Origin of the sequence: Salipiger sp. PrR003 (assembly GCF_010500785.1) — a bacterium.
Classification (GTDB): Bacteria; Pseudomonadota; Alphaproteobacteria; order Rhodobacterales; family Rhodobacteraceae; genus Salipiger; species Salipiger pacificus_A.
In genome coordinates this window covers 113,656-168,271 of the sequence record NZ_JAAGOV010000120.1, presented here as the reverse complement: position 1 = coordinate 168,271, position 54,616 = coordinate 113,656, and the positions used below count along the sequence as shown (strand labels likewise).

Annotated in this window: 54 protein-coding genes (2 of these 54 running past the window's edge); 23 read left to right on the top strand and 31 right to left on the bottom strand. The window is 67.2% G+C overall.

Features of this window, described 5'->3' with window-relative positions; all coding sequences use genetic code 11:
• The 3 genes from rplT to G0D83_RS31570 form a co-directional block, all read left to right on the top strand.
• Window positions 1-27, top strand: the final stretch of a protein-coding gene (gene rplT, locus G0D83_RS31580; protein ID WP_108967275.1) for a 50S ribosomal protein L20. 339 nt of this gene lie to the left of the window's left edge; only the last 27 of its 366 coding nucleotides appear in the window; its start codon lies beyond the left edge, outside the window; it ends in the stop codon at window positions 25-27.
• A 210-nt stretch (window positions 28-237) separates the two neighbouring features.
• Entirely contained in the window at window positions 238-1,308 is a 1,071-nt protein-coding gene (gene pheS / locus G0D83_RS31575) for a phenylalanine--tRNA ligase subunit alpha (protein ID WP_108967277.1), read from the top strand.
• A gap of 82 nt (window positions 1,309-1,390) precedes the next feature.
• On the top strand, window positions 1,391-1,675 hold the full coding sequence (locus tag G0D83_RS31570) for a YrhK family protein (protein WP_108967818.1): 285 nt from the start codon (window positions 1,391-1,393) through the stop codon (window positions 1,673-1,675).
• Here G0D83_RS31570 and holA read toward each other — a convergent pair.
• From holA to leuS, 3 genes are read right to left on the bottom strand one after another with little or no spacing between them, the layout of a single operon-like run.
• Window positions 1,672-2,700, bottom strand: coding sequence for a DNA polymerase III subunit delta (holA, locus tag G0D83_RS31565; protein ID WP_164198650.1), 1,029 nt, complete (start codon window positions 2,698-2,700; stop codon window positions 1,672-1,674). The genes G0D83_RS31570 and holA overlap by 4 nt on opposite strands.
• A 10-nt stretch (window positions 2,701-2,710) precedes the next feature.
• Window positions 2,711-3,208 carry an LPS assembly lipoprotein LptE gene (lptE, locus tag G0D83_RS31560; protein WP_164198649.1) on the bottom strand — a complete coding sequence of 166 codons (498 nt, stop codon included), beginning with the start codon at window positions 3,206-3,208 and terminating at the stop codon, window positions 2,711-2,713.
• On the bottom strand, window positions 3,195-5,765 hold the full coding sequence (gene leuS / locus G0D83_RS31555) for a leucine--tRNA ligase (RefSeq protein ID WP_164198648.1): 2,571 nt from the start codon (window positions 5,763-5,765) through the stop codon (window positions 3,195-3,197). Before leuS ends, lptE begins: the two co-directional genes overlap by 14 nt.
• A 209-nt stretch (window positions 5,766-5,974) precedes the next feature.
• Between leuS and G0D83_RS31550 the strand changes: the two genes are divergently transcribed.
• Window positions 5,975-7,234 (top strand): glycosyltransferase, encoded by a 1,260-nt coding sequence (locus G0D83_RS31550; RefSeq protein ID WP_164198647.1) that lies wholly within the window; start codon window positions 5,975-5,977, stop codon window positions 7,232-7,234.
• Between the two features lie 78 nt (window positions 7,235-7,312).
• Here the strand turns inward: G0D83_RS31550 and G0D83_RS31545 are convergent, their stop codons facing one another.
• On the bottom strand, window positions 7,313-7,693 hold the full coding sequence (locus tag G0D83_RS31545) for a DUF3576 domain-containing protein (RefSeq protein WP_164198696.1): 381 nt from the start codon (window positions 7,691-7,693) through the stop codon (window positions 7,313-7,315).
• Between the two features lie 419 nt (window positions 7,694-8,112).
• Between G0D83_RS31545 and G0D83_RS31540 the strand changes: the two genes are divergently transcribed.
• The 7 genes from G0D83_RS31540 to G0D83_RS31510 all read left to right on the top strand — a co-directional run bounded on the left by G0D83_RS31540 (window position 8,113) and on the right by G0D83_RS31510 (window position 15,401).
• Window positions 8,113-9,129 (top strand): porin, encoded by a 1,017-nt coding sequence (locus tag G0D83_RS31540; RefSeq protein WP_164198646.1) that lies wholly within the window; start codon window positions 8,113-8,115, stop codon window positions 9,127-9,129.
• 109 nt (window positions 9,130-9,238) lie between these two features.
• Window positions 9,239-10,711, top strand: coding sequence for a sulfotransferase (locus G0D83_RS31535; protein WP_164198645.1), 1,473 nt, complete (start codon window positions 9,239-9,241; stop codon window positions 10,709-10,711).
• Window positions 10,702-11,355 (top strand): YggS family pyridoxal phosphate-dependent enzyme, encoded by a 654-nt coding sequence (locus tag G0D83_RS31530; RefSeq protein WP_164198644.1) that lies wholly within the window; start codon window positions 10,702-10,704, stop codon window positions 11,353-11,355. The genes G0D83_RS31535 and G0D83_RS31530 overlap by 10 nt, the downstream gene beginning before the upstream one ends.
• A 122-nt stretch (window positions 11,356-11,477) precedes the next feature.
• Window positions 11,478-12,947: a PLP-dependent aminotransferase family protein gene (locus G0D83_RS31525; RefSeq protein WP_164198643.1), complete on the top strand. Its 1,470-nt coding sequence runs from the start codon at window positions 11,478-11,480 to the stop codon at window positions 12,945-12,947.
• A gap of 11 nt (window positions 12,948-12,958) precedes the next feature.
• The gene (locus G0D83_RS31520; protein ID WP_164198642.1) at window positions 12,959-13,891 is read left to right on the top strand and encodes a bifunctional riboflavin kinase/FAD synthetase; all 933 of its coding nucleotides are present in this window, start codon (window positions 12,959-12,961) and stop codon (window positions 13,889-13,891) included.
• Window positions 13,888-14,358 carry a YcgN family cysteine cluster protein gene (locus G0D83_RS31515; protein ID WP_164198641.1) on the top strand — a complete coding sequence of 157 codons (471 nt, stop codon included), beginning with the start codon at window positions 13,888-13,890 and terminating at the stop codon, window positions 14,356-14,358. Before G0D83_RS31520 ends, G0D83_RS31515 begins: the two co-directional genes overlap by 4 nt.
• Window positions 14,358-15,401 carry a low specificity L-threonine aldolase gene (locus G0D83_RS31510; protein WP_164198640.1) on the top strand — a complete coding sequence of 348 codons (1,044 nt, stop codon included), beginning with the start codon at window positions 14,358-14,360 and terminating at the stop codon, window positions 15,399-15,401. The genes G0D83_RS31515 and G0D83_RS31510 overlap by 1 nt, the downstream gene beginning before the upstream one ends.
• Before the next feature lie 61 nt (window positions 15,402-15,462).
• On the opposite strand, the gene hspQ is transcribed toward G0D83_RS31510, so the two are convergent.
• A complete protein-coding gene (gene hspQ, locus G0D83_RS31505) occupies window positions 15,463-15,789 on the bottom strand; it encodes a heat shock protein HspQ (protein WP_108967822.1) in 327 nt (108 codons plus the stop codon).
• 222 nt (window positions 15,790-16,011) lie between these two features.
• On the opposite strand from hspQ, the gene G0D83_RS31500 reads away from it, so the two are divergent.
• Window positions 16,012-16,608 carry a lytic transglycosylase gene (locus G0D83_RS31500; protein ID WP_164198639.1) on the top strand — a complete coding sequence of 199 codons (597 nt, stop codon included), beginning with the start codon at window positions 16,012-16,014 and terminating at the stop codon, window positions 16,606-16,608.
• A gap of 84 nt (window positions 16,609-16,692) precedes the next feature.
• On the opposite strand, the gene G0D83_RS31495 is transcribed toward G0D83_RS31500, so the two are convergent.
• From G0D83_RS31495 to dapE, 4 genes are all read right to left on the bottom strand, one after another.
• Entirely contained in the window at window positions 16,693-17,274 is a 582-nt protein-coding gene (locus G0D83_RS31495; protein WP_108967302.1) for an outer membrane lipoprotein carrier protein LolA, read from the bottom strand.
• A 295-nt stretch (window positions 17,275-17,569) separates the two neighbouring features.
• Entirely contained in the window at window positions 17,570-20,983 is a 3,414-nt protein-coding gene (locus G0D83_RS31490; protein ID WP_164198638.1) for a DNA translocase FtsK, read from the bottom strand.
• A 21-nt stretch (window positions 20,984-21,004) separates the two neighbouring features.
• Window positions 21,005-22,186, bottom strand: coding sequence for an aminotransferase class I/II-fold pyridoxal phosphate-dependent enzyme (locus tag G0D83_RS31485; protein WP_164198637.1), 1,182 nt, complete (start codon window positions 22,184-22,186; stop codon window positions 21,005-21,007).
• 290 nt (window positions 22,187-22,476) lie between these two features.
• Window positions 22,477-23,619 (bottom strand): succinyl-diaminopimelate desuccinylase, encoded by a 1,143-nt coding sequence (gene dapE, locus G0D83_RS31480; RefSeq protein ID WP_164198636.1) that lies wholly within the window; start codon window positions 23,617-23,619, stop codon window positions 22,477-22,479.
• Between the two features lie 238 nt (window positions 23,620-23,857).
• On the opposite strand from dapE, the gene rnr reads away from it, so the two are divergent.
• Entirely contained in the window at window positions 23,858-26,194 is a 2,337-nt protein-coding gene (rnr, locus tag G0D83_RS31475; protein ID WP_164198635.1) for a ribonuclease R, read from the top strand.
• Here rnr and G0D83_RS31470 read toward each other — a convergent pair.
• Window positions 26,166-26,876: a glutathione S-transferase family protein gene (locus tag G0D83_RS31470; protein WP_164198634.1), complete on the bottom strand. Its 711-nt coding sequence runs from the start codon at window positions 26,874-26,876 to the stop codon at window positions 26,166-26,168. The two genes, rnr and G0D83_RS31470, sit on opposite strands and share 29 nt — an antisense overlap.
• Window positions 26,877-26,981: 105 nt before the next feature.
• On the opposite strand from G0D83_RS31470, the gene G0D83_RS31465 reads away from it, so the two are divergent.
• Together G0D83_RS31465 and G0D83_RS31460 are read left to right on the top strand one after the other, a co-directional pair.
• On the top strand, window positions 26,982-27,689 hold the full coding sequence (locus tag G0D83_RS31465) for a YafY family protein (RefSeq protein ID WP_164198633.1): 708 nt from the start codon (window positions 26,982-26,984) through the stop codon (window positions 27,687-27,689).
• A 120-nt stretch (window positions 27,690-27,809) separates the two neighbouring features.
• Window positions 27,810-29,090 (top strand): lytic murein transglycosylase, encoded by a 1,281-nt coding sequence (locus G0D83_RS31460; RefSeq protein WP_164198632.1) that lies wholly within the window; start codon window positions 27,810-27,812, stop codon window positions 29,088-29,090.
• A 1-nt stretch (window position 29,091) separates the two neighbouring features.
• Here the strand turns inward: G0D83_RS31460 and G0D83_RS31455 are convergent, their stop codons facing one another.
• The 12 genes from G0D83_RS31455 to G0D83_RS31400 form a co-directional block, all read right to left on the bottom strand.
• Window positions 29,092-29,532: a hypothetical protein gene (locus G0D83_RS31455; RefSeq protein ID WP_108967318.1), complete on the bottom strand. Its 441-nt coding sequence runs from the start codon at window positions 29,530-29,532 to the stop codon at window positions 29,092-29,094.
• Window positions 29,529-30,011 carry an RNA pyrophosphohydrolase gene (locus tag G0D83_RS31450; RefSeq protein WP_164198695.1) on the bottom strand — a complete coding sequence of 161 codons (483 nt, stop codon included), beginning with the start codon at window positions 30,009-30,011 and terminating at the stop codon, window positions 29,529-29,531. The genes G0D83_RS31455 and G0D83_RS31450 overlap by 4 nt, the downstream gene beginning before the upstream one ends.
• Window positions 30,012-30,176: 165 nt before the next feature.
• Entirely contained in the window at window positions 30,177-31,541 is a 1,365-nt protein-coding gene (locus G0D83_RS31445) for a S41 family peptidase (RefSeq protein WP_164198631.1), read from the bottom strand.
• Between the two features lie 7 nt (window positions 31,542-31,548).
• Window positions 31,549-32,661, bottom strand: a complete 1,113-nt coding sequence (locus G0D83_RS31440) for a murein hydrolase activator EnvC (RefSeq protein ID WP_164198630.1) — start codon at window positions 32,659-32,661, stop codon at window positions 31,549-31,551.
• Window positions 32,658-34,175, bottom strand: coding sequence for a 2,3-bisphosphoglycerate-independent phosphoglycerate mutase (gene gpmI, locus G0D83_RS31435; protein ID WP_164198629.1), 1,518 nt, complete (start codon window positions 34,173-34,175; stop codon window positions 32,658-32,660). The genes G0D83_RS31440 and gpmI overlap by 4 nt, the downstream gene beginning before the upstream one ends.
• Window positions 34,176-34,257: 82 nt before the next feature.
• Window positions 34,258-35,538 carry a TRAP transporter large permease gene (locus tag G0D83_RS31430; protein WP_164198628.1) on the bottom strand — a complete coding sequence of 427 codons (1,281 nt, stop codon included), beginning with the start codon at window positions 35,536-35,538 and terminating at the stop codon, window positions 34,258-34,260.
• On the bottom strand, window positions 35,538-36,035 hold the full coding sequence (locus tag G0D83_RS31425) for a TRAP transporter small permease (RefSeq protein ID WP_164198627.1): 498 nt from the start codon (window positions 36,033-36,035) through the stop codon (window positions 35,538-35,540). The genes G0D83_RS31430 and G0D83_RS31425 overlap by 1 nt, the downstream gene beginning before the upstream one ends.
• Before the next feature lie 107 nt (window positions 36,036-36,142).
• Window positions 36,143-37,147 carry a TRAP transporter substrate-binding protein gene (locus G0D83_RS31420; protein ID WP_164198626.1) on the bottom strand — a complete coding sequence of 335 codons (1,005 nt, stop codon included), beginning with the start codon at window positions 37,145-37,147 and terminating at the stop codon, window positions 36,143-36,145.
• 259 nt (window positions 37,148-37,406) lie between these two features.
• Window positions 37,407-37,661, bottom strand: coding sequence for a DUF6455 family protein (locus G0D83_RS31415; protein ID WP_164198625.1), 255 nt, complete (start codon window positions 37,659-37,661; stop codon window positions 37,407-37,409).
• A 3-nt stretch (window positions 37,662-37,664) separates the two neighbouring features.
• Window positions 37,665-37,988 (bottom strand): DUF6455 family protein, encoded by a 324-nt coding sequence (locus tag G0D83_RS31410; RefSeq protein WP_164198624.1) that lies wholly within the window; start codon window positions 37,986-37,988, stop codon window positions 37,665-37,667.
• A 4-nt stretch (window positions 37,989-37,992) separates the two neighbouring features.
• Window positions 37,993-38,250: a DUF6455 family protein gene (locus G0D83_RS31405; protein ID WP_164198623.1), complete on the bottom strand. Its 258-nt coding sequence runs from the start codon at window positions 38,248-38,250 to the stop codon at window positions 37,993-37,995.
• A 90-nt stretch (window positions 38,251-38,340) separates the two neighbouring features.
• Window positions 38,341-39,069, bottom strand: coding sequence for a M48 family metallopeptidase (locus G0D83_RS31400; protein WP_164198622.1), 729 nt, complete (start codon window positions 39,067-39,069; stop codon window positions 38,341-38,343).
• A gap of 179 nt (window positions 39,070-39,248) precedes the next feature.
• On the opposite strand from G0D83_RS31400, the gene G0D83_RS31395 reads away from it, so the two are divergent.
• Window positions 39,249-39,494, top strand: a complete 246-nt coding sequence (locus G0D83_RS31395; protein ID WP_108967336.1) for a hypothetical protein — start codon at window positions 39,249-39,251, stop codon at window positions 39,492-39,494.
• Here G0D83_RS31395 and G0D83_RS31390 read toward each other — a convergent pair whose 3' ends face one another.
• Window positions 39,495-39,752, bottom strand: a complete 258-nt coding sequence (locus G0D83_RS31390) for a DUF167 domain-containing protein (protein WP_164198621.1) — start codon at window positions 39,750-39,752, stop codon at window positions 39,495-39,497.
• Between the two features lie 173 nt (window positions 39,753-39,925).
• Between G0D83_RS31390 and G0D83_RS31385 the strand changes: the two genes are divergently transcribed.
• Both G0D83_RS31385 and G0D83_RS31380 read left to right on the top strand, forming a co-directional pair.
• Entirely contained in the window at window positions 39,926-40,504 is a 579-nt protein-coding gene (locus G0D83_RS31385; protein ID WP_164198620.1) for a nitroreductase family protein, read from the top strand.
• Window positions 40,501-41,202, top strand: a complete 702-nt coding sequence (locus G0D83_RS31380) for an EI24 domain-containing protein (protein ID WP_164198619.1) — start codon at window positions 40,501-40,503, stop codon at window positions 41,200-41,202. The genes G0D83_RS31385 and G0D83_RS31380 overlap by 4 nt, the downstream gene beginning before the upstream one ends.
• Window positions 41,203-41,234: 32 nt before the next feature.
• On the opposite strand, the gene G0D83_RS31375 is transcribed toward G0D83_RS31380, so the two are convergent.
• Together G0D83_RS31375 and mce are read right to left on the bottom strand one after the other, a co-directional pair.
• On the bottom strand, window positions 41,235-41,528 hold the full coding sequence (locus G0D83_RS31375) for a DUF1467 family protein (protein WP_164198618.1): 294 nt from the start codon (window positions 41,526-41,528) through the stop codon (window positions 41,235-41,237).
• Between the two features lie 9 nt (window positions 41,529-41,537).
• Window positions 41,538-41,942 (bottom strand): methylmalonyl-CoA epimerase, encoded by a 405-nt coding sequence (gene mce / locus G0D83_RS31370; protein ID WP_164198617.1) that lies wholly within the window; start codon window positions 41,940-41,942, stop codon window positions 41,538-41,540.
• Between the two features lie 165 nt (window positions 41,943-42,107).
• Here mce and G0D83_RS31365 point away from each other — a divergent pair, with 165 nt between their 5' ends.
• The 3 genes from G0D83_RS31365 (at window position 42,108) to G0D83_RS31355 (ending at window position 44,267) form a co-directional block, all read left to right on the top strand.
• Entirely contained in the window at window positions 42,108-42,842 is a 735-nt protein-coding gene (locus G0D83_RS31365) for a response regulator (protein ID WP_235958236.1), read from the top strand.
• A 77-nt stretch (window positions 42,843-42,919) separates the two neighbouring features.
• A complete protein-coding gene (locus G0D83_RS31360; RefSeq protein ID WP_164198616.1) occupies window positions 42,920-43,396 on the top strand; it encodes a hemerythrin domain-containing protein in 477 nt (158 codons plus the stop codon).
• A gap of 238 nt (window positions 43,397-43,634) precedes the next feature.
• Window positions 43,635-44,267 (top strand): MT-A70 family methyltransferase, encoded by a 633-nt coding sequence (locus G0D83_RS31355; protein WP_108967350.1) that lies wholly within the window; start codon window positions 43,635-43,637, stop codon window positions 44,265-44,267.
• A gap of 85 nt (window positions 44,268-44,352) precedes the next feature.
• Here the strand turns inward: G0D83_RS31355 and G0D83_RS31350 are convergent, their stop codons facing one another.
• Window positions 44,353-45,084, bottom strand: a complete 732-nt coding sequence (locus tag G0D83_RS31350) for a BglII/BstYI family type II restriction endonuclease (RefSeq protein ID WP_164198615.1) — start codon at window positions 45,082-45,084, stop codon at window positions 44,353-44,355.
• A 17-nt stretch (window positions 45,085-45,101) separates the two neighbouring features.
• A complete protein-coding gene (gene aspS / locus G0D83_RS31345; protein WP_164198614.1) occupies window positions 45,102-46,883 on the bottom strand; it encodes an aspartate--tRNA ligase in 1,782 nt (593 codons plus the stop codon).
• Window positions 46,884-47,066: 183 nt separating this feature from the next.
• On the opposite strand from aspS, the gene G0D83_RS31340 reads away from it, so the two are divergent.
• Both G0D83_RS31340 and carB read left to right on the top strand, forming a co-directional pair.
• The gene (locus G0D83_RS31340) at window positions 47,067-48,299 is read left to right on the top strand and encodes a cyclopropane-fatty-acyl-phospholipid synthase family protein (RefSeq protein WP_164198613.1); all 1,233 of its coding nucleotides are present in this window, start codon (window positions 47,067-47,069) and stop codon (window positions 48,297-48,299) included.
• Between the two features lie 288 nt (window positions 48,300-48,587).
• A complete protein-coding gene (carB, locus tag G0D83_RS31335; protein WP_164198612.1) occupies window positions 48,588-51,935 on the top strand; it encodes a carbamoyl-phosphate synthase large subunit in 3,348 nt (1,115 codons plus the stop codon).
• A 109-nt stretch (window positions 51,936-52,044) separates the two neighbouring features.
• On the opposite strand, the gene G0D83_RS31330 is transcribed toward carB, so the two are convergent.
• The 4 genes in view from G0D83_RS31330 to G0D83_RS31315 are tightly spaced (each overlapping or abutting the next) and all read right to left on the bottom strand, a layout consistent with a single transcriptional unit that may run on beyond the window.
• Entirely contained in the window at window positions 52,045-52,731 is a 687-nt protein-coding gene (locus tag G0D83_RS31330) for an ABC transporter ATP-binding protein (RefSeq protein WP_164198611.1), read from the bottom strand.
• The gene (locus tag G0D83_RS31325) at window positions 52,728-53,477 is read right to left on the bottom strand and encodes an ABC transporter ATP-binding protein (RefSeq protein ID WP_164198610.1); all 750 of its coding nucleotides are present in this window, start codon (window positions 53,475-53,477) and stop codon (window positions 52,728-52,730) included. Before G0D83_RS31325 ends, G0D83_RS31330 begins: the two co-directional genes overlap by 4 nt.
• Window positions 53,470-54,453: a branched-chain amino acid ABC transporter permease gene (locus tag G0D83_RS31320; RefSeq protein WP_164198609.1), complete on the bottom strand. Its 984-nt coding sequence runs from the start codon at window positions 54,451-54,453 to the stop codon at window positions 53,470-53,472. The genes G0D83_RS31325 and G0D83_RS31320 overlap by 8 nt, the downstream gene beginning before the upstream one ends.
• Window positions 54,450-54,616: the 3' portion of a branched-chain amino acid ABC transporter permease gene (locus G0D83_RS31315; protein WP_164198608.1), read on the bottom strand. 754 nt of this gene lie beyond the right edge of the window; only the last 167 of its 921 coding nucleotides appear in the window; its start codon lies beyond the right edge, outside the window; the stop codon is at window positions 54,450-54,452. Before G0D83_RS31315 ends, G0D83_RS31320 begins: the two co-directional genes overlap by 4 nt.

The window sequence follows — 54,616 nt, the reverse complement described above, 5'->3', positions numbered from 1 at the left end:
CAGGCGAAGGGCGCGCTGGCCGCCTGATCGGGCGCCAACGGCTGACTTTCGAAACGCCGCTCCCTCGGGGGCGGCGTTTTTCGTTCTGCGCGCGCGTGGGGTCTTTGCCCCCGCTGCCTGCGGGCGCTCCGCCGGGATATTTGCACCTAGAGGAACATGGCGGGCGGCGCAGGCTTGCGCGCCGGACCCGCAGCCGGTAGTGGACGGACCCGAAGAGATGCTCGGAAGAGGCCCGGAATGGACGACCTGCGCGACAAGTATATCGACCTGATTGGCAAGGCGGCGGATGAATCCGCGCTTGAGGATCTGCGGGTGCAGGCCGTCGGCAAGAAGGGCGAGATCAGCCTTCAGATGCGGAGCCTCGGCAAGATGAGCCCCGAGGAGCGCCAGCTCATGGGGCCGAAGCTCAACGCGCTGAAGGATGAGATCAACGCCGCGCTTGGCGCCAAGAAGGCGGCGCTGGCAGATGCAGCGTTGAACGAGCGGCTGCAGGCGGAATGGCTCGACGTGACCCTGCCCGGCCGCAACCGGCGCGTCGGCAGCATCCACCCGGTCAGCCAGGTCTGGGAGGAATGCACCGCGATCTTCGCCGACATGGGCTTTGCCGTCGCCGAAGGGCCGCAGGTCGAGACCGACTGGTACAACTTCGACGCGCTGAACATCCCCGGCCACCACCCGGCCCGCGCCGAGATGGACACCTTCTACATGCACCGCGAAGACGGCGACAACCGCCCGCCGCACGTGCTGCGCACCCATACCTCGCCGGTGCAGATCCGCTCGATGGAAGCCGGCGGCGCACCGACGCGGATCATCTGCCCGGGCCGCGTCTACCGCGCCGATTACGACCAGACCCACACGCCGATGTTCCACCAGGTCGAGGGGCTTGCCATCGACAAGGACATCTCCATGGCGAACCTCAAGTGGGTTCTGGAAGAGTTCTTCTCGGCCTTTTTCGGCCGCTCGGTGAAGACCCGCTTCCGCGCCTCGCACTTCCCGTTCACCGAACCCTCGGCCGAGGTGGACATCCAGTGCCAGTGGAAGGACGGCTCGGTCACCGTGGGCGAAGGCGACGACTGGCTGGAAGTGCTGGGTTCGGGCATGGTGCACCCCAAGGTTCTGCAGGCCGGCGGCATCGATCCGAGCGAATGGCAGGGCTTTGCCTTCGGCATGGGGATCGACCGGATCGCCATGCTGAAATACGGCATCCCCGACCTGCGCGCCTTCTTCGATTCGGATCTGCGCTGGCTGCGCCATTACGGCTTTGCCTCGCTCGATGTGCCGACGCTGCACGGCGGCCTGTCGCGCTAAGCGCGGCCATGGCAGGAATTTGGGGCCCGGCGCATCCGCGTCGGGCCTTTTCCTTTTTGAAACCTGCGCCATCTTGGGGCTCATGAAGCTTTTCGATCACCGCAACCGCGAGCGTAACGCGGACACGCGGCGCGTCTACGCGCTTTTCGAGATCGCCCATACGGCGGTGGATTTCGGCGCCGCGCTCTGTTTCACCATCGGCTCGGTGCTGTTCTTCTGGAAGCAGTACGAAACCGCCGCCATCTGGCTCTTCACCGTCGGCTCGGTGCTCTTCATGGTGAAGCCCTCGCTGCGGCTGGCGCGCGAGATCAAGCTCTGGCGAATGGGGCAGATCGAGAGGCTGGCAGATCGCGATCGAAACGGCTAGCGCCGCGAGGCGAGCCAGGCGAGGCGCACGAAGTTCCGCTCGACGAGGGCCATGGCCGGGGCGCGGGCGCCAGCGGAGCGGATCGAGAGGTCGGTCTCCATCAGCATCGAGAGCGCATCCTCGAGCCGATCGGCAGTCCAGCCCGAGGCCTGGCGCAGCATCCGGTCGCGGCGCGGGCCGAAGAGCGGCGGGCGCAGGCGCTGCACCCCGGCTTGAGGGCCGCCCTGGGCCGAGGCGAGCGCGTAGAGCACGCGGAAGTGGCGCATCGCCATGATCAGCAGCGTGACCGGCGCGACCCCCTGCCCTTCGAGCCGCTGCATCAGCGGTCCGATTTCGGGCGAGCGGCCCTCGGCGACCACGTTGAGGATGTCGTCGAGCTCGGCTTCGATCGAGGCGGGGGCGCAGGCGGCCACCTCCTCGGGGGTGAGCGGCGCGGGATCGTCCAGCTTGTAGAGCCCGAGCTTTTCCAGCACCTGCCGGAAGTCGCCCGGCTCGAGCGCGCGGGCGAGATGCTCGAGGGCGTCAAAGGCGGCGCGGTCGACCTGGGTGAGACCGGCCTTCTTCAGCGCGGCCTCGATCTCCTCGCGGCCCGGCGGGTCCGAGTAGATGCCGATAGCCAGCGCCTCGGGGGCGGCCTCGAAGAGCTTGCGGAGGGCGGATTTCGCGGTGAGCTGTCCGGCGGTGACGATGATCTGCGCATCGCCCGGGCGCCAATCGGTCAGCGCCGCGCCCATGGTCTTGGCAAGCCCGTCGGTCGCCTCTTCGACGAAGACCACACGTGGTCCGGGGAAGAAGCCCTGCGCCTTCACAGCGTCGAGCAGCAGCGCCGGGTCCTTGCGCAGGTCGGCACCGCCCATGCGGGTCAGGCGCATCTCGGCCTCGGCCTCGGGGCCGACAAGGGCCGTGATGACTTCCTGCCGCCGGTGCGCCACGCGCATGGCGTCCTCGCCGTAGAGCAGCACGCCAGAGCGCGTCGGGTCCGGCTTGCGGAAAAAGGCCTGTGCGTCGCGCCCGCCGAGTTTCACGAGACCCCCGTCACTGCGGCAGGTCCGCCGCGACCAGCAGCAGCCGGTCGATGACCCGGTCGGCCAGCATGAGCATCAGCCGCTCCTCGGCGTCGCGCTCGGCGGCCTGGGTGGCGGCGGTCGAGCCGGTGGTGGAATAGCCGGTGAAGGTAGAGGTGTCGCCGGAGGTCAGCGCCTCGTTCGTCACGGCGTCGCGCAGCGTGAAGTACGCGGTGCCGATCACCCGGATGCGGGTGGTGTTGCCGTCGGCGAGCGAGCCGTGCCCCGAGGTCTCGGTCCGCAACGAGGTGTCGAGCCGGTAGGGCGCGCCGGGCGCGGCGCGGCCGAGCCGTTCCTCGATCCGGCGGGTGTAGAGATAGGCGTCGGGCGAGTCGGGATCGGCAAAGGCGATCTGCCCGAGCAGCTTCTGCCCGCCGCCCTGAGGCCCGTAGGCCGGGGCAAAGCCACAGCCCGCGAGCGCCAAGGCGCCGCAGGCTACAAGCAGGGTTCTTCGATCAGGCGACCACATTGACGATCCGGCCAGGCACAACGATGAGCTTCTTCGGGGCGGCCCCTTCGAGGCTCCGCACCACAGCTTCGTGCGCGAGGACGAGTTTTTCAATCTCTTCCTTGGCCATGTCCTTGGGAACGGTGAGCTCGCCGCGGCGCTTGCCGTTGACCTGGATCGGCAGGGTGACGCTGTCCTCGACCAGCATCGCCTCGTCGGCCTTGGGCCAGGGCGCGTTGGCGATGAGCCCCTCGCCGCCGAGCAGATGCCAGATTTCCTCGGACAGGTGCGGGGTCATCGGCGACATCAGCTGCGCAAGAACCTTGGCCGCCTCCTTCTTGGCAGCAGCGCCCGCCTGCGATTTGCCGAGCACGGCGGTGAAGGCATAGAGCTTGGCGATGGCCGCGTTGAAGCCGAAGCTCTCGACGCCCATGGTCACGTCGTGGATCGCCTTGTGCATCTCGCGCAGCAGGGCGGCATCCTCGGCCCCGGCGGGGGCATCGGATGCGGCGATCTCGGCGGCGATGCGGTAGACCCGGGCGAGGTGCTTGGAGGCCGCTTCGGCACCCGACGCGGTCCATTCCACGTCACGCTCGGGCGGGCTGTCCGAGAGCACGAACCAGCGCGCGGTGTCGGCGCCGTACTGGCCGATGATCGCCACCGGATCGACGACGTTGTTCTTCGACTTGGACATCTTGGCCGAGGGGATGATCTCGACCTCGGTGCCGTCCTCGAGGAAGCCCTTGCCGTCCCTCAGCTCGACCGACTCGGGGTAGTGGTAGACCGGGCGGCCGTCGGCATTGCGCGTCTGGTAGATCGCGTGGGTCACCATGCCCTGGGTGAAGAGCGCCTTGAACGGCTCCTTGCTCTTTTCCGGCAGGTGGCCGGTGAGGTTCATCGCGCGAGCAAAGAAGCGCGAGTAGAGCAGGTGCAGGATCGCGTGTTCGATGCCGCCAATGTATTGGTCGACGTTCATCCAGTACTCGGCCTCGGCCATGTCCACCGGCGTCTCGGCCCGCGGCGAGGTGAAGCGGGCGAAATACCAGCTCGAGTCGACGAAGGTGTCCATCGTGTCGGTCTCGCGCCGCGCCGGGGCGCCGCAGGACGGGCAGGCGCAATCGCGCCACGACGGGTGGCGGTCGAGCGGGTTGCCGGGCACCGAGAAGTCGATCGCCTTGCCGTCCTCGTCGTAGGGCAGACTGATCGGCAGGTTTTCCTTCTTCTCGGGCACCACGCCGCAGGCCTCGCAATGGACCACGGGAATCGGGCAGCCCCAGTAGCGCTGGCGCGAGAGACCCCAGTCGCGCAGGCGGTACTTGGTCACGCCTTCGCCGATGCCGTTCTTCTCGCAGAAGTCGACGGCGGCGTTGACGCCCTCCTCACCGGTCTGCACTTCGGTCCCGGCGACGAGGCGGGTGTAGCGCACCTTTTCCGTCTTGGCAGGCACGAAGGGCTCCGCCTGGATGTCGATCTCGCCCTCGAGCGGGACAAAAGTCTCGACGATCGGCAGGCCGTATTTGCTGCAGAAGTCGTGGTCGCGCTGGTCGTGGCCCGGGCAGCCGAAGATCGCGCCCGTGCCGTAATCCATGAGGATGAAATTGGCGATGTAGACCGGCAGTTCCCAATTCGGATCGAACGGGTGACGGACCTTGAGCCCTGTGTCGAAGCCGCGCTTCTCGGCCTTTTCCAGCTCTTCTTCAGAGGTGCCCATGCGGCGGCACTCGGCAACGAAGGCGGCGAGCTCGGCGTTGTCCTTCTCGAGCTCTTTCGCGAGCGGGTGGTCGGGCGAGATGCCGACGAAGGAGGCGCCGTGCAGCGTGTCGGGGCGCGTGGTGTAGCACTCGATCTTCTCGAAACCGGCGGGGGCGGCGACGGTGTCAAAGGAGAACTGCAGGCCGCGCGAGCGGCCGATCCAGTTCGCCTGCATCAGCTTCACCTTGGCGGGCCAGTCATCGAGCGTATCCAACGCATCGAGCAGCTCGCCCGAGAAGTCCGAGATCTTGAAGAACCACTGGGTGAGTTCCTTGCGCTCGACCAGAGCGCCCGAGCGCCAGCCGCGGCCGTTCTCGACCTGCTCGTTGGCGAGCACGGTCATGTCGACCGGGTCCCAGTTCACCACGGCGTTCTTGCGGTAGACGAGGCCCTTGTCGAGCATGTCCAGGAAGAGCGCCTGCTGCTGGCCGTAATATTCCGGATCGCAGGTGGCGAACATGCGCGACCAGTCGAGCCCGAAGCCGAGCGGCTTCATCTGCGCGACCATCGTGTCGATGTTCGAATAGGTCCAGTCCTTGGGGTGCCCGCCCGAGGCCATGGCGGCGTTCTCGGCCGGCATGCCGAAGGCGTCAAAGCCCATCGGGTGCAGCACGTTGAAGCCGTTCTGCTTCTTGTAGCGGGCGATCACGTCGCCCATCGTGTAGTTCCGCACGTGGCCGATGTGGATACGGCCCGAGGGATAGGGGAACATCTCGAGCACGTAGTATTTCGGCTTATCGGCCGAGCGGGTGGCCTTGAAGGTCAGGGCGTCTTCCCAGGCGGCCTGCCATTTCGGCTCGATCGTGGCGGGGTCGTAGCGCGACATAATCTCTTGTCCCTCGGAGCGGATGGGTCTTGGCGGGTGATAGGGCAGCCCCCGCCGGACGTCCAGTGCCCGGTCTCCGACAGGAGGGGATGCAGGCGACATTTCCGCAACCTCGGCACCGCAATATTGCCGTGTCTTGCATTACTGTATTGGCCGAAGCCGACACGCATGAAACATTGACCGAATAGTCAAAAAAAGAATGTAGTCCGATGAAAGTCCTTTGTATCCACCAGAATTTCCCTGGGCAGTACAAGCATCTCGCCCCCGAACTCATCCGGCTCGGCCATGAGGTCACCGCGCTGACTCCCAAGGTCAAGGAGCCGACCACCTGGAACGGCGTGGAGGTGCTGCCCTACCAGATCCGCGGCAGCAGCACCCAGGGCATCCACCCCTATCTCACCGACTTCGAGACCAAGATCCTGCGCGGCGTGAGTTGCTGTAACGCGGCGCTTGCGCTGAAGACGCAGGGCTACAGGCCCGACGTGATTCTGGCGCACCACGGTTGGGGCGAGAGCCTGTTCCTCAAGGACGTGTGGCCCGAGGCCCGGCTCGGGCTTTACTGCGAGCTTTACCACCGGACCTCGCCCGACTTCCTGAGCTTCGATCCGGAGTTCGCCAAGGACCTGTCGCTGCGCGACGTCCAGCGGATCCGCATGAAGAACCTCAACAACCGCATGCACGAAGAGGTCATGGACGCCGGGATCAGCCCGACACGGTTCCAGGCGGGCACCTTTCCCGCGGCCTGGCAGGACCGGCTCACCGTCGCCCACGACGGCATCGACACCGATCTCGTCGCGCCGAGCCCCGACGCGCGGCTGACACTGGACGGCGGCGAGGTGCTGACCCGCGACGACGAGGTGATCACCTTCATCAACCGCAATCTCGAGCCCTACCGCGGCTATCATATCTTCATGCGCGCCCTGCCCGAGATCCTGCGCCGCCGCCCGAACGCCCGGATCGTCCTGATCGGCGGCGACGAGGTCAGCTACGGCGCGAGGGCCCCGGACAGCAAGAGCTGGAAGCAGATCTTCATCGATGAGGTGCGCGGACAGATCCCCGATGCGGACTGGGCGCGGGTGCATTTCCTTGGCCGGGTGCCCTACGGGCGGTACCTGTCGATGCTTCAGGTGAGCCGGGTGCACATCTACCTGACCTATCCCTTCGTGCTCAGCTGGTCGCTGCTCGAGGCGATGAGCGCGGGCTGCGCCATCCTTGCCAGCGACACCGCGCCGGTGCGCGAGGCGCTGACCGAGGATGAGACCGGCTGGATGGTCGGTTTCTTCGATCGCGGTGCGCTGATCGACCGGCTCTGCGCCCTGCTCGACGATCCGGCGACCCGCGCCCGGCTCGGCGCGGCGGCCCGTGCCCATGTGCAGGGAACCTATGACCTGCGCCGCCATTGCCTGCCGAAACACGTGGACTGGGTGACCCGCCTCGCCGCGCTGGAGCCGCGCCCGCCGCGCGACTGATCCGCCGCACCCGGAAACGACGAAGGCCCGGACAAGCGTCCGGGCCTTTTCATCTCGGTGGTCGCGATCCGCTGGGGATCAGATCCTGCTGTCGACGGCCCGCAGCTGCCGCGCGCGGGTCAGGATCGCGTCCTCGACCGCATGCACCGCCGAGGCGCTGGCCGGGCCGGAGCGGGTCTGCAGCGACACGTTCAGCGAGCGCGCGTCCAGCGCCGGGTCCGACACGAGGATCGTGGCGCGATAGGCGGTACCGCCGCCCGGGGGCGTGCCATAGCCGGTGGTGATCACCCCGGTGAAGGGATCGACGCTTTCCACCGGCAGGAAGTCGAGCACCTGCAGCGAGGCGGTCCAGATGTACTTGTTCACCGCGCCGACCTGGCCGGCGTCCGGCCTTGCCTTGAAAATGTCCCAAATGGTCGAGTCGGGCGCACCGCGACCATCGTAGATGTCGGCTTCCATGATCTCGTCGGCAGACCGGGTCTGCACTGGCTGGCGGGTCTCGTTCTGACTGCAGGCAGCCAGACCCGCCGCAACCGCGATCAGGGCGCCGGCTTTTGCAAACCGCTTATATTCCATGAAACCAAAGCTCCTGCCCGTCTGCTTCTTTGCTCCTGCATACTCGCCGGGACCGCGTATCACAAGTCGTCAATCCGGCGCTTGGACCGCACGCCGGACGCCGCCGACAGGACCGGCGGGAGCCCGCGGCGGCGGCCCGCAGGGCCCGTGATGTCTTTGTGGCAATTGGGCATCACTGGTTCGCTTCGTGGGCGCCTGACCCAGCGACGGGTTGCCAGAACGACCGGGCCGAGCGCATAGAAGTGGCCATCAAGGCCGGGCTACCCGGATTGGTACGTGCCTTAGAACACATGAGGGAAACAATGAAAAAGATTCTGTTTGCTTCCACCGCGCTGGTTGCAACCGCAGGCGTCGCCGCGGCAGAAGTTACGATCTCGGGCTACGCCGAGATGGGTATCTTCAACCCGAGCACCGAAGATGCTGAAACGCAGTTCTTCACCGACCTCGACGTCACCTTCACCATGTCCGGTGAAGCCGACAACGGCCTGGTCTTTGGTGCCACGATCGACCTCGACGAAGCTGCCGACAACAACAACCCGGGCCGCTTCGAGCGTCCGGAAGTCCAGGGCGGCGAGAATATGTTCGTGTCGTTTGGCGGCGCAACCCTGACCATGGGCGACACCGACGGCGCACTCGACGCGCGCGTTCCGGAGATGGCGCTGGCAGCAGGCTCGCTGGCAGACGACGAAACCGCGCACGCCGGCTTTAACCACATGGATGGTGTGTCGGACCTCGGCACCGTCACCGACACCATCGGCCTCAGCCTCGACGGCCTCGGCGACGGTCAGGTTGCACGCTTCGACTACGCCTACCAAGGCTTCATCTTCTCGGTGTCGGCTGAGCAGGTTGCTCAGGGCGCAGACGCTGAATACGCAGACGGCAGCGACCTCGGCGACACCATCTGGGCAGCCGGCGTCTCGTACGCAGGCGAGTTCTCGGGCGTCGACCTGACCGCAGGTCTGGGCTACCAAGACCTTGAAGACTTCGGTAACGTGACCTCGCTCGCAGTGACCGGTGGCTTCACCAACGGTCTGTCGCTGGGTGCAACCTACTCGACCGCAGACTTCGACGTTCTCAGCGACGACGTCGAGCACTACGGCGTTGCCGTGGGCTACGCCATCAACGCCTTCGAAATCGGCGTGAACTGGGGTACCTACGAAGCTGGCAGCGACTCGACCGAAGGCTACGGCCTGGCAGCCTCCTACGACCTGGGCGGCGGTCTCGTTGCTCAGCTCGGCTACGGTCACTCGGAATACGACGTCGCAGACATCGACACGGACGACAACACCTGGTCGCTCGGCCTGGCAATGTCCTTCTAATCTCTCCTGAGATTAGTCTGATAGGGAAGAGCGGGCTTCGGCCCGCTCTTTTCTTTTGCGCCTGCAACGGGCAGAACGGGCGCAGCGCATCTAAAGACGAGACATCCCCATGCTGCCACTCTCGGCCGCGCGTACGGCCAGCCTGCTGAACTCGGTCCGCCCCGCCCTCGCCAAGGGCAAACTCGGCGAGGCCCGCGCAGCGCTGGAACAGGTGCTGGCCATGGAGCCACGCCGCGGCGATCTCGCCTTCCAACTGGCTCAAATCTGCTATCAGCAGGGCGACCGCGACGCCTGTCTCACCCATCTCGATCGGGCCGTCGAGCTTGCGCCCGATCAGCCTCAGGTCACCGCCCTCGCCATTGCGCGCTACCGCGCCCTCGGCCGTCCCGAGCAGGCGCTCGCAGCCTATGACCGGCAGATCGCGGCTGACCCCAAGGCGATCAAGCCGCGTGCCGACAAGGCGCATTACCTGCAGCTTCTGGGCCGCTTCGACGAGGCCGAGAAGCTCTTTCGCGCGCTGATCAAGCGCCACCCGAACGAGCCCGAGCTCTACCGCATCTTCCTCGCCGCAAAGAAGCTCGCCGCCGGCGATCCGCTGCTGCGCGCCATGGAAAAGCTCTGGGCCCGACGCGATCTTTCGGACCGCCAGCGCATGCACCTCGGTTTCGCGCTGGCCAAGGTGATGGAGGAGACCGGGCAGACGGCAAAGGTCTTCCCCTATCTCACCAGCGCCAACGCCCTGCAGCGCAAGGCCGCGCCTTTCGACAGCGCCGCGCAGGCGCGCGAGTTCGACACCGTGCGCCGCGCACAGATGGGGCTGGTCTCTGCCCCGGCCCTTGAACCGCCCCCCGCCCTGCGCCCGATCTTCGTCACCGGCATGCCGCGCTCGGGCACCACGCTGGTCGAGCGCATCCTCGGCGCCCATCCCGATGTCTCGGCGGGCGGCGAGTTGGGCCACGCGCTGAAGCTTGCCTACGGCTATTTCGGCGCTGGCGCGCAGATGCGCCCCATCGCACAGGAACCGCCCGAGCGGGTGGCTGCCTTTGCCGCGCAATACATGCGCCTCGCCGCCCGCGACACCGGGCGCAACCAAGGGGCGATCACCGACAAATCGATCCTCTGCCACCTGATCTTCGGCCTCCTGGACCATGCGTTGCCCGGCGCGAAGATCATCGTGGTGCACCGTGACCCGCGCGATATCGCCCTGTCGATCTACAAGAACCACTTCGTGACGGGCACTCATCGCTACGCCAACGACCTGTCCGAGATTGCAACGGCCATCAAGCGCTTCCGCGCCAATGTGGCGCATTGGAAAGAAGCCCTGCCCGGCCGCCTGCACGAGATCCGCTACGAGGCGCTGGTCGCTGACCCCGAGCCCCAGGCCCGCGCCCTTGTCGCGGCGGCCGGGCTCGACTGGGATCCCGCCTGCCTTGACACGCAGGCGGCGCAGGGCGCGGTGAAGACGCTCAGCGTCAGCCAGGCCCGCCAGCCGATCTACCGCGGCTCGGCGCAGGCGTGGAAGAAATTCGAAACCGAACTGGCGCCTTTCATCGAGGCCTGGGGAGAGGAACCATGGGACTGAACGACATCAAGGCGCGCATTGCCAAGGCCGAGAAGAAGGCGGGCCGCGCGCCCGGCTCGGCACAGCTGATCGCGGTCAGCAAGGTACAGCCGAACGAACGCGTCGAGGCGGTGCTTGAGGAAGGCCACCGGCTCTTTGGCGAGAACAAGGTGCAGGAAGCTGCCGGCAAGTGGCCGGCCTTCCAGGAGCGCTTCCCCGACGCCGAGGTGCATCTCATCGGCCCGCTGCAGAGCAACAAGGCGCGGCAGGCGATGCAGCTCTTTTCGGCGATCCACTCGCTCGACCGCCCGAAGCTCGCCACCACCCTGGCGCGGCTGGCGCAGGAGGTGGGGCACTGTCCCGATCTCTTCGTGCAGGTCAACACCGGCGAGGAAGAGCAGAAGGCCGGCATCCTTCCCGCCGAGGCCGACGCCTTCATCAAGGAGGTGCGCGGACTCGACCTGCCGCTCAGGGGGCTGATGTGCATCCCCCCCGTGGACGAGACTCCCAGCCTGCACTTCGCCCTGCTGGCGAAGATCGCGGAGCGCAACGGGCTGGACGGGCTGTCGATGGGCATGAGCTCGGACTTCGAGCAGGCCATCGCCTTCGGCGCCACCCATGTGCGCGTCGGTTCGGCGATCTTCGGCGAGCGCGACAACGGCTGAGCCCCGGCCCCGGCACCCCTTCTTCTGGCCGGGAACGTTCCCGGGGCGAAGCGCGCAGCGCCAAAGGGGGGAGGCGCTTTTGGGGGCCTTCCCCTCCCCCACGCGCAGGATAGAGTGCCCAGATGGCAATCCCGGTCGAGACCTTCTTTCTGCGCCCCGGCGATCAGGGCACGCTGCAGGCACGGATCCAGCAGATGGTGGCCGAGGGCGTGCTCTCGGGCAGGTTTAGGCGCGGCGAGAAGATGCCCTCCACCCGGCGGCTGGCGGCGCATCTCGGGGTCAGCCGGATCACCGTCTCGCTGGCCTATACCGAGCTGCAGGCCTCGGACTACCTCGCCTCGCGTGACCGTTCGGGCTATTACATCTCCGAAGGCGCCCCGGAGCCGCCGGACTTTCCCGAGACGCCGCGGGCCGAGCGGGTCGACTGGCAGCGTGCCATGGGGCGGCGCTTCGCGGCGGGGGCGGTGCCCGTGCGACCGTCCGACTGGGCCAGCTATCGATTCCCTTTCATCTACGGCCAAGCCGATCCGAAGCTCTTTGATCACGCCAACTGGCGACTTTGCGCGGTGCAGGCGCTGGGGGCACGCGACTTCGGCGCGCTGACCCAGGATTATTACGACCGGGACGATCCGCAGCTGGTGGAGTTCCTTGCCCGCCAGACCCTGCCCCGGCGCGGCATCCAGGCCAGGCCCGAGGAGATCCTGATCACCCTTGGCGCGCAGAACGCGCTCTGGCTGGCAAGCCAGATCCTGCTCTCGCCGGGGCGGCGGGCGGCGGTGGAGGACCCCTGCTACCCGGCGCTGCGGGTGCTGCTTGGTCAGACCGGCTGCGCGCTCTCGGCCGTTGCCGTCGACGCGCAGGGTCTGCCGCCCGAGGCGGTGCCCGACGGCGCCGACGTGATCTTCACCACTCCCAGCCACCAGTGTCCGAGCGGCGCCACCCTGCCGCTGGAGCGACGGCGCGCGCTGCTGGACCGGGCCCGCGCGCTCGAAGCGGTGATCGTCGAGGATGACTACGAGTTCGAGATGGCCTACCTGCAGCCACCCACCCCGGCGCTGAAGAGCCTCGATGGCGACGGCCGGGTCGTCTACGTCGGCAGCTTCTCGAAGTCGCTCTTTCCGGGGCTGCGGCTCGGCTATCTCGTCGGCGCCGAGCCCTTCATCCGCGAGGCACGCGCCCTGCGCGCCTCGGTGCTGCGCCACCCGCCGGGGCACATCCAGCGCACCGCTGCCCATTTTCTGAGCCTCGGCCACTACGACAGCCTGGTCCGGCGAATCGGCCGCGCGCTTGGGCAGCGGCGGCAAGTGATGGAGGCCGAGATCGCTCGCAATGGGCTGGAGGTGGCAGGCGTCGCGGCGCACGGCGGCTCGTCGTTCTGGATGCGCGCCCCCGAGGACGTCGATACCGCCGAGCTTTGCGCGACGTTGCAGCGCGAAAGCGTGCTGATCGAGCCCGGTGCGCCCTTCTTCCAGCGGGGAGACGGGCCGCGGAATTTCTACCGCCTCGGCTACAGTTCCATCCCCTCGGAGCGCATCGCCGAGGGGCTGCAGCACATCGCACAGGCGCTTGCACGTCCCCGCAGTCGAGGCTAGGGCTTTGCCCCATGCGGACCATCCGGGATTACCAGTCAACCGAGCGTCGCGACCGCGGCGCCAGCGTCGCCATCGGCAATTTCGATGGCGTGCACATCGGTCATCGCGCGGTGATCGAGCTGGCCCGTGAAAAGGCCGGAGGCGCCCCTTTCGGCGTGCTGACCTTCGAGCCGCATCCGCGTGAGTTCTTCGCCCCCGATGCCCCGCCCTTCCGGCTGATGTCCGCCAAGGCGCGCGCCTCGCGGCTGGAAAAGCTGGGCGTCGAGCGGCTCTACGAGCTGCCCTTCGACGCCGCGCTGGCCGCGCTCACGCCCGAGCAGTTCGCCCGCGACGTGCTGGTGGACGGGCTTGGCCTCAGCCATGTGGTGGTCGGCGCCGACTTCTGTTTCGGCAAGGGCCGCGCGGGCCGGGTCGCGGACCTGCAGCGCTTCGGCGAAGACATGGGCTTCGGCGTCACTGTGGCCGAGCTCCTTGGCACCGCAGGCGGCGAGATCAGCTCGACCGCGATCCGCCGGGCGCTGTCGGAGGGCGATCCGCGCGCGGCCAAGGCGCAACTCGGCCACTGGCACCGGATCGAGGGCGAGGTGGTCGGCGGCCACCAGCTTGGCCGGACCCTCGGTTATCCCACCGCCAACATGAGCATCGACGGGCTGCACCCGCCGCGCTACGGCGTCTATGCCGTGCTGGTGGACGTGCTGACCGGCCCGCACAAAGGCAGCTACCACGGCGTCGCCTCGCTGGGCGTACGCCCGATGTTCGGCGAGAACAGCGCCAACCTTGAAACCTTCCTCTTCGATTTCTCCGGCGATCTCTACGGCGCGGTTCTGTCGGTCGGGCTGGTCGAGTTCCTCCGCCCCGAGATGAAGTTCGACGGGCTCGAGGCTCTGATCTCCCAGATGGACTGCGACAGCGCCGAGGCCCGCCGTATTCTGGACGCCCTATGACCGACCACATCGACCGCAAGGGGCTCACCCCGCGCTTCTGGGAAAAGAAGCCGCTCTCCAAGCTCAATGACAAGGAGTGGGAGGCGCTCTGCGACGGCTGCGGCAAGTGCTGCCTCAACAAGCTCGAGGACGAGGAAACCGGCGAGGTCGCGCTGACCTGCGTGTCCTGCCGCCTGCTCGACGACGAGTCCTGCCTCTGCTCCAACTACGAGATCCGGCACCAGTTCGTGCCGGAATGCATTGTCCTGCGCCCCGACAATATCGACGAACACGCCTACTGGATGCCCGAGACCTGCGCCTATCGGCTGCTGTGGCAGGGCAAGCCGCTCTTCGACTGGCACCCGCTGATCTCGGGCGACCCCGAGAGCGTCCATGCCGCCGGCGTGTCCATGCGTGGCCGCACCGTGCCCGAGTTCGAGGTCGGCGAGGACGACTGGGAAGATTACATTATCGAGGAGCCCACCTGATGTTCTTTGCCTCCGACAATTCCGGCCCTATCCCTCCGCAGGTGCTCGAGGCGCTGACCCGCGCCAACGAGGGCCACACCTCGGGCTACGGGTCGGACGCGCTGTCTGTGCAGGTGGCGGAGCGCATCCGCGATCTCTTCGAGGCTCCCGAGGCGGCGGTCTACCTGGTACCCACCGGCACCGCGGCGAATTCGCTGGCGCTGGCAACGCTCTGCCCGCCCTATGGCACGGTCTTCTGTTCGCCGGTGGCCCACATCCACGAGGACGAGTGCAACGCGCCCGAGTTCTACTCCGGCGGGGCCAAGCTGACGCTGGTCAAGGGCGGCGACCGCATGACCCCCGAGGCGCTGCGCGCGGCGATCGAGGGCGAAGGCAACCGCGGCGTGCACGGGCCGAAGCGCGGCCCGGTGTCGATCACCCAGCTCACCGAGAAGGGCAACTACTATACGATCGACGAACTGCGTGCGCTGACCGCCGTGGCCCGTGAGTACGGCCTGCCGGTGCACCTCGACGGCGCGCGCTTTGCCAATGCCGCGGTGAAGCTCGGCGCCACCCCGGCCGAAATGAGCTGGAAGTCCGGCGTCGACATCTGCGTCTTCGGCGGCACCAAGAACGGGCTGATGGGCGTCGAGGCGGTGGTGATCTTCGATCCCGCCAAGGCCGAGGAATTCGAGTATCGCCGCAAGCGCGGCGCGCATCTCTTCTCCAAGCACCGCTATCTGGCGGCGCAGATGGACGCCTACCTCGCGGGGGACCTCTGGAAAGAGCTGGCGGAGAAGGCCAATGCGCGCTGCGATCAGCTGCTGCAGGGTCTCAAGGGGCTGGGGCTGACGGTGCACAACGACACCCATGCCAACATGATCTTCTTCGAGATGCCGCGCGCGGCGCACCGCAAGGTGCTGGAGGCCGGGGCGGTCTACTACCCGTCGGGCGATCTCGAGGGCGACGATGCCGAGCTGCTCACCGGCCGGCTGGTCTGCGACTGGTCGCTGCAACCCGCGGATGTGAGCGCTTTCCTCGACCTGCTGCGCGACGCTGCCTGACCCCGGCGCGGTCGAAATTCCTTAGAAGACATCGGCAAGAGCCTTCCAAGGCTCTTGCCCTTCAGTTCATCTGGAAGTGCAGCTCGTAGCTTCCGTCGACAAAGGCACCGAAGAGGTCGGGAATGTCCGGGTGTTCGACCGGCTCGCCGGAATAATCTGCGACCAGGTTCTGCTCCGACACGTAGGCCACGTAGAAGCTCTGCTCGTTCTCGGCCAGCAGGTGGTAGAACGGTTGCTCACGGCGCGGGCGCGACTCCTCGGGAATGGCCTCATACCACTCCTCGGTATTGCTGAACTCTGGGTCGACATCGAAGACCACGCCGCGGAACGGGTGCTTGCGATGGCGGACGACCTGGCCCAGATGATATTTCGCGCGCGCTGTGTGCATGTTCACCTCTGAGAACAATTTTTGACATTTTTGCGGCAATAAGTCCAATGCCTTGCCGGGCATCGGAGGAAACACACTGTGAACACCGGGCCGACAGTATGGCAGAGATCCGCCGACCCGAGGTGAAGGAATTGTGATTCCAACGCGGGTGGCTTTGCGGTAAAATCCCTGTCAACAAAAGGCAAAAAGACTTCCAGAAGAGCAGAAAAAAGCGAGAGGCAGATGAGCAGATGGCTTCGCGCGGCGACGCTGGTGTTGTTGGCCGCGTCCTGCGGAGGCGGCGGTGCAGGCCGCGCCCCGAACAATCTAGAAGACGCATGCGCCATCATACGTGAGCGACCCCAGTATATCCGCGCGTTCCGCGACGCGGAGCGCAAATGGGGTGTGCCGGTGCATGTGCAGATGGCGACGATCTATCAGGAAAGCAAATTCATCTCGGACGCGCGGACCCCGTTCCGCTATGCGCTCGGGGTGATTCCCTATGGCCGGCAAAGCTCGGCCTTCGGGTACAGCCAGGCGCTGGACGGCACCTGGGACGAATACCTCAAGGAAACCGGCCGCTGGCGCGCCGACCGCGACGACATCCGCGACGCGACGGATTTCATGGGCTGGTACATGGCCGGCAGCCGCGATCGGCTGGGAATCAGTCTGCGCGACGCACGCAACCAATACCTTGCCTATCACGAGGGCCGGGGCGGCTTCTCGCGCGGGACCTACAACAGCAAGTCCTGGCTGCTGCGCGTGGCCGAAGATGTGGGCAACCGCGCCGTGGTCTACGAGGTGCAGCTGGCCAATTGCCGGCAGGCGCGCCGCTGGTGAGCCAGCGCCAAGGAAACGCGAAAGGCCGGGCACTGCGCCCGGCCTTCTGCGTCTTGGCGATGATGCGGGCCGCGCGGGGCCGCCTTATTTCACCCGATTCACGTCGAAGACGGAGTTCGGCAGCTGCGCATTGCTCAGCGCACCAAGCACGACGGTGGTCTTGGCGCCATTGCCATCGGTGATCACCCATTGCCGCAGCTGCACCGGGTTCGCGGTGAACTTCATCTGGATCGAGCCGCGATCCGGATGCTGCGGATCCTGCGCGGTCACCGTGGTGGCGGTGCCGTCATATCCGTGACCGGTCACCATGCCGGCGCGGCCGAGGTTGACGTTGCGGTCGAGGATGATCGACAGCGGGGTCTGGCTCAGCGGGTAGGTTTCGGGCTGCCCGCCAAGCTTCTTGTCAAAGACATAGACCGCCCCCGCCCAGGCCAGCACGAGCGCCTGGTCCGGCGGATTGTACTCGAAGCGCACCTTGCCCGGGCGCTTGATCGAGATCGTGCCGGTCGAGATCGAGCCGTCGCCGTTGATCTGGGTGAACTGTCCTTTCGCGGACTGGATCGAGTTCAGGTACTGGGACACCTCGCCCAGCGAGAGCTTCTGCGCCGCCGCCGGCAGCGTGGTGAGCACCAGCGCCGTGAGCGCGGCGATGAGAGTGCGGATCATTCTTCAGGTCCTTCTGGCCGTGGTCTGCCCGATTGTCGCACGCCGCGGCGCGGCTATGCGATATCACGCAGGCGTTGAAGCCTATCTAGGGCTTGCGGCGGGGCGATCAAAGCCCCCGCCTCGGCCCGGCGGCGCAGCTCCGCGCAAGACGGGGGACTCCGGCCCCGCCCTGCGGGCGCTTCCCGGGGGTAGGCACACATAGAAGAAGAGGCCCGGGAGCGCGCGCTCCAGGGCCTCTTCTCATTTCAGATACGCAGGTCCCTGAGGGGCCACAGGCGTGGCGCCGGCAGAGCGCTCACTGCTCGGGGACGAGGATCTCGCGCTTGCCGACGTGGTTGGCCGACGAGACGACGCCCTCGTCCTCCATCTGCTCCACCAGACGCGCGGCCTTGTTGTAGCCGATGCCGAGCTTGCGCTGGATGTAGGACGTCGAGCACTTGCGGTCCTTGACGACGATGGCCACCGCCTGGTCGTAGAGCGCATCCTCGCCGTCGGTGTTGCCACCGGTGTTGAGACCCAGCACCGCGTCGATATTCTCGGCCTTCTCGTCGTCCGGGCCCTGCACCACGCCGTTGACGTATTCGGGCGGGCCGAAGGCCTTGAGGTGGTTCACCACCTCCTCGACCTCTTCGTCGCTCACAAAAGGACCGTGGCAGCGGGTGATCCGCGCGCCGCCAGCCATGTAGAGCATGTCGCCCATGCCCAGCAGCTGCTCGGCACCCATCTCGCCGAGGATGGTGCGGCTGTCGATTTTCGAGGTCACCTGGAAGGAGATCCGGGTGGGGAAGTTGGCCTTGATCGTGCCGGTGATCACGTCCACCGAGGGGCGCTGCGTGGCCATGATCAGGTGGATGCCCGAGGCACGGGCCATCTGCGCGAGGCGCTGGATGCAGGCCTCGATCTCCTTGCCCGCAACCATCATCAGGTCGGCCATCTCGTCGACGATGACGACGATGTAGGGCATCTTGCGCGGCTCGAACTCCTCGGTCTCGAACACCGGCTCGCCGGTCTCGTCGTCGAAGCCGGTCTGGACGGTGCGCTTGAACATCTCGCCCTTCTTCAGTGCCTCGGCGACGCGCCCGTTGTAGCCGTCGATGTTGCGCACGCCCATCTTCGACATCTTGCGGTAGCGGTCTTCCATCTCGCCCACCACCCACTTGAGCGCCACGACGGCCTTCTTGGGATCGGTGACGACGGGGCTCAGCAGGTGCGGGATGCCGTCGTAGACGGAAAGTTCCAGCATCTTGGGATCGATCATCACCAGCCGCAGGTCCTCGGGGGTGAGCTTGTAGAGCAGCGACAGGATCATCGTGTTGATCGCCACCGACTTGCCCGAGCCGGTGGTGCCGGCGATCAGCAGGTGCGGCATCTTGGCGAGGTTCGCCACGACCGGATCGCCGCCGATGTCCTTGCCAAGCGCCAGCGGCAGGCGCTGGGTGCCGTTGTCGTAGTCGCGGCTCGACAGGATCTCGCGGAACGAGACCATCTCGCGCTTGTCGTTGGGAAGTTCGATGCCGATCACCGAGCGGCCCGGCACGGTCGAGACCCGCGCCGAAAGCGCCGACATCGAGCGCGCGATGTCGTCGGCGAGGCCGATGACACGGCTGGCCTTGAGGCCCGGCGCGGGCTCGAGCTCGTACATGGTGACCACGGGGCCGGGGCGGACCGAGACGATCTCGCCCTTCACGCCGTAGTCGTCGAGCACCGATTCCAGCATCCGCGCGTTCTCTTCCAGCGCCTCATCCGAGAGTACGTGACGCTCGATGTTCTCTGCGCTGGCCAAGAGGTGCAGCGGCGGCAACTCGTAGTCGATGGTGTTCTCGGTGAAATGCAGCGCCGGCTGTGCCTCGGCCTGGGCGCGGCGCGAGGGCTGCATCGGTTTGGGCTCGGGTTTCTGCACCACTTTGCGGGGCTGGGCGACCGGAATCTCCGGGCGTGAGGCGCCATCGCTGGACCAGCTCTGGACGTAATCCTCCTCGTCGCCCTCCTCGTCGAGGTCGTAGTCGCGGGACGCGGCCTCCACGTAGGCATCGCCGTAGCCATCGTCATCGCCGTCGGAGGTGAAATCGTCCGAATAGTCGTCCTCGGCGAAATCTTCCTCGGCAAGCGGCTGCGCGGCGTAGCGATCCTCGGCGCGGGGCCGGGCCGCCGGAACGGGCTGCGCGCCATAGGCCGCAGAGGCCTCGTCGCCGTAATCGTCAAAGTCACGGTAGTCATCGAAGCCCTGCGCGCCTGCACCGGCCTCTGCCAGAGCGTCATAGGGATCCTCTGCGTGGGTGAAGGGCGCGGGCCCCGAGGTCTGGGCATAGCCCTGCCGCGCGGCGAGGTGCTCGGGCGCCGGCGGCACGGCCCGCGAGGCGGAGAGCGGCGGCTCGGGCGGCAGCTCCTGTGCCGCATGCGCGGCGGTCAGCGGCGGCTCGGCGCGCAAGAGCTGCGTCGGCTTGTAGATCAGCGGCGCCGGGCCACGGCCACGGCCCTTGGTCAGCGGCTTGCTAGGGTCCTCGGTGCGGCTCGAACTGCCGAAGGAGGGCATGGAGGGACGCCGGCGGCTCTTCACCGCGTGGGCGATCTTGGCGCGGATCCGGTCCTCGCCATTGTCGGGTTCGATCGGCAAGAGCTCGACCTCATCGTCATAATAGGGTTCGGGATCCGGCTCGACCCGGCGGGTGATGCGGGCCAGAAGGCCCGGCTTCTTCACCGGCTCGGGTGCCGGGCGCGGGGTGGGTGCTGGGGCGGGCGCCGGTGCGGCGGCCTGCTCCCATGCCTGCATCTGCGCGTAGGCATAGGCATCGTCCTCGTCGAGCAGCTCGGGCTCTTCGGGTTCCAGCTCGAGCGGCGGCGGGGCGGCTCGGCGCACCCGCGAGACCGGGCGCGGCGCCTGCACCGGTGGCTCGGGATCATAGTCTTGCGGGTCGTAGTCCTGCGCGTAGTCCTGCGCCTGCTCGGTGTCGCCATAGCGCGTGGCGGCCCAGGCCTCGGCCTCGGCGGCTTCCTCGGCGCGGCGGGCGCGGCGGTCGGAATGGGCGGCCTGCGCCTTGTGCGCGGCGGCCATGGCGCCGCCGGCCCCACGGCCCAGCAGGTTCAGCAGCGAGGCATAGGACATGATCAGCCCGACCAGCAGGAACCGCGCAACGTTCTGCAATTCAAACTTGGTGAAGCCCAGAACGAACGCCCCCAGCGCAAGCAGGCCCGCGCCCAGAAGCACGGTCAGCAGCTTCAGCCCGAAGCCCGCGCTCAGCGGCAGGATGCCAAGCGCCGTGCCCATCATCATGTCCCCGAAAAGCCCGCCGAGCCCGAAGCTGTGGGTCCATTCCGGGCCGGTGGTGAGCCCGGCGGCATAGACCGAGGCCAGCGCGATCCAGATCGGCGCGAAGACGACGCGCGAGAGCGCGCGGTCGTCACCGCGGTGCAGGGCGAAGCGCACGCCCCAGACCAGCAGCACCAGCGCGATCCCCCAGCTGCCGAGGCCGACGATCATGAAAAGCGGCGCGGCGATCGAGGCGCCGAGCCGGCCGAGCCAGTTCTGCACCGGCGCGTCGGTGGCCGAGAGCCACGACGGATCGTCCGGCGTGTAGGACCCGATCATCGCCGCCGCCAGAAGGCCGAGAACGATCAGGGCGATGCCGCCGAGCTCCCTGCCCCGCTTCTCGATCGCGGCCTGCATGTTGCTGTCGAAGAGCGGGTCACGCCCTTTCACCTGATATGCCATCGCTCGCCTCGTCGTTTTTTCTTATTGCCCGTACAGGCAGTCCCGGATTCGGGTCAGCCCGCGCTCGGTTTCCTCGCGGGGGGCCACCAGTGCCACGCGCAGGAACCCCTTCCCCGGATTTCCCGCCTCGGTGTCACGCGACAGATACGCGCCCGGCAGCACGCGCACGCCGGTCTCTTTCCAGAGCTTCAACGCCGCGGCCTCGCCATCCTCGACCGGCAGCCAGAGGAAGAACCCTGCCTGCGGCGGCATGTAGCCCGGCACGTTGCCGAAGATGCGGTCCGCCAGCTCGAACTTCTCGAGATAGAGGGCGCGGTTCTCTTCCACATGCGTCTCGTCGGCCCAGGCCCGCTCGGACACGCGCTGCACGGGCAAGGGCAGCGGCGCGCCGGCAAAGGACCGGTGCTGCTTGATCCGGCGCAGGCTCTCGGGCCCGCCCGCCACGAATCCCGAGCGCAGCCCGGGCAGGTTCGAGCGCTTCGACAGCGAGTGGAAGATCACCACCCGCTCGGGATCGGCGCCCATCTCGCTCGCCACCTGCAGCGCGCCCATTGGGGCCTCGCCGCGATAGATCTCGGAGTAGCACTCATCCGCGAGGATCTGGAAATCATGTTTCTCGCCAAGCGCGATCAGCGTCTTCCAGTAGCCTTGGTCGGCCACGGCGCCCTGCGGGTTGGCGGGCGAGCAAAGGTAGACCAGCGCAGTGCGGGCGAGAACGTCCTCGGGCAGACCCGCGATGTCGGGCAGATGGCCGGTCGCCTCGGTCGCGTTCACATAGACCGGCTCGGCGCCAACCGAGAGGCCGGCCACCGCATAGACCTGGTAGAAGGGGTTTGGCATCACCACCAGCGGTTGCTGGCCGTTCTTGGTCTCCGGGCAGAGCGCCATGGCGGCATTGTAGAGCCCCTCGCGGGTGCCGTTCACCGTGCTCACCTGCGTGTCGGGATCGACCGTCACGCCGTAGCGGCGGGCGATCCACGCGGCGATGGTGGCGCGCAGTTCCGGTGTGCCCTCGTTGGGCGGGTATTTGCCGAACTCATGAACCGACTCGGCCAGCACCTCGCCGACGAACGCCGGGAAGGCGTGCTTCGGCTCGCCGATGGTCATGTGGATGACCTCGCCGCCGGGCTCTAAGGAATCGAGCAACGCCCGCAGGCGCGGAAACGCGTAAGCCGGAAGGTTCGAAAACCGTTCGGGGAACATGCCAATACTGCCTCTGTAAGTCGGGATCGTAAGCGCCCCGTTTGCGCCAGAGGATACGCAAGGCAACGGGCTTCGTCTACCGCAACTCCACGCGGCGCGGGGGGCGTGGCAGAAATGTCGCAGCGCCGCAAAATTTTTGGCGCGCGGCGGGGCCAGGGAGAATTCCAATGTCACCCCGGCGACTTAGCGCGGCCCTGCCGTGACGGAGGTCAGACGCGAAGGGGGCGAATCCCACCGCTCGCCACGCCGGGCAGCGGGCCCGGCGCGGGCTTTGACGGGCCCTTCCCGCCTCAGGCGAAATACGCGCGCAGCATCCGGGTATAGATCGCCTTGAGCTGGGTGATCTGCGCCACTTCGACGTTCTCGTCGACCTGGTGCAGCGTCTTGCCGACGAGGCCGAATTCGACCACCGGGCAGTGGTGCCGCACGAAGCGCGCGTCCGAAGTGCCCCCCGTGGTCGAGAGCACCGGGGTGCGGCCGGTCTCAGCCTCGACCGATTTCGCCACCAGGTCCGAGAGCGGCCCCGGCGGGGTCAGGAAGGCCTCCCCCGAGATCTTGATCTTCAGCTCCGTGCGGGTGCCGAACTCGGCATCGACCTTGGCCGTCTCGGCGCGCAGCCAGTCCGAGAGCGAGGCGCCGCTGTGGGTGTCGTTGAAGCGGATGTTGAGGGTGGCGCGGGTTTGCGCCGGCACGACGTTGGTTGCCGGGTTGCCGGTGTCGATGGTCACCACCGCCAGCGTCGAGGGGTCGAAATGATCGGTGCCCTCGTCGAGCACGTGGCTCGAGAGCCGGTCCATCAGCCGCGCCATGGCCGGCATCGGGTTGAGCGCGCGGTGCAGGTAGGCCGAATGGCCCTGCTTGCCGGTCATGGTGAAATGCGCGTTCATCGAGCCGCGGCGGCCGATCTTCATCATGTCGCCCATCTCTTCGGGGCAGGTCGGCTCGCCGACGATGCAGATCGACATCTTCTCGCCCTCGGCCTCCATGTAGTCGAGCAGAGCCGTGGTGCCATCCAGCGCGTCCCCCTCCTCGTCGCCGGTGATGGTCAGGACGATGGCGCCCTCGGGCGGGGTCTCTTTCACGAAGTCCACCGCCGCGGCGGCGAAGGCGGCGACGCCCGACTTCATGTCGGTCGCGCCGCGCCCGTACATGATGCCGTCTTTCACCTCGGCGCCGAAGGGATCGACGGTCCAGGCGGCGAGATCGCCCACCGGCACAACGTCAGTGTGACCGTTGAAACCGAAGGTGCTGGCGTGGCCCTTCTCGCCCCAGCGGGCGAAGAGGTTGGACACCCCGCCCCGATCGACCCGGGTGCAGGCAAACCCCGCCGCTTCCAGCAGGCCCTGCAGCAACACCAGCGCGCCGCCCTCCTCGGGGGTAACCGACGGGCAACGGATGAGGTCGGCGGTAAGCTGAACGGGATCGGTGGTCATGAGCGCATCTCCGGGCGTGGTTTGCCCTTGGCTACCGCGCGGCGCGCGCGCGTGCAAATGCGATGGCGGCGGCGAAGAGAAGAAGGGGGCTCTGCCCCCGCCGCCTGCGTCGGCTCCCCCTGAATATTTATGTCCAGGCGAAGAGGCGGGCGCGGCGGCAAACCCGGCGGTTGCCGCAGTGGTGAGCCCACGAGAGAATCGCGATGACGCTGCCAGCCGCCCATGCTACGGCTGCAGCATGAGCAAATTGCCTTCGAAAGCCGAGATCCTCGACTGGATCACGGCGCACCCGACCCAGACCGCGAAACGCGACATCGCCAAGTCCTTTGGCATCAAGGGCGCTGCGCGGATTGACCTCAAGCGCATCCTCAAGGAGCTCGAGGCCGAGGGGCACCTGGAGAAACGCCACAAGACCTACCGTGACCCGGACCGGCTGCCGCCGGTCTCGGTGCTGCAGGTCAGGGCGCCGGACGAGAATGGTGATCTTTTCGCGCAGCCACTGGAATGGCACGGCGAGGGCGTCGAGCCGATCGTGCTGCTGGTCCTGCGCGCCTCCGACCCAGCGCTCGGCGAGGGCGACCGCATCCTTGCCAAGCTGCAGGTGGTGCACGAGGCCGACCACAACTACGAGGCGCGGCTCATTCGCAAGATCGGTGTCAGCCCGCGCAAGATCGTCGGCATCTTCCGCAAGGGCCCCGAGGGCGGGCGCATCGTGCCGATCGACAAGGGCGCCGACAAGGAATGGCTGGTGGCCCCCGACGCCATGGGCGGCGCCAAGGATGGCGAGCTGGTCGAGGCCGAGCAGGCCGGGCCGCGCGCCTCGCGCATGGGGCTGCCGAAGGCGCGCATCGTGATGCGGCTTGGCGATCCCTCGGAACCCAAGGCGGTCTCGCTCATCGCCATCCACCAGCACGGCATTCCCGACGACTTCCCGGCCAAGGTGCTGGAAGAGGCCGACCGGATGAAGCCCGCGGGCCTCAAGGGCCGCACCGACCTGCGCGAGCTGCCGCTGGTGACCATCGACCCCGCCGACGCGCGCGACCATGACGACGCATGCTTCGCCGAGCCCGACACGGATCCGAAGAACCCCGGCGGCCATGTCATCTGGGTCGCCATCGCCGACGTGGCGCATTACGTGCTGCCGGGCTCGCAGCTCGACCGCGAGGCCAAGAAGCGCGGCAACTCCAGCTACTTCCCCGACCGCGTCGTGCCGATGCTGCCCGACCGGCTGTCGGGTGACCTGTGCTCGCTGCACGAGGGCGTGCCGCGCGCCTGCATCGCCGTGCGCATGGTGATCGACGCCGAGGGCAACAAGCGCTCGCATGAGTTCCAGCGCGGGTTGATGCGCTCGCCCGCCTCGCTGAACTACGCCGAAGTGCAGGCGGCGATGGACGGCCAGCCCAACGACAAGACCGGGCCGCTTCTGGAGGATGTGATCCGCCCGCTCTACGCAGCCTACAACGCGCTGCGCGCCGCGCGAGAACGGCGCCAGCCGCTCGACCTCGAGCTGCCCGAGCGCAAGATCGTTCTGGCCGAGGATGGCACCGTGGCGTCGGTCAACTTCGTCGACCGGCTCGACGCGCACAAGTTGATCGAGGAGTTCATGATCCTCGCCAACGTGGCGGCAGCGGAGACGCTGATCGCCAAGCGCACACCGCTGCTCTTCCGCGTGCACGAGGAGCCGCCGGTCGAGAAGCTCGAGGCGCTGCGCGAGACCGCGCTGGCCTCGGGGCTGACGCTGGCCAAGGGGCAGGTGCTGAAGACCGCGCATCTCAACAAGCTGCTGCACGACGCGGCGGGGCGCGAGGACGCGGAGCTGATCAACCTCGCCACGCTGCGTTCGATGACGCAGGCCTATTACAACCCCGAGAACTTCGGCCACTTCGGCCTGGCGCTGCGCAACTACGCGCATTTCACCTCGCCGATCCGCCGCTATTCGGACCTCATCGTGCACCGCGGCCTCATCACCGCGCACGGTTGGGGCGACGACGGGCTGAGCCAGGAGGACATCGAGCGCCTGCAGCAGACTGCCGAGCACATCTCGGACACCGAGCGGCGCTCGATGATGGCCGAGCGCGACACCACCGACCGCTACCTTGCGGCCTACCTGTCGGAGCGTGTCGGCGCGGAATTCGGCGGGCGGATCAGCGGCATCGCAAAGTTCGGGGTCTTCGTGAAGCTCGACGAGAGCGGTGCCGACGGGCTGGTGCCGATCCGCAACCTCGGCAACGAGTTCTTCCACTTCGACCGCGACGCGGGCACGCTGATGGGCGCCGACACCGGTACGCTGATCACGCTGGGCCTGCGGGTGCGGGTGAAGCTGGTAGACGTGACACCGGTGACCGGCGGCATCGGGCTCGAGCTGCTCGAACTGGCGGGCGAGGCGGTCGAGGCCCCGCGCCACCGCAAGCCCGCGGGCTACGGGCGGTTCAAGAAGACGCCGGGCGGCAAGGGCGGGCCGAAAGGCAAGGGTGGCAAGGGCAAGGGACCCGCACGCCGCAAGGACGTGCAGGCCCGCGCCAAGGACGCCAAGACCGCCCGCAAGGTCAGCCGGACACGTAAATCCGATCGTTGAGCGGCGCGTAGAGCGTCTCTCGACCGCGCGCGACGTAGTCCATCAGCGACTGCCGCGCGCGGAGCGCCCGGCGCAGCGCTGTCTCGCCGGGCAGCCGGTCGATCATGCTCAGTACCGGCAGCACAGAGGCATCGGCCGCCGAGGGCCGCGCGCCGAAGAGCCACGGCCCCTCGCCCAGCACGGCGACCAGCGCATCGAGGTCCATTTCCGCCAGCGTGCAGCGGTCCTCCTCCGAGTAGCGCGCGATCCCCTGCCACGTCATGCCCTGCCGCTGGCTTTCCTGCACCTTGGCCTCGAGCCCGTCGGGCATGTCCTTGAACACATGCGGGAAGAACTGCGGCCAGACGCGGGCGTCGAGCCAGCGATCGTGCACCAGCTGCAACCGCAGGCTGTCCTCGGCCAGGCGCATCACCGCATGGGCCATGCCGCGCGCGGCACCGTCGAAGCCGGGGAAGACGTCCGCCCCCTGCGCCTCCAGCCAAGTCTGGATGAGCGCGCTGTCGGGCACCACGCCCTGCGGCGTCTCCAGGACCGGCAACTTGCCATAGGGCCCCTCGGGTATCCGCAGGAATCGCGGCTGCCAGTCGAGGCCGGACATTTCCAGCAGGATCATCGCCTTCACGCAGAAGGGACTGTTGGACGGCTCGCCGAGCGCGGGCGGTAGAGAAATCAGGGTCAGCATGGAATGGGTCCTTTTCGGGACTTGGAGGGAAGGAAGTGCCGGCGCCTCGGACCCTAGCCGGCGCTCTTGCCGAAATCTGTCAGGACGGTGCAGGATGATGCGGCCATGTCCCGGACCGAACGCCTCTTCCAGCTCATGCAGGCCATGCGCCGCCTGCCCTCCCCCGTCACCGCCGCCACGCTGGCGCAGGAGACGGGGGTGTCGGAGCGCACGCTCTATCGTGACATCGGGTCCCTGCGCGGGCTCGGCGCGGTGATCGACGGCGAGGCCGGTTATGGCTTCACCCTCATCGAGGACCCGCACCTGCCGCCGCTGTCGTTCGACGAGGACGAGCTCGAGGCGCTGGTGCTGGGGCTGCGCGAGGTCGAGGCGCTGGCCGATCCGGCGCTGGCCCATGCGGCGCGCAATGCGCTGGCAAAGCTGCGCGCCCGCCTGCCCGAGCGGCAGGCCCACCAGCTGCGCCACGCGGTGCTGACTGCCCATCGTTTCTCGCCCCCTGCCGAGCCCACCATCGACGCCGCCCGGCTGCGCTGCGCCTGCCGGGAAGAGCGGCACATCCGCTTCGACTACCGCGACGCGCAGGGCGCGGCGACGCAGCGCGAAGTGAAGCCGTTGTCGCTGCTGCTGCTCGACAATTCGCATTGCCTGATCGCCTGGTGCCTGCTGCGCGCCGACTACCGCACCTTCCGGCTCGACCGGATGGCCGGGATGGAGGTGCTGGAGACTTCCTTCCGGCCCGAGCGCGTGCCGATGCTGCGCGGCTTCATGGCGCGAATGGAGGCCGAGAGAGGCAGCTGCGCGATCCGGATTTGAGCCCCCCGTCCGCAATCTCTTGCCGATTGCGTGAATTGTGATCGCGGCCCCTCCTTCGCAAATCGCCCTGCACGCGGTAGCCTTCGGGACAACAAGAACACGAGCAGCAGGTGACCCCAGATGAAACGGAGCCTTTCCGGCCTCGCGCTGTGCCTGATGGCCACGCAGGCCTCGGCAGACCGCCTAGACGACTTCACCGCCCCGGTGATCTCGCAGCGCCCGGCGCTGCGCCCTCTCGCCTTTGTCGCGGCGGAGCCCGCGCAGGTGGTCCCCGCCAGCGAGGTGCAGCAGGAGTTCGCCCGCTGGCTCACCAGCTTCCGCGCGCGTGCCCGCGCCGAGGGGATCAGCGAGCGCACCCTCGACGTTTCGCTCCGCAACGTCGCGCTCGACACCGATGCACTGCACAAGATCAACAATCAGGCGGAGTTCACCAAGACACTCTGGGCCTACCTCGGCTCGGCTGTGTCGGACACGCGCATCGAGAACGGCCGAGCGGCGCTGGCGCAGCATGACCAGCTTCTGCGCCAGATCGAGTCGCGCTACGGCGTCGACCGGCAAGTGGTGCTGGCGATCTGGGGCATGGAAAGCGCCTATGGCAGCCATCGAGGCACGCATCCGGTGATCCCGGCGCTGGCGACGCTGGCTTTTGGCTCGCGGCGGGGCTCTTTCTTCGAGGGTCAGCTGATCGACGCGCTGCACATCATCCAGAACGGCGACACCAGCCCCGAGCACATGACCGGCAGCTGGGCCGGGGCGATGGGCCACACGCAGTTCATCCCCTCCTCCTACCGCGCGCTGGCGGTGGACTGGACCGGCGACGGCAAGCGCGACATCTGGTCGGACGACCCCGCCGACGCGCTGGCCTCGACGGCGCATTACCTTGCCGAAAACGGCTGGATTCACGGTCAGCCCTGGGGGGTCGAGGTGCAGCTGCCGCGTGGCTTCGACTACGAGTTGGCGGGCAGCACGGGCCGCATGCCCTCGGATTGGGCGCGGCTCGGCGTGGTCGGCATGGACGGACGCCCGGTACAGGACTTCGGCTCGGCCCGGCTGCTGCTGCCGGCGGGACACAGGGGCGCGGCCTTCCTGACCTTCAAGAACTTCAAGGTGATCTCGCGCTACAATGCCGCCGACGCCTATGTGATCGGGGTCGGGCACCTGGCCGACCGGATCATGGGCGGCGCGCCGATCCGCGCCAGCTGGCCCGATGACGAGCGCGCGCTGACCAGCGACGAGCGCAAGGAGCTTCAGGTACGGCTGAGGCAGGCGGGCTTCGATCCCTCAGGGGTCGACGGGCGCATCGGTCCGAACACGATCAAGGCGCTGCGCGACTACCAGCGTGCGGTCGGCGTGGTGCCGGACGGCTATGCGTCGCTCGAGGTGCTGCACCGGCTGCGGTAATTCAGCGGCACCCCGCGCCGCAGCTCTTCACCAGCGCCCTCACCTGGCGGGCGCTGGGACCGGGCCAGCGGTTGGCGTTGCAGGGGTCGGCGATCAGCACAAGCCGGCCCTCCTCGCGCTTGAGCAGCGCCGCCATGGGGCCGGTCCGAGCCTCGCCGCACCATGGGCCGTAGCAGGAAACGCGCAGGGTGATGCGCTGGTCGAAGGGGCGGTCGAAGCCCGCCCGCCCCAGTGCCCAGCCCCAGAAGCGCGCGGGCACTTCGCCCGAACTGCGCGGCACCGGTCCGGTCTCGAGCATGCCGTTCACCGCGATCCACTCGGTCTGCTCGGACTTCGCCGCGCGCACGTCGCGCGCCACGTCCGGCGGCAGGCACTTGAGCGCAAAGGCCGGACTGGCCACACCAAGCAACAGAACGAGGAACAGGAACGCGGTACGGATCACAGCTTCTCCCGGAAGGCGGCGATGACCTGTTCGTAAACGGGGCGCTTGAAGGGCACGATCTGGCCCAGAACCTCATCCGCCGGCAGCCAGCACCATTCCGAGAACTCGGGGTGCTCGGTCTGGATGTTGACCTGCGCATCCTCGCCGTGGAAGCGCAGCAGATACCACTTCTGCTCCTGCCCCTTGTAGCGGCCCTTCCAGATGCGCGGCACGATGTCATGCGGCAGATCATAGCAGAGCCAGCCCTCGGTCTCGGCCTCGACGGTGACCAGCGAGGGGCTGACGCCGATCTCTTCTTCGAGCTCGCGCAGGGCCGCTTCTTGCGGCGTCTCGCCCTCGTCGATCCCGCCCTGCGGCATCTGCCAAGCGGGCACTTCGCTGTCGAGCCGCTGGCCGACGAAGACGTGCCCGGCGGCGTTGACCAGCATCACGCCGACGTTGCGGCGATAGGGCAGCGCGGCGATTTCTTCGGGGGTCATGGTCTTCATCGGAGGCTCCTTGGTTTGCGGCGCACGCTAGCGCCGGTTCGGGAATTTTGGAAGGGACGACCCGTCTGGCCACGAGCCGAAGCCACCGAAAGCCCCCCACGGAAAAAGGCGCGCCCCGCGGGACGCGCCTTTGCCAGTCCCGGAAACCCGGAAACCTTATTTGTCAGCCGCCTGCGCCTGCTGCATGAGCGCCTGCTCGTCGCCGAGAACGCTGAGGCCCTTGAGGATGTCGATCGCATAGGCCAGCTGGTAGTCGTCCTGGCGCAACTTGGCGGCTTCCTCGGCCTTGGCGCGGTCCTCTTCAATCTGGCGGACCTCGTCCTCGGTCAGGCTGTCGTTATCCAGCGCGCCCCGCAGGTCGGCCTCGGAGCGGCCGAAGCCGGGCACGGTGTCCTCTTCACTCTCCGGCTCGGGCGGACGCTGCTCGACGACGATGTCGGGCGAGACGCCGAGCGCCTGGATCGAGCGGCCCGAGGGGGTGTAGTAGCGCGCGGTGGTCAGGCGCATCGCGCCGTCGCCCCGCAGCGGCATGACCGTCTGCACCGAGCCCTTGCCGAAGCTCTTGGTGCCCACGACGACGGCGCGGTGGTGATCCTTCAGCGCACCGGCGACGATCTCGGACGCCGAGGCCGAGCCGCCATTGATCAGCACCACGATCGGCTTGCCGTCCGACAGGTCGCCCTCGGTGGCATTGTAGCGCTCGCCGTCGGCGGCGTTGCGGCCCCGGGTCGAAACGATCTCGCCCTTGTCGAGGAAGGCGTCGGCGACCTTGATCGCCTGGGTCAGAAGGCCGCCCGGGTTGTTGCGCAGGTCGAGCACGATGCCGTTGATCTTGTCGATGCCGCCCGCGGCCTCGACCTCCTTGGCCAGCCCTTCCGAGAGGTTGGGGAAGGTCTGGTCGTTGAATGTGGTCACGCGCAGCACCACGCTGTCGCCCTCGCGGCGGGTGCGCACGGCGGTGAGGGTGATCGTGTCGCGGATGATCGAGATATCGAAGGGCTCGTCTTCACCCTCGCGCACCACGGTGATGACGATCTCGGAGCCAACCGGCCCGCGCATCTTGTCGACCGCCTCGTCGAGGTTCAGCCCGAGAACCGACTCGCCGTCGACATGGGTGATGAAATCCCCGGCCTGCACGCCGGCCTCGGCGGCGGGGGTGCCGTCCATCGGCGAGACGACCTTGACGAAGCCGTCTTCCTGGGTGACCTCGATGCCAAGCCCGCCGAATTCGCCGCGTGTCTGCACGCGCATGTCGGCGGCATCGTCGGGCGGAAGGTAGCTCGAATGCGGGTCGAGCGAGGTCAGCATCCCGTTGATCGCGGCCTCGATCAGCTTCTTGTCATCCACTTCCGACACGTATTGCGCACGGATGCGCTCGAAGATGTCGCCGAAGAGGTCGAGCTGCTCGTAGACGCTGGTGTTCTTCTCGGCTTCCTGGGCCAGCAGCGGGCCGACGAACTGCGTCGTCGCCACCACGCCTGCCACGGTGCCGCCCAGTGCGGCCATCAGAAACTTGTTCATCCTCAGATCATCCCTTGTCGCTGGCGAACCATTCTAGCGGGTCCACGGGCGCGTCGCCCTCTCTTACCTCTATATACAGGGTCTCCGTGCGTCCAGCGCCGGAACCTTCACGTGACGGTGACGCCCCATCGCCTGCTGCATCTCCCATCAGCCCGACGGGCGCGCCCTCGGAAAGGATTTCCCCCGTCGCCGCATAGGTCTCGTCCAGCCCCGCGAGGACGATGAGCAAATCCGGCTGCGGCTCGAGAATGGTCACGAGGCCATAATCAAGCAGCGGGCCGGAGTAGCGCACGGTGGCGGCAGTGGGCGTGGTGACGATGGCCTGCGGCAGCGTGGCGATCACGATGCCGGGTCGCGAGACCCCGGCGGCATCCGCCTCGCCCGCCGCGCGCAGCACCTGCCCGCGCACCGGCATCGGCAGGCTGCCGCGCCGCGCATCCACGGGTGGCAGCCGGTTCGGCGCCTCGACCTGCGAGATGTTCGACAGGCCCGAGGCAAAGCCCTCCAGCGTCTCGGTGGCCGCGATGAGGATCGCGGTGCGCACCGGGTCCTCGGTGAAACGCATCGGCAGGTCGGTGCGGTCGGCCACCGCCTGACTGAGTTCGGTGCGCGCGGCCTGCACACCGGCCAACCCCTCGCGCAGGGTTTGCGCGGCGCTTTCCTGCAGGGTCCGCAGCTGCGCCACCTCGTCGAGGTCGGAGCGCAGTTCGCGCGCCTCCTGCGCCAATCCCGGCGTCACCGCCGACAGCAGCATGCCCGCCCGCGCCGAGCCGACGGGCCCCGCCGGATGCAGCAGCGCCTCGGGGGCCGCCGTGCTGCCGAGGCTCGACAGCACGCCCAGAAGCTGCGCCACCTCGCCCTCCTGCGCGGCAAGCCGGCGGCTCAGCTCGGTCTCGCGCACGGCCGCGTCCCGGAGCCCGTCGCGCAGGGCGGCAAGCCCGTCCTCATAGGCCTCGACAGTGCGGGTCAGCGCCTTGACGCGGTCGCGCGCCGTGTCCGCCTGCCCCAATTGCACAGAGGCCGCTTCCAGCGCCCGCGCCGCGGCACGGGCGGCGTCCCCCGGAGCCTGCGCCAGCGCCGGACCCGCCATCAGGCAGAGGATCAGCGCGGCGGCTCTCATTTGTCGATCAGGCTCGTCCCGGTCATCTCCTCGGGCTGCGGAAGGTTCATCAGCTGCAGCAGCGTCGGAGCGACATCGGCGAGGATGCCGTCATGCACCGTCGCGCCCTCGGGCCCGCCGAAAAGGATCACCGGCACCGGGTTCGTCGTATGCGCGGTGTGAGGCCCGTTCGTCTCGTCGTCCCACATGGTTTCGCAATTGCCGTGATCCGCGATGACCACCATGGCGCCACCGACCTTCTCGAGCGCCGCGACCACCTTGCCGAGCCCGTCGTCCACCGCCTCGCAGGCCTTGATCGCCGCGTCGAGATCGCCGGTGTGACCGACCATGTCGGGGTTGGCGAAATTGGTGACGACGAGGTCATAGCCCTTCTCGATCGCCGCGACGAAGCGCTCGGCGACCTCGGGTTCGGACATCTCGGGCTGCAGGTCGTAGGTCGCCACCTTGGGCGACTTGGGCATGAAGCGGTCCTCGCCTTCCTCAGGCGTCTCCTTGCCACCGTTCAGGAAGAAGGTGACATGGGGATATTTCTCGGTCTCGGCGAGGCGGAACTGCGTGAGCCCGTGCTTGGCCACCCATTCGCCCAGCGTGTTGACGATCACCCGCTTGGGATAGGCGGTGGTCATGTAGGCGTTGTGCTTGTCCGCGTATTCGACCATGCCGAGCAGCGCCGAAAGCTCGGGCTTCTCGCGCTCGAACCCGTCGAAGTCCGGCGCGCCGATGGCCGCGAGGATCTCGCGCGCCCGGTCGGCGCGGAAGTTGAGGCAGAAGAAACCGTCGCCCGCCGTCAGCCCCTCGTAGCCGCCGATCACGGTCGCCGGGATGAACTCGTCGGTCTTGTCATTGGCGTAGCTCTGGGCAACGGCGGTGACCGCGTCGGGGGCGGTTTCGCCCTTCCCGCCCACCATCGCCTCATAGGCCGTCTGCACCCGCTCCCAGCGGTTGTCGCGGTCCATGGCGTAGTAGCGACCGATGACGGTGCCGATGCTGGCGCCCTCGGGCAGGCTTTCGTCAAGATCCTTCACGAAGCCTTCACCCGACTTCGGCGGCACGTCGCGACCATCGGTGATCGCGTGCAGCACCACGTCGAGGCCCTGATCGACCAGCAGCTTCACCGCAGCCTTGATGTGGGTGATGTGACCGTGCACGCCGCCGTCCGAGACGAGGCCCATCAGGTGCGCGCGACCGCCCGCCGCCTTCACCTTGGCGGCGAAGTCGAGGATCGCCTCGTTCTTGAAGAAGGAGCCGTCCTCGATCGCGAGGTCGATCTGGCCGAGATCCATCGCCACCACCCGGCCCGCGCCGATGTTGGTGTGGCCCACTTCCGAATTGCCCATCTGGCCGCTTGGCAGGCCGACCTCGGGCCCGAAGGTGACCAGCGTGGCATGCGGGCATGTGGCGTAGAGCCTGTCCATCGTGGGGGTCTTGGCCAGCGCCGGGGCGTTGTACGCCGTCTCGTCGCGCAGGCCCCAGCCGTCGAGGATGGTCAGGACAACGGGTTTCGGAGTGGTCATGCTCAAACGCCCTTTTTCTCGCGAGGTTGTCGCAGGTGTAGCAGGGCGGCGCGGCGATGTGGAGAGCCGCCGCGGGCCGGGCTCACCCGAAGATCAGTTTCGGCACGAAGAGCGAGATCTGCGGCAGATAGGTGATCAGCAGCAGCACCAGGATGTTGACCACGACGAAGGGCCAGACCCCGGCAATGATCTGCGACACCGGCTTGCCCAGAGTCGAGGAGGCCACGAAGATATCCAGCCCGAAGGGCGGCGTGATCATCCCCAGCGAGATGTTCAGCGTGACGATCATGCCGAAGTGCACCGGGTCAATCCCCAGCGACTGCGCGACCGGGAAGAGCGGCGGCACCAGCACCAGCAGCGCCGAGTTCGGGTCGATAAACATGCCCGCGACGAAGAAGCAGAGGTTGGCCACCATCAGGAAGGTGATCCAGCCCGCATCCACCGACTCCAGAAGGCCGATGATCGAGTTCGGCACCTGCGCCAGCGTCACGAAGAAGGAGATCAGCCCGCCCATCGCCAAGAGCACGAAGATGATCGCGGTGTTGATGGCGCTGCGCTCGGTGATCTTGAACAGGTCGTTCCACGTCAGGCTGCGCAGGATGAAAGCCTCGACGACGATCGCATAGACCACGCTGACCGCCGCCGCCTCGGTGGGGGTGATGACGCCGGAATAGATGCCGCCAAGGATGATGACCGGCATCCCGAGCGCCCATTTCGCCTGCCAGATGGCCCGCAGACGTTCGGACCACGCCACGCGCGGCTCGCGGGTCACCCCACCCTTGCCGGCCTCGAGCCAGACAAAGAGCGCGAAGGCCAGGCCAAGCACCAGCCCCACCGCGAGCCCGCCGGCAAAGAGCCGCGAGATCGAGGTGCCGGTCATCCAGCCGTAAACGATGAGCGTGATCGACGGCGGGATCAGCAGCGAGGTCTCGGCGCTGGCCACCAGCAGGCCGAGGCTGAACTTCTCCGAGTAGCCGGCCCGGCGCATCTCGGGGTAGACCATCCGGCCCATCGCCGCGACCGTCGCCGGGGCCGAGCCCGAGACCGCGCCAAAGGCCATCGAGCCGCCGACCACCACGTGTCCGATGCCGCCCCGGGTATGGCCGACCAGCGCCTTCACCACGTTGACCAGCTGCGCGGCAATCTGCCCCGCCCCCATGAGGTTTGCTGCGAAAATGAAGAAGGGGATGGCCAGCAGCGTCGTGTGGTCTATGCCACCGACGATCTTCTGCACGATCGCCGGGTCCGGCAGCCTGGCGTAGAAGAGCTCCTTGTAAGCCAGCGCGGGCACGCCCAGCACCAGCAGCATCTCGAAACCGGCAAGCAGCAGCAGCGCGGCGAGGAGGACGATCAGGATCAGCATCACTCGGCCTCCGCCTGCGCCGCGAAGCGGTCGATGACGCCGAAGAGGCTCAGCCCGTAGCGCAGCGCCAGCAGCAGGAAGCCGATGACCGGCGCCAGATAGATCAGCCCCATGGGGATCCCCAGCGTCGGCGAGGTCTGGCCGGATTTGAGCACGAACTCAACCATCTGTACGCCCAGCCACGCCACGTAGAGCGAAAAGAGCAGCCCCACCGTGTCGATGACCCGCAAGAGCCAGCGCCGCGCGGGTTCGGGCAGCTTGTCGCGCAGGTTGGTGATGCCCACGTGCTTGCCGCGCTCCAGCGCGAGGCCGAGCGCGAGGAAGACCAGGAAAAGGTTCATCAGCCGCACCGCTTCCTCGATCCAGGCAAAGCGGCTGGCCATCGTGCCGCCGAATTCCCGCACCACCACCGAGCCGAAGAACAGCGCCACCATGGTCAGGAACAGCACCACGAGGATCGTGCGCTCGACCCTTCGCAGCAAGTTGAGGAATGTCATGGGCGGTCTCCGGATCAGCGGTCGGGCGGCGGCTTGCAAAGAGGCGCCCGGAGAACCGGGCGCCCTGTAAGGTCTTGGTAAGTCAGGTCGCCCCGCCGGGCACGGACTTATTTGGCAGTGGCCGTCTCGTAGGCGTCCAGCAGCGTCTTGCCGGTTTCACCGGCCATGGCGACATAGGCTTCCGAGGCCGGGCCCCAGGTCAGCTCGCGCAGCTCGGCACGCTCTTCGGGCGAGGCGACGCGGACGTTGGTCCCCGAGTCCTTGATCACCTGCAGCGCCTCTTCGACGGCGGCGGCCTTGTGGGCGGTCAGATCGGGGATGACCTCGGCGAAGGCGTCCTTGATCACGTCCTGATACTCGGCCGGCAGGCTCTCCCAGAACATCGGGTTGAACAGAACCACGTCTTCCATCGCGCCGTGATCCGAGATCACCACGTTCTCCTGAACCTCGTAGAACTTCATGTTCTTGATGGTGTCGAGCGGGTTCTCCTCGCCGTCCACGACGCCGGTCTGCAGCGAGGTATAGAGCTCGCCGAAGGGCAGCGCGATGGCCGAGGCGCCCAGCGCGTTGAACTGCTCGATGAGGATCGAGCTGTCCATCACCCGGAACTTCTGGTCGGCAAAGGCGGCGAGATTGTCGAGCGGCTTGTTCGAGGTGAACTGCTTCTTGCCATTCGGCCAGAGCATCAGCGCGACCATGCCCTTGTCCGAGAAGGTGTCCAGCAACGCCTGGCCGAAGGGGCCCTCGCGCAGCGCCTGCGCCTCGGCGGCGTCCTCGGGGATCAGGTAGGGGATGTCGAGGATCGAGACCGCCGGGTTGAAGCCGCCAAGGAAGGCGGCCGGGGCGACGGTGCCCTCGATGGTGCCGAGTTGCACGCCCTCGTTCATCTGGCGCTGGTTGCCCAGCTGGCCCTGCGGGAAGATCTGCAGCTCGACCGCGCCTTCGGTGCGCTCCTTGACCAGCTCGGCGACTTTCTCGAGGTGCACGTGGCGGCTCTGCGCCGTGCTTTCGAGATGGCCGATCTTGGCCACGAACTCCTGCGCCGAAGCGCTGCCAGATGCGAAGGAAAGCGCGAGCGCAAGCGCGGCGCCGGCAAAGCGGGTCATGACCATGCGGGGTACTCCAGAATTTGCAACGCCACTAGCTATCGGCGGCGCGGGGTGCAAGTCAAAGCGAACCGCCTATACGGAAGGCGGTCCCGATGCATCAGCCTGTTTCTTGAGCGCACCACCGCGCCTGCAGGGTCAGAGCGGGGCGCGATCCAACGATCGCTCCCCCGGCTGCCGCGGAAGCCGGGCAGAAAAAAGCGGCCCGCTCATGTTTGACGGGCCGCAGTGAGATGCACTCCCCTCTCAAAAAAGTGCACCTATCTCATTTCGCGCGCCTGAGCCGGGTCAGCGGCGCCGAGATCCGGCGTCCCGGCGGCGGCACCCTGGCGAGATCGCAATGGGTCGCCAGCCACTTTTCACATTGCTCCACCAGCGCGCAGCCGCGGCAGGCGGCCACCATCACCTGATATTCCTCGGGCCGAAGCCGCCCCGTGTCGATCTGCTCGGCAAGGTTGAGGCCCATGACCCGCGCCACGCTGCGCGCCATCCAGAAGTGCCGTGCCTGATCGCCCAGCATGATTCACACCTCGTTCCGGAGTTCATCCCGCAACATCTTGAAAGGACGCCCGTTCATACAGTCTTCGGGCCAGACGCGCGCGCCCTCCCCTTCGGCCTGTATACCGGCCCGGTGGTCGAGCCAGCGCGCGCAGCCCTCGGCCCAGAGACAGGCCCGGCAGCGCCGGACCATTCCGGCCCAGTCGTCCTGCGGCAGCACCCCGCGGCGCTGTGCCTCGGCGAGATCGACACCGGTGGCCCGGGCCATGCGCTGTACGCGCCAGTAATGGCTGCGCTCGTCGCCCAGCGGAAAGGGCCTCGGGCCGCGCAGCATGTTGGCCGAGATCATCGCGCTAGCGTCCGGTCAGATCGCGAAAAAGGTCGGCGTTGCGGCAATAGCCCGGCGTGGCCGCCGCGATGCCATCGCGCGTGGCGAGCCAATGCTCACAGTCACCGGGCTTGTGGCAGCCGGTGCAGGCCAGCACCGCATCCTCGAGACCGGCAAAGCTCAACCGTCCGCGCATCATCTGCTCTTCGAGGTCGACGCCGAGCGCTCCGGCCATCTGGTCGACGAGACCGGCATGACGTTTGAAATCCTTCGCTCCAGGCATGGCTCTTCTCCCTTGTTGGCGGCCTTTTCGGCCTTGCCTCGGGACAAGACTACCACCTCAGGGCGGCGGCCCCCTTGATGCACATCAACGTCAGACGCCGCCGCCGGCCCGATACGCCTCGCTCGTGCGCCGCACGGTTTCGATTCGTTCGCTGTTCGGCGGGTGGGTCCCGAGGAAACGGTTCCCCGGATCCGGCAGACGCTCGAAGAACCGCGCGCCGCGAATCGGATCAAAGCCGCTGCGCAGCGAGATCACCGTGCCCAGTTCGTCCGCCTCCAGCTCGTAGTTCTTGGTAAAGGTCCGCGCCCCGACCGAGGCGCCGAATTCCTCGGCCGAACGCACCGAAGCCTCGTCCGCGCCGGTCATCGCGGCGATGCCCGAGAAGATGATCGCGCCGATGGCAGCATCCTCCTGCACCCGGTCGAGGTGTCCGAGGATGTGATGCGAGGCCTCGTGGCCCATGACGAAGGCCAGTTCGTCGGCGTTCTGCGCCTCACGGATCAGCGCGAGGTTGAAGGCCAGAACCGGCCGCCCCTGGCTGTCGCGGGTCTGGAAGGCATTCGGCGTCTCGTCGGGGCGGTCGTCGACGACGATCAGGAAATCGCAGTTCGCGCCGCCGCGGGTGAAGTTTCGGCACTGGCTCTCGGCGACCGGCTCGACACGGTGGACAACCTCGGTGAACTGCCGTGCGGCGCGGGATTCGCCCCCTCCAGAGAAGGGATCGTTGCGACCCGAGGGCACCGAGGAAACAGGCGCCACGGCACAGGCCGAAACAAGGGCCGAGGCAAGGACGAGGAAAACGGGCAGAAGTCGGCGCATGCGGAAGGTCGCTCCGGTTCGGGTCATGGATCGAAGGATAGGCGGCGGCGCGCCCCGGCGCCAGTGCAGCGCGCATAGAGTGGCATCTTTGTGCTTTTTGCGTGGGCCCCGCGCCGCCGCCAGGGGCTGGTACATTTTGTGGATTGCGCGCCGCGTGAAGGCAGGTCTAGGCTGGGTTCATGTTCAGCATCGAGCACGAATTTGACGCCACCGTGGTGACCCTCGTCGACGAGGGCGAGCCGCATTTGCAGGAAGACGTGATCGTCTCGAGCTTCGAGGAATGCGTCACGGTCGAGCAATACGATCCGCGCACCGACAGGGTGAACAAGATCACGCTCTCGATGACCCAGATGCGCGATCTCGCCGCCGCGATCAGCCTGCCCGAGGGCGTCTACACTAGGCAGGGAGCCGACGAGGAGGAGTGATCACCCCTCCACCCGGAAGGCCTTGTCCCGTGACGTTGCTCCGCGGACCAGCGTGAGCCGCGACTTCGGCACCCCCAGCGCCTTTGACAGCAGCTTGATCACCGCCTCGTTGGCCTTGCCGTTTTCCGGAACGGTGGTGACGTAGACCCGGATCTGCCCCTCCTCCTCGCGGATCTCGTTGCGCGAGGCCTTGGGCGTGACGCGCAGCTCCAGCACCGTACCCGGCGCAGCGAGATGGGAAAGGTCGGACTTGGCCATGGCGGGGCTCCTCGTGCGGCTGCCCGTGCTCATATCAGCCCGTCGCAAACCAGACACCCCCAAGTCGGCGCCGACTGCCTTCGGCCTGTCTCAGGGCACACCCCTGCACCGCAACCGGTTGAATCCGCGCCGCCAAAGCCTGACATAGGGGGCAACTGAATGAGGAGACGGCGATGCCCACCCCCAACCCGCAGGCGATGGACTTCCTGCTCAGCCGGCGCTCGCGCCCGGCCAAGACGCTGACCGGCCCGGCACCCGACCGCGCGGCGCTCCTGCCGTTGCTCACCGCCGCCGCGCGCACGCCGGATCACGGCAAGCTCGAGCCCTGGCGCTTCATCGTGCTGGAGCGCGGCGCGCTTGACCGCATGGCGGAGGCCGTCGCCGCTCGCGCTTCCGCATTGGGCATCGACGAAGACCAGGGCGCCAAGGCCCGCGCCGCCTTTGCCGATAGCCCGCTCTGCGTCGCGGTGATCGAGGTTCAAAAGGAAAGCCCCAAGATTCCGCCGCTGGAGCAGACCTATTCCGCGGGCGCCGCCTGCCTTGCCCTGCTCAACGCCGCGCTGGCCTCGGGCTGGGGCGCGAACTGGCTGACCGGCTGGGCCTCGCACGACCGCACTTTCGTCGCCGAGACGCTTGGGCTGGCCGAGAACGAGCGCGTCGCGGGCTTCATTCACATCGGCACCGAAACTTCGGCCCCGCCGGAGCGCCCGCGCCCCGACCTCGAGGCGATCACCACCTGGATGGACGCATGATCCCGGCATCCTTTCTTGCCGCGATCGGCCAGATCGGCGATCCGCGCTTCCGCTCGGTTCTGCTCAAGGGGCTCGGCCTGACGGTCGGGCTCTTCGTGCTCATCTACTTCGTCTTCGTCACCGTCGTTGGCTGGCTGGTCGGCGACACTGTCTCGCTGCCCTGGATCGGCGAGGTGACCTGGGTCGACACCGCGATCAGCTGGGGTGCGGTGCCGCTGATGATGCTGCTCTCGGTGGTGCTGATGGTGCCCGTTGCCTCGGCGATCACCTCGTTCTTCCTCGACGACGTGGCGCAGGCGGTCGAGGACCGACATTATCCCGCGCTCGGCCCGGCGACCGAGGTAAGCTGGGGCGAGGCGCTGCGCGACACGCTGAGCTTCCTTGGCGTGCTGATCGGGGCCAACCTCGTGGCGCTGGTGCTCTACATCTTCTTCGCCCCGCTCGCGCCCTTCATCTTCTGGGGGCTGAACGGCTTCTTGCTGGGGCGGGAGTATTTCACCCTCGCGGCGATGCGCCGGGTCGGGCGGGAACAGGCCGCCGTGCTGCGGCGCCGCCACCTCGTGACGATCTGGATCGCGGGGGTGCTCATGGCGCTGCCGCTGTCGGTGCCGCTGGTGAACCTGCTGATCCCGATCCTCGGAGCGGCGACTTTCACCCACCTCTACCACCGGCTGCAGGGCGAACGCCCCGCGCGCTAGGCAATCAGGCTAGAAAGCCGGGGCTGGCGGGGTCACTCGCCAGCCGTCAAGGGCGGGCCCATCCGGTTGAACATCCAGCCGTCGATGTCCCGGACCGAGATCATCCCGCTGAAGATGATCCCCGCGAAGATTCCCCACAGGACAACCGAAATGCCGGTGGTGATCCAAGCCTTGCGCTTGAGGTTGTGCACCTCGGGGCTGCCAGCGTGGGTGCCGGGCACGATCTCGCCGAGGTCCCCCTGCGTCTTCAGCCGCACGGGAATCACGCAAAGAAAGGTCATGAACCAGATGACCGCGAAGAGCACGATGCCGGAAGTGATTGCCATGATGTGTCCTCAGACCTGTTCCAGCTCGACGAGCGTGCCTTGGAAATCCTTGGGGTGCAGGAAAAGCACCGGCTTGCCATGCGCGCCGATCTTCGGCTCGCCATTGCCCAGCACCCGCGCCCCCTGTGCCTTGAGATGGTCGCGCGCGGCGAGGATGTCCTCGACCTCGTAGCAGACGTGGTGAATGCCGCCCGAGGGGTTCTTGTCGAGAAAGCCCTGGATCGGCGACTCGTCCCCGAGCGGGTAGAGCAGCTCGATCTTGGTGTTGGGCAGCTCGATGAACACCACCGTCACGCCATGGTCCGGCTCGTCCTGCGGCGCGCCGACCGCCGCGCCCAGCGTGTCACGGTACATCGCCGAGGCCGCCTCCAGATCGGGCACGGCAATGGCGACATGGTTGAGACGACCGATCATGACACTCTCCCTCGAATCCTCGCGTCGCCCGGTTATCGCGCGTGCGGCCCCTGCCCCGCAAGCCGGGTGCGTCCATTAACCGCCCATTAGCCAAGGCGGGGCACGATGGACTGGCGCGGGCGTCCCTTCTCGGCCCCGCCCGACCGCTCTATCGAGGAAGGCCAGATGACCGACAGCGACATGACCGACAGCAACCGCAACACGCCCTTTCCACCGCGCCCCACCGCCACCCGGCCCCTGCTCGGCATGACGATCCTCGCGGTGGAAGACAGCCGCTACGCCTGCGATGCGCTGCGTTTGATGGCCCTGCGCAGCGGCGCGCGGATCCGCCGGGCGGACTGCCTGCAGGCGGCGCGACGCCACCTGTCGCTCTACCGGCCAACCGTCGCGGTGATCGACCTCGGACTGCCCGACGGATCGGGTGCGGGGCTGATCGCCGAGCTGGTGGCACGCAGCCCGCGGTTGCCGGTCATCCTCGGCATCAGCGGCGATCCCTTTGCCGAGAACATGCTGCGCGCCGCCGGGGCTGACGGTTTCCTCGAAAAACCGCTGCGCAGCCTGCTCGCGTTTCAGAACGCGATTATCGCCGCCCTGCCCGACAGCCGCAAACCCGGCGGCATCCGGCTCGTCTCGGACGACCCGATCACCCCCGACCCGCTGGCCTACCAGGACGACATCGCCCATGCCGCCGCGCTCTTGCAAGAGGCCGGAGAGCCCGGGCTCGCCGACTATATCGCGCAGTTTCTTGCCGGGCTGGCACGCAGCGCCGGGGACAGCGCGCTCGAGGCTGCGGCGCGGGCGCTGGCCGCGGCGCGGGCCGAGCGGCGCCCGACGACGCAGGCGCTCACGCAGCTCTCTGCCCTGTTGCACCAGCGCATGGCGACCCGCATAGCGATCTGAGCCCTCCCACCAGACGGAACCCGCGCAGCTCTCTCTGCGTTGCCTGCGCAATCGCCATCTGCACGCGGAGAGCTGCCATGACCTCGATTTACGACGCCATCAAGAAGGACCACGAGACGCATCGCGCTCTGCTCGAGCGTATCGACGAGACCACCGGCGACAGCCCCGAGCGCCGCGAGGCCTGGAACACCTTCTACCGCGACATCAAATCCCACTCCGCCGCCGAGGAAGAAGAGTTCTATTCCGAGCTGATGCAGCACACCTGGGGCCAGGACGCCGCCCGCCATTCCGTGCATGAACACGCCGAGATGGACGAGATCCTCGAGGAATTAAACGAGATGGACATGTCCTCGCCCGGCTGGCTGACGCGCTTCCGCACGCTCAAGCATGATTACGAGCACCACATGGACGAAGAAGAGGAGGACGTCTTCGCCCGTGCCCGCAAGGTCGTCGGCGAAGAGGACAATGATGCCTACGGCCAGCGCTTCCTTGACCGCAAGAAAAAGGAGTTGGGGCTGATCGAGGAGAAGAAGGAAGATCACCTCGAGGACTGACCTGCGCGCTTGGAACAGTGCCGCGCCGGAGGGGGCCCGAGCCCCCCGGCGCGGCTGACTGGTCCGTCTCAGCGCGCGCCGGGGCTAGACCAAGCTCCGCAACGTCGAGGCAATCGGGCGCCTTCCCCAGCGTCGAATCGTTCCATTTTTGTTCGCGCCCTGCCATAGAGCGTAAATGCCTCGCGCGGGGCGCGAAAGCCGCGTGACATTTGCTCGATCTGGGGGCTATATTTCGACGATGACACAAAGCGCCGCGCAACATCTGTCCGAGTTCCTTGGGGACGACCGGTTCGCCACTGTGATGGCCGATCCGCCTTGGCGGTTCACCAACCGCACCGGGAAGGTCGCCCCCGAACATAAGCGCCTGGCGCGCTATCCCACGATGACGCTCGAGGACATCTGCGCACTGCCGGTGGCCGACCACCTGCAGGACACGGCCCATTGCTACCTCTGGGTGCCCAACGCGCTGCTGCCCGAGGGGCTTCAGGTGCTCAGCTCTTGGGGCTTCGAATACAAGTCGAACATCGTCTGGCACAAGATTCGCAAGGACGGCGGTTCGGACGGGCGCGGTGTGGGTTTCTACTTCCGCAACGTGACCGAGCTGCTGCTCTTCGGAACCCGTGGCAAAAGCGCTCGGACCGAAGCAGCGGGGCGGCGCCAGGTCAACATGATCCAGACCCGCAAGCGCGAACACTCGCGCAAGCCCGACGAGCAGTACACGCTGATCGAGAGTTGCTCGAAGGGGCCCTATCTCGAAATGTTCGGGCGTGGCGTGCGCGAGGGCTGGACGGTCTGGGGCAACCAGGCCGATGCCGACTACAAGCCGACCTGGAAAACCTACAGCTACAATTCGAGCGTCGCGGCGGAATAACGGGCGCCCGCCCCAGGGCTCTGCTCGACGTCTGGCGAGCTTTGGTCGCTTCTGAACATTTCCGAAGCGCCGGAGCTTCGGGACGTCAGCCCGACAGGATCGCGTCCGGCAGGCCGATCAGCACCAATGGGCAGGGATTGCCGACGCCGCGGCGGACGCGCTCGTCGAGCTTAGACCAATGGGTGGTGGCAGTGCCGAACTTGTCGCCGACGAACTTGCGGGCAAATGCCTCGGGGAAGGACACGCCCCTGGCGACCTGCGCCTCGACCGCCGCGCGCTGCTTGGCAGTGCGGTCGCCAATACCGAGCCTCTGCAGGTCTTCTTCCGATTGCAGCCCCTGCGCCTCGAGCCAGCCGCGGATGCGTGGCAGCATGCGGTCCTGCAGCGAAGACCCGCGCGTCACCACGATCCCCAGCGAGATCGCCGACTGTGCGTGCAGGCGCTGGAAGTTCTCGAGATCGCGGTCGAAGAACGGGTCCTTGTTGTTCCACTCGATCTCGAGTGCGAGCCGCCCCGCCCCGCCTCGGCGCACGTGGTCGATCTCGTGTGAGATCGCCTCGCGCTCGACACCGTCGACGATGGTCTGGACAAGGAAGTTGTGCTTGGCCCAGCCGCGGGCGGCGAGCGCGCGCCGCAACCGCTGGGTCTGACCCGACTCGCCACCGCCGCCGGCGATCAGCTCCGACAGCTCGATGCTGAACTCCGAGAGCGTCTCGACCAGCTCGGCCGTCTCCTCGGGGAAATCGACGCTCAGGATCGCCGCGGCATGGTTGCGCACTTCGACATCGAAGCCGCGGGATCTGAGCGTCTCTAGCACCGGAACTTCCCCTGCGGTCACTCTTGCGGGATGACCCGCAGGGAGAGTTCCATCAGCTGGTCCGAGGCAGGCACGGAAGGCGCCTGCATCATCAGGTCCTCGGCGCGCTGGTTCATCGGGAACATGATGACCTCGCGGATGTTCTGCTCGTCCGCCAGCAACATCACGATCCGGTCGATGCCCGCCGCGCAGCCACCGTGCGGCGGGGCGCCGTAGTGGAAGGCCTGGAAGAGCGCGCCAAAGCGGTTCTTCACCTCTTCCTCGCCGTAGCCCGCCAGTTCGAAGGCCTTGAGCATGATCTCGGGCTTGTGGTTCCGGATTGCGCCCGACACCAGCTCGTAGCCGTTGCAGGCCAGGTCATACTGGTAGCCGCGCACGTCGAGCGGATCGCCCATCAGCGCCTCCATGCCGCCCTGCGGCATCGAGAAGGGGTTGTGCTCGAAGTCGATCTCGCCGGTCTCGTCGTCCTTCTCGTAGATCGGGAAGTCGACGATCCAGGCGAAAGCGAAGCGGTCCGTCTCGGTCAGGCCCAGCTCGGCACCGATCACGTCGCGCGCCTTGCCCGCCACGCGCTCGAAGCTCGAGGGCTTGCCGCCGAGGAAGAAGGCGGCGTCACCGACGTCGAGCCCAAGCTGCTGACGGATCGCCTCGGTGCGCTCCGGACCGATGTTCTTGGCGAGCGGGCCGGCGGCCTCGATGCCCTCGCCCTGGTCGCGCCAGAAGATGTAGCCCATGCCAGGCAGACCCTCTTTCTGGGCAAAGGCGTTCATCCGGTCGCAGAACTTGCGCGATCCGCCGGTGGGCGCGGGGATGGCGCGGACCTCGGTACCCTCCTGCTCGAGCAGCTTGGCGAAAATCGCGAAGCCAGAGCCGCGGAAGTGCTCGGAGCAGTCCTGCATCTTGATCGGGTTGCGCAGGTCGGGCTTGTCGGTGCCGTACCACTTGGCCGCGTCGCGGTAGGAGATCTGCGGCCATTCGCCGGGCGCATCGACCTTCCGGCCACCGCCGAACTCTTCGAAGATGCCCGCGATCACCGGCGAGATGGTGTCGAAGACGTCCTGCTGCTCGACGAAGCTCATTTCCATGTCGAGCTGGTAGAAGTCGGTCGGCGAGCGGTCGGCGCGCGGATCCTCGTCACGGAAGCAGGGCGCGATCTGGAAATACTTGTCGAAGCCCGACACCATGATCAGCTGCTTGAACTGCTGGGGGGCCTGCGGCAGCGCGTAGAACTTGCCCGGGTGCAGGCGCGACGGCACGAGGAAGTCGCGCGCGCCCTCGGGCGAGGAGGCGGTGATGATCGGCGTCTGGAACTCGCGGAAGCTCTTGTCCCACATGCGGCGGCGGATCGAGGCGACCACATCCGAGCGCAGGGTCATGTTGCGCTGCATGCTCTCGCGGCGCAGGTCGAGGTAGCGATAGCGCAGGCGGGTCTCTTCGGGGTATTCCTGCTCGCCGAAGACCATCAGCGGCAGCTCGTTCGACGCGCCAAGCACCTCGATGCCGCGCACGAAGACTTCAATCTCACCGGTCGGCAGCTTGGGGTTCACCAGCTCGGGGTCGCGGGCCTTCACCTCGCCGTCGATGCGGATGCACCACTCCGAGCGCACCTTTTCGACCTCCGCGAAGGCGGCGCTGTCGGGGTCGCACAGGACTTGCGTGATGCCGTAATGGTCGCGCAGGTCGATAAAGAGAATGCCGCCGTGATCGCGGATGCGGTTCACCCAGCCGGAGAGACGCACGGTCTCGCCGACATTGGCCTTGGTCAGATCTGCGCAGGTATGGCTGCGATAGGCATGCATGGCTCTTGCCCTTCGGAAACTGCTGGAAAGTTAGGCGCCGATACACCGCTAGAGCCGCGGGAAGTCAAGGGAGGCCCACGGTATTTGCCATATTTCGTTCATGTTGTAACGTCTGGGAACCTTTTTGCGATTCAGGGCGTTTTTACCCGTTTTTTGCACTTCACGCAGTTAAGGGGGGCCGGCATGTGGCAGACCTTGCTCGAACGGATATTGAAAAGACTCATTGTCGAAGGGCGCTTGCGGGTCACCTGGCCTGACGGCACCTGTCGTGATTACGGACCCGGAGCCGGTCCGGAGGCCGAGGTCACGCTCACCGAGGACAGCATCATCGGCGAGCTTTGTACGAACCCTGTGCTGGCGCTCGGCGAGGGGTACATGGACGGCAGAATCGACTGCCCGCCGCACCGGCTCTACGCTTTCGTCGCTCTGCTGGTGCGCAATCAGCAGTCGGGCAAGATGCCCAGCTGGTTCTCGGCCATGGACAGGATGCGCGTCGCGCTGCGTGGCATCGAGCAGCGCAACAACCCGCTTCGCTCGCAGACCAACGTGCAGCACCATTACGACATCTCGGATGATCTTTACCGGCTCTTCCTGGACAAGGACATGCAGTATTCCTGCGCCTATTTCACCGATCCGGGCATTTCCCTCGAGGCCGCGCAGAAGGCCAAGAAGGACCATATCGCGCACAAGCTGCTGCTCAAGCCCGGGATGAGGGTGCTCGACATCGGCTGCGGCTGGGGTGGCATGGCGCTGACGCTGGCGCGCGACTACGGCGTGCATGTGACCGGGGTGACCCTGTCCGAGAACCAGCTCGCCACCGCCAGGCGCCGCGCCGAGGAAGCCGGGCTCGCCGACAAGACCGACTTCCGTCTGCTCGACTATCGCAAGATCGCGAACCGCTTCGATCGGGTGGTCTCGGTCGGGATGCTCGAACACGTGGGCTTCCCGCACCTGCGCGAGTATTTCGCCAAGGTGCAGGAGGTGCTCGCGCCGGACGGCGTCGCGCTCATTCACACCATCGGGCACACCGCCCCGCCCGCGCCGACCTCGCCCTGGCTCGACAAATACATCTTCCCCGGCGGCTACGTTCCCAGCCTCTCGGAAGTGTCCGCCGCGGTCGAGAAGTCCGGCCTTTGGGCCACCGATGTCGAAGTGCTGCGTGGTCATTACGGGCCGACGCTGAACCATTGGCGCCGCCGCTTCGAGGCAGCGCTGCCGAAGGTCCGCGACCTGGGTTACGACGAGCGGTTCATCCGCATGTGGCGCCTCTACCTCGTGGTCTGCGAGGCGGCCTTCGAGGAAACCCGGCAGGGCGTTTTCCACGTGCAGCTGTCGCACAAGCAGTACGCCGTGCCGACCACCCGGGACTATCTCTACGGGGACCGCGAACAGGAAATGCTGCACGCCGCGCAATAGGGGCGCGCAGCCGAACGGCTCACCCACCCGGGCCGCCCCCTCGGCCCGGCGCTTGCTGTTGAAATTCGGGCAAGACTCCGTGACCCTTGGGCAACGTGGCGTCACGCTCCGGCCACGCCGCTGTCACGTCGCTGTCGCCGCCATTTGCTTTGCAGAGGAAAACAAGGCGGATCTGGGGTTGCGTGGGCAAAGCTTCTGTCTATAACGCACGACAATTTGCGGGGAGCGGCGACTCCGTCGCGCGCTGCCCCCTGCCCGACCGCGACTGACATCACATGAAGGTGCCCCATGCCTAAAAGAACCGATATCAAATCCATCATGATCATCGGGGCGGGGCCCATCATCATCGGGCAAGCCTGCGAATTCGACTACTCCGGCGCCCAGGCCTGCAAGGCGCTCCGGGAAGAAGGCTACCGGGTCATCCTGGTGAACTCGAACCCGGCCACCATCATGACCGATCCCGAGCTCGCCGATGCGACTTATATCGAGCCGATCACCCCTGAGGTCGTTGCCAAGATCATCGAGAAGGAGCGCCCCGACGCGCTGCTGCCGACCATGGGCGGCCAGACCGGCCTCAACACTTCGCTGAAGCTCGAGGAAATGGGCGTGCTCGAGAAATTCGGTGTCGAGATGATCGGCGCCAAGCGCGACGCCATCGAGATGGCCGAGGACCGCGCCCTGTTCCGCGAGGCGATGGACCGCATCGGGCTCGAGAACCCGCGCGCGACCATCGTCACCGCGCCGAAGAAGGCGAACGGCAAGGCCGACCTCGACGCCGGCGTGGCCATCGCGCTTGAGGCGCTGGAAGACATCGGCCTTCCGGCGATCATCCGCCCCGCCTTTACCCTCGGCGGCACCGGCGGCGGCGTGGCCTACAACCGCGAAGACTATATGCATTATTGCCGCTCGGGCATGGATGCCTCGCCGGTGAACCAGATCCTCGTCGACGAGTCGCTGCTCGGTTGGAAAGAGTATGAAATGGAAGTCGTCCGCGACAAGGCGGACAACGCGATCATCGTCTGCGCCATCGAGAACGTCGATCCCATGGGCGTGCACACCGGCGACTCGATCACCGTGGCTCCGGCGCTGACCCTGACCGACAAGGAATACCAGATCATGCGCAACGGCTCGATCGCCGTGCTGCGCGAGATCGGGGTCGAGACCGGCGGCTCCAACGTGCAATGGGCGGTGAACCCCGACAACGGCCGCATGGTTGTCATCGAGATGAACCCGCGCGTTTCGCGCTCCTCGGCGCTGGCGTCCAAGGCCACCGGCTTCCCGATCGCCAAGATCGCCGCGAAGCTGGCCGTGGGCTATACGCTCGACGAGCTCGACAATGACATCACCAAGGTGACCCCGGCGTCGTTCGAGCCGACCATCGATTATGTCGTCACCAAGATCCCGAAATTCGCTTTCGAGAAGTTCCCCGGCTCCGAGCCGCATCTCACCACCGCGATGAAGTCGGTGGGCGAGGCGATGGCCATCGGCCGCACCATCCACGAATCGCTGCAAAAGGCACTGGCGTCGATGGAATCCGGCCTGACCGGCTTCGACGAGGTGGAAATCCCCGGCGCGCCTGAGAAATCGGCGGTCATCAAGGCCATCGGCCAGCAGACCCCGGACCGGATGCGCACCATCGCGCAGGCGATGCGCCACGGTCTGACCGATGACGAAATCCACGGCGTGACCATGTTCGACCCGTGGTTCCTTGCCCGCATTCGCGAGATCGTCGAGGCCGAGGAGCAGGTCCGCGAGAACGGCCTGCCGACCGACGCCGAGGGCCTGCGCGCGCTGAAGATCATGGGCTTCACCGACGCCCGCCTCGCCAAGCTGACCGGCTTTGCCGAGAAGGACGTGCGCAAGCGCCGCACCGACCTCGGCGTCGTCGCCAGCTTCAAGCGCATCGACACCTGCGCCGCCGAGTTCGAGGCGCAGACGCCCTACATGTACTCGACCTACGAGATGCCGATGATGGGCGAGGTCGAATGCGAGGCGCGTCCCTCGGACCGCAAGAAGGTGGTGATCCTCGGCGGCGGGCCCAACCGCATCGGCCAGGGCATCGAGTTCGACTACTGCTGCTGCCACGCCTGCTTTGCGCTGACCAAGGCCGGCTACGAGACCATCATGGTCAACTGCAACCCCGAGACCGTGTCGACCGACTACGACACCTCGGACCGCCTGTACTTCGAGCCGCTGACCTTCGAGCACGTGATGGAGATCCTGCGCGTCGAGCAGGACAACGGCACGCTGCACGGCGTCATCGTGCAGTTCGGCGGCCAGACCCCGCTGAAGCTGGCAAACGCGCTCGAGGCCGAGGGCATCCCGATCCTCGGCACCACGCCCGACGCGATCGACCTCGCCGAGGACCGCGAGCGTTTCCAGGCGCTGGTCAACCAGCTTGGCCTCAAGCAGCCGCGCAACGGCATCGCCTCGACCGACGCGCAGGCGCTGGCCATCGCCGACGAGATCGGCTTCCCGCTGGTGATCCGCCCCTCCTACGTGCTGGGCGGCCGGGCGATGGAGATCGTCCGCGACATGGCCCACCTCGAGCGCTACATCGCCGAGGCTGTCGTGGTCTCGGGTGACAGCCCGGTGCTGCTCGACAGCTACCTGTCGGGCGCGACCGAGCTTGACGTCGATGCGCTTTGCGACGGCACCGACGTGCACGTCGCGGGCATCATGCAGCACATCGAGGAAGCCGGCGTCCACTCGGGCGACAGTGCCTGCTCGCTGCCGCCCTTCTCGCTCTCGGACGAGATCATCGCCCAGATCAAGGAGCAGACCGTGGCGCTGGCCAAGGCGCTCAACGTGGTCGGCCTTATGAACGTGCAGTTCGCGATCAAGAAGAACGAGCAGGGCGAGGAGGAAATCTACCTCATCGAGGTGAACCCGCGTGCCTCGCGCACCGTGCCCTTCGTCGCCAAGGCCACCGACAGCGCGATCGCCTCGATCGCCGCGCGGATCATGGCGGGCGAGAAGCTCTCGGCCTTCCCGCTGCGCGCACCCTACCCCGAGAACGCCGACTACGACACCGCGCTGCCGCTGGCGGACCCGATGACGCTGGCCGATCCGAACATGCCGTGGTTCTCGGTCAAGGAAGCCGTGCTGCCCTTCGCCCGCTTCCCGGGCGTCGACACGATCCTCGGGCCGGAAATGCGCTCGACCGGTGAAGTCATGGGCTGGGACCGCTCGTTCCCGCGCGCCTTCCTCAAGGCACAGATGGGCGCGGGCACGCATCTGCCCGAAGAGGGCGCGGTGTTCATCTCGATCCGCGACCAGGACAAGACCCCGCAGATGGTCGAGGCGGCGCAGATCCTGTCGGACCTCGGCTTCAAGATCCTCGCCACCGTCGGCACGGCCAAGTTCCTCGAAGAGGCCGGGATCACCTGCGAGGTGGTCAAGAAGGTCTACGAGGGCCGTCCCAACGTCGTCGACCTGCTGAAGGATGGCGGTGTGCAGCTGGTGCTGAACACCACCGAGGGCGCGGCGTCGATCTCGGACAGCAGCGCCATCCGCTCGGTCGCGCTCTACGACAAGATCCCCTATTTCACCACCGCTGCCGGCGCCCATGCCGCCGCGCAGGCGATGCAGGCGCGCGAAGAGGGCGACCTGGTGGTCAAGCCGCTGCAGGCCTAAGCCTACGGCATCGTAAACGGGAAGGGGCGGGAAATTTTCCCGCCCCTTTTCCTTTGAGACCCATGCGCGACCACCCGTACCGCCCGCAGCCAAGGCGAGCCCGCGTCGCCTACACCCCCAGAAACCGCTCCGCCACTTCACCCTTCACCTCGGCGAACACCCCGTCCCAGACGGAGCGCCCGCGCTCGAGGATCACCGCGCGGTCAGCGACCTGCGCCAGCTCCGACAGCGCCTTGTCGACAACGAGGATCGACAGGCCGCTCTCGCGCTTGAGCACCCCCAGCGCGTCCCAGATTTCCTGACGCACCAGTGGGGCGAGCCCTTCGGTCGCCTCGTCCAGCACCAAGAGCCGCGGGTTGGTCATCAAGGCCCGGCCGATGGCCAGCATCTGCTGCTCGCCACCCGAGAGCGTGCCCGACACCTGCGTGCGGCGCTCCGCCAGCCGGGGGAACAGCGCCTCGACCCGCGCCTGGTCCCACGGACCCGGGCGGGCGGCGGCGATAAGGTTCTCGGTCACCGTAAGATCGCGGAAGCACCGGCGTCCCTCGGGCACCAGCCCGACCCCCAGCCGCGCCACCCTGTGCGAGGGAAGCTTGCCGATGTCCTGCCCGGCAAAGCGCCGGACACCCCCGGCCGCCATCATCCCGCTGAGGCAGCGGACAGTGGTGCTCTTGCCCATGCCATTGCGGCCCATGAGCGCCAGAACCTCGCCCTCGGCAATTTCCAGAGAGACGCCGAAAAGCGCTTGGGACGCGCCGTAGGAGGCGGTCAGGTCGTGCAGTTCCAGAAGGCTCATTCGGCATCTCCAAGGTAGGCGTCGCGCACCTCCGGGCTGCGCCGAATCTCGTCTACCGTACCGGTGGCGATGATCCGCCCGTAGACGAGCACCGAGATCCGGTCGGCCAGCGCGAAGACGGCATCCATGTCGTGCTCGATGAGCAGGATCGGCGCCTCGGTCCGCAGCCGGTCGAGGATGCCGGTGAGCTGCTGCGAGCCCTCGCCGCCGAGACCGGCCATTGGCTCGTCCATCAGGAAGGCCCTCGGCTGCAGCGTCAGCGCGACCGCGACCTCGAGCTGGCGGCGCTGGCCGTGGCTCAGCTCGCTCACCACGGTGGCGGCGTGGTCCGCCAATCCCATGCGGTCCAGCGCGGCCATGGCCCGGTCGCGCAATTCCGCGCGCTTCAGCGCAGGCCGAAAGAAGCGATATGGCGACGCGGTCGCCCCGAGCGCGCCCAGCACCGCGTTCTGCAGTACCGTGTCCTCCATCGCCAGCGCCGAGACCTGAAAGGTCCGCGCCAGACCCATGCGGGCGCGGGCCATGGTGCTGAGGCCGGTGACATCCTTGCCGAGGAAATGCACGGTGCCTTCGTCCGGCGCGATATTGCCCGAGAGCTGCTTGATCATCGTCGACTTGCCGGCGCCGTTGGGACCGATCACCGCGTGGATCTCGCCGGGGCGCAGGTCGAGCGTGATGCCGTCCGAAGCGCGCAGCGCGCCGTAGGTCTTCACCAACCCGCGGGTTTCGAGAATGGCGTCAGTCATGGGCGCGCTCCCGTCCCGCGATCAGCCCGACCAGGCCGCCGCGTGCAAAGAGCACCACGGCGAGCAGCAGAACCCCGAGCCATATGTGCCAGTATTCCGACATGTCGCCGAGCCAATGCTCGAGCATCACGAAGACCGCTGCCCCGACCACCGGGCCGAACAGCCGTCCGACGCCGCCGAGGATGATGAAGACCATGATCTCTCCCGAGGTCTGCCAGCTGAACATCGTCGGGCTGACGAAGCGGTTGAGATCGGCGAAGAGCGCGCCCGCAAGGCCGGTGATCGCGCCCGAGATGACGAAGCCCACCAGCCGCAGCCGCTTGGGGTCGAGCCCCACCGCCTGCGCCCGGTCCGGACTCTGCCGCGCTGCGCCGAGCGCCAGCCCGAAGGGGCTGCGCGCCAGCAGGTGCGCGCCCAGCAGCACAAGGCACAGCACCGCGTAGCACAGGCCGAAGAACTGGATCGGGTCGAGCGTGTTGAGCCCCGGGAAGCCGTTGCGCACGTAGATCGACATGCCGTCCTCGCCGCCGTAGCGGCTCCAGGAGATCGAGAAGAAGTAGAACATCTGCCCAAAGGCGAGCGTGATCATGATGAAGTAGACGCCCGAGGTCCGCAGCGCCAGCAGCCCGATCAGCAACGCGACCAGCGCCGAGGCCAGCACCGCCACCAGCCAAATGACCGGCATCGAGGTCGAGCCCTCGAAGAGGAAAGGCCATTCAAACATCGGCTCGTAGTTCTGCACATGGCTGGCGAGGATCCCCATGGCGTAACCGCCGATGCCGAAGAAGGTGGCGTGGCCGAGGCTCACCAACCCGCCGAGGCCAAGCGCGATGTTCAGCCCCACGGCGGCCAGCGCAAGGATCGCGGCCCGGGTCGCAAGGGTGATGGTGAAGGGCTCGCCCATCAAATGCGCGGCCAGCGGCACGAGGCCAAGCGCCAGCAGCACCACCGCCCCCAGAAGACGTTCGCGGCTCATGATTTCGCTCCGAATAGTCCGGTCGGCTTCCAGACGAGCACGGCCGCCATCAGCACATAGATCGCCATTGACGCCAGCGCCGCGCCGGTCTGGGTGGCGGCGGCAGGGTCCATGAAGAGGCCGAAGAGTTGCGGCAGGAAGATACCACCGAGCGTGTCGGTAA

What these genes read in the sequence shown, in the direction of transcription:
- pheS (WP_108967277.1), top strand. Translation starts at nt 238, where the DNA reads ATGGACGACCTGCGCGACAAGTATATCGACCTGATTGGCAAGGCGGCG.
- G0D83_RS31570 (WP_108967818.1), top strand. Translation starts at nt 1,391, where the DNA reads ATGAAGCTTTTCGATCACCGCAACCGCGAGCGTAACGCGGACACGCGG.
- lptE (WP_164198649.1), bottom strand. Translation starts at nt 3,208, where the DNA reads ATGTGGTCGCCTGATCGAAGAACCCTGCTTGTAGCCTGCGGCGCCTTG.
- leuS (WP_164198648.1), bottom strand. Translation starts at nt 5,765, where the DNA reads ATGTCGCGCTACGACCCCGCCACGATCGAGCCGAAATGGCAGGCCGCC.
- G0D83_RS31550 (WP_164198647.1), top strand. Translation starts at nt 5,975, where the DNA reads ATGAAAGTCCTTTGTATCCACCAGAATTTCCCTGGGCAGTACAAGCAT.
- G0D83_RS31545 (WP_164198696.1), bottom strand. Translation starts at nt 7,693, where the DNA reads ATGGAAGCCGACATCTACGATGGTCGCGGTGCGCCCGACTCGACCATT.
- G0D83_RS31540 (WP_164198646.1), top strand. Translation starts at nt 8,113, where the DNA reads ATGAAAAAGATTCTGTTTGCTTCCACCGCGCTGGTTGCAACCGCAGGC.
- G0D83_RS31535 (WP_164198645.1), top strand. Translation starts at nt 9,239, where the DNA reads ATGCTGCCACTCTCGGCCGCGCGTACGGCCAGCCTGCTGAACTCGGTC.
- G0D83_RS31530 (WP_164198644.1), top strand. Translation starts at nt 10,702, where the DNA reads ATGGGACTGAACGACATCAAGGCGCGCATTGCCAAGGCCGAGAAGAAG.
- G0D83_RS31525 (WP_164198643.1), top strand. Translation starts at nt 11,478, where the DNA reads ATGGCAATCCCGGTCGAGACCTTCTTTCTGCGCCCCGGCGATCAGGGC.
- G0D83_RS31520 (WP_164198642.1), top strand. Translation starts at nt 12,959, where the DNA reads ATGCGGACCATCCGGGATTACCAGTCAACCGAGCGTCGCGACCGCGGC.
- G0D83_RS31515 (WP_164198641.1), top strand. Translation starts at nt 13,888, where the DNA reads ATGACCGACCACATCGACCGCAAGGGGCTCACCCCGCGCTTCTGGGAA.
- G0D83_RS31510 (WP_164198640.1), top strand. Translation starts at nt 14,358, where the DNA reads ATGTTCTTTGCCTCCGACAATTCCGGCCCTATCCCTCCGCAGGTGCTC.
- hspQ (WP_108967822.1), bottom strand. Translation starts at nt 15,789, where the DNA reads ATGCACACAGCGCGCGCGAAATATCATCTGGGCCAGGTCGTCCGCCAT.
- G0D83_RS31500 (WP_164198639.1), top strand. Translation starts at nt 16,012, where the DNA reads ATGAGCAGATGGCTTCGCGCGGCGACGCTGGTGTTGTTGGCCGCGTCC.
- G0D83_RS31495 (WP_108967302.1), bottom strand. Translation starts at nt 17,274, where the DNA reads ATGATCCGCACTCTCATCGCCGCGCTCACGGCGCTGGTGCTCACCACG.
- G0D83_RS31490 (WP_164198638.1), bottom strand. Translation starts at nt 20,983, where the DNA reads ATGGCATATCAGGTGAAAGGGCGTGACCCGCTCTTCGACAGCAACATG.
- G0D83_RS31485 (WP_164198637.1), bottom strand. Translation starts at nt 22,186, where the DNA reads ATGTTCCCCGAACGGTTTTCGAACCTTCCGGCTTACGCGTTTCCGCGC.
- dapE (WP_164198636.1), bottom strand. Translation starts at nt 23,619, where the DNA reads ATGACCACCGATCCCGTTCAGCTTACCGCCGACCTCATCCGTTGCCCG.
- rnr (WP_164198635.1), top strand. Translation starts at nt 23,858, where the DNA reads ATGAGCAAATTGCCTTCGAAAGCCGAGATCCTCGACTGGATCACGGCG.
- G0D83_RS31470 (WP_164198634.1), bottom strand. Translation starts at nt 26,876, where the DNA reads ATGCTGACCCTGATTTCTCTACCGCCCGCGCTCGGCGAGCCGTCCAAC.
- G0D83_RS31465 (WP_164198633.1), top strand. Translation starts at nt 26,982, where the DNA reads ATGTCCCGGACCGAACGCCTCTTCCAGCTCATGCAGGCCATGCGCCGC.
- G0D83_RS31460 (WP_164198632.1), top strand. Translation starts at nt 27,810, where the DNA reads ATGAAACGGAGCCTTTCCGGCCTCGCGCTGTGCCTGATGGCCACGCAG.
- G0D83_RS31450 (WP_164198695.1), bottom strand. Translation starts at nt 30,011, where the DNA reads ATGACCCCCGAAGAAATCGCCGCGCTGCCCTATCGCCGCAACGTCGGC.
- G0D83_RS31445 (WP_164198631.1), bottom strand. Translation starts at nt 31,541, where the DNA reads ATGAACAAGTTTCTGATGGCCGCACTGGGCGGCACCGTGGCAGGCGTG.
- G0D83_RS31440 (WP_164198630.1), bottom strand. Translation starts at nt 32,661, where the DNA reads ATGAGAGCCGCCGCGCTGATCCTCTGCCTGATGGCGGGTCCGGCGCTG.
- gpmI (WP_164198629.1), bottom strand. Translation starts at nt 34,175, where the DNA reads ATGACCACTCCGAAACCCGTTGTCCTGACCATCCTCGACGGCTGGGGC.
- G0D83_RS31430 (WP_164198628.1), bottom strand. Translation starts at nt 35,538, where the DNA reads ATGCTGATCCTGATCGTCCTCCTCGCCGCGCTGCTGCTGCTTGCCGGT.
- G0D83_RS31425 (WP_164198627.1), bottom strand. Translation starts at nt 36,035, where the DNA reads ATGACATTCCTCAACTTGCTGCGAAGGGTCGAGCGCACGATCCTCGTG.
- G0D83_RS31420 (WP_164198626.1), bottom strand. Translation starts at nt 37,147, where the DNA reads ATGGTCATGACCCGCTTTGCCGGCGCCGCGCTTGCGCTCGCGCTTTCC.
- G0D83_RS31415 (WP_164198625.1), bottom strand. Translation starts at nt 37,661, where the DNA reads ATGCTGGGCGATCAGGCACGGCACTTCTGGATGGCGCGCAGCGTGGCG.
- G0D83_RS31410 (WP_164198624.1), bottom strand. Translation starts at nt 37,988, where the DNA reads ATGATCTCGGCCAACATGCTGCGCGGCCCGAGGCCCTTTCCGCTGGGC.
- G0D83_RS31405 (WP_164198623.1), bottom strand. Translation starts at nt 38,250, where the DNA reads ATGCCTGGAGCGAAGGATTTCAAACGTCATGCCGGTCTCGTCGACCAG.
- G0D83_RS31400 (WP_164198622.1), bottom strand. Translation starts at nt 39,069, where the DNA reads ATGCGCCGACTTCTGCCCGTTTTCCTCGTCCTTGCCTCGGCCCTTGTT.
- G0D83_RS31395 (WP_108967336.1), top strand. Translation starts at nt 39,249, where the DNA reads ATGTTCAGCATCGAGCACGAATTTGACGCCACCGTGGTGACCCTCGTC.
- G0D83_RS31390 (WP_164198621.1), bottom strand. Translation starts at nt 39,752, where the DNA reads ATGGCCAAGTCCGACCTTTCCCATCTCGCTGCGCCGGGTACGGTGCTG.
- G0D83_RS31385 (WP_164198620.1), top strand. Translation starts at nt 39,926, where the DNA reads ATGCCCACCCCCAACCCGCAGGCGATGGACTTCCTGCTCAGCCGGCGC.
- G0D83_RS31380 (WP_164198619.1), top strand. Translation starts at nt 40,501, where the DNA reads ATGATCCCGGCATCCTTTCTTGCCGCGATCGGCCAGATCGGCGATCCG.
- G0D83_RS31375 (WP_164198618.1), bottom strand. Translation starts at nt 41,528, where the DNA reads ATGGCAATCACTTCCGGCATCGTGCTCTTCGCGGTCATCTGGTTCATG.
- mce (WP_164198617.1), bottom strand. Translation starts at nt 41,942, where the DNA reads ATGATCGGTCGTCTCAACCATGTCGCCATTGCCGTGCCCGATCTGGAG.
- G0D83_RS31365 (WP_235958236.1), top strand. Translation starts at nt 42,108, where the DNA reads ATGACCGACAGCGACATGACCGACAGCAACCGCAACACGCCCTTTCCA.
- G0D83_RS31360 (WP_164198616.1), top strand. Translation starts at nt 42,920, where the DNA reads ATGACCTCGATTTACGACGCCATCAAGAAGGACCACGAGACGCATCGC.
- G0D83_RS31355 (WP_108967350.1), top strand. Translation starts at nt 43,635, where the DNA reads ATGACACAAAGCGCCGCGCAACATCTGTCCGAGTTCCTTGGGGACGAC.
- aspS (WP_164198614.1), bottom strand. Translation starts at nt 46,883, where the DNA reads ATGCATGCCTATCGCAGCCATACCTGCGCAGATCTGACCAAGGCCAAT.
- G0D83_RS31340 (WP_164198613.1), top strand. Translation starts at nt 47,067, where the DNA reads ATGTGGCAGACCTTGCTCGAACGGATATTGAAAAGACTCATTGTCGAA.
- carB (WP_164198612.1), top strand. Translation starts at nt 48,588, where the DNA reads ATGCCTAAAAGAACCGATATCAAATCCATCATGATCATCGGGGCGGGG.
- G0D83_RS31330 (WP_164198611.1), bottom strand. Translation starts at nt 52,731, where the DNA reads ATGAGCCTTCTGGAACTGCACGACCTGACCGCCTCCTACGGCGCGTCC.
- G0D83_RS31325 (WP_164198610.1), bottom strand. Translation starts at nt 53,477, where the DNA reads ATGACTGACGCCATTCTCGAAACCCGCGGGTTGGTGAAGACCTACGGC.
- G0D83_RS31320 (WP_164198609.1), bottom strand. Translation starts at nt 54,453, where the DNA reads ATGAGCCGCGAACGTCTTCTGGGGGCGGTGGTGCTGCTGGCGCTTGGC.